Genomic DNA, 57,328 nt, shown 5'->3' on the forward strand with positions numbered 1-57,328 from the left:
AAGCGGCAGCCCCATCCCGTCCGCCATGGCTTTAAACGTCGCGCCTGACCCTCCCTCCGAGCCGTCCACGGTGATGAAATCCGGGTAAATATCCAGCTCGACCATCTTGGCAAACAACGGCTCCAATCTTTTCGCATCCCCGACGACAATTTTGATCCCGACAGGCTTGCCGCCCGCCTCCTGCAGCGTGGCGATAAACCGCAGCGCCTCCTCGGGATTGGTCAGAAAAGCAAAGCGGTTGGGCGAATTGACGTTTTTGCCGACAGGCACCAGCCGCGCTGCCGCGACCTTTTCTGTGACTTTGGAGCCTTCGAGGTGGCCGCCGCGTATTTTCGCTCCTTGATGAAATTTCAGCTCGAATGCCTTGATGTTGGGCACGCTCGCCTTGCGCTTGTATTCCTCGATGGAAAAACGGCCCGCGTCATCGCGGAAGCCGAACATGCCCGGCCCGATCTGCGAGACGATATCCACGCCTGTCGCAAGGTGAACCTCCGCCACGCCGCCCTCTCCCGTATTGATCCAGGAGCCTCCTGCCATGCGGGCTCCGCTTCCGGTAGACAAAATATAGTTCTCCCCCACCGCCCCGTACGATGTGGCCGATGCCCCGAACATGCCCTTGAGCCGCCACGGATGCTCGCGGCGCTCTCCTACGACAATGACATCCTGATCGTGCAACAGCCACGGCTTCACCTGTTCCTCGATCCATTTTTCCTGGCGGGTAAACAACCCTTCATCTGTAATCACGTACTTTTTGCCCAAAATCGGCCGATCGTTATCTACCCGCAGCTCGCTCGTCAGCTTCGGGAACATGGCGTTGGACAGGTAAAAGCCCGGCTTTTCGTAATCGCGTCTGCCGCCAAACGAGATGAGGTCCGTCCTGTATTTCGCCGCGTAGACAAGCCCGACAAAATCAGCTCGCGAAAACGGCCTTCCCTCCGTGTCGTTGTCAAACCAATACTGGCGAAATTCCGGTCCGAGCTTTTCCAGCAAATAGCGCACCCAGCCCAAAAAAGGATGGGAGCGAATGATGGAATGCTTGGGGTGTTTGGACAAGACGTACATATAGCCGAAAAAGACGAGCGGCGGCACTGCCACCACTACAAGCACGATGGTCAAAAGAAGCGACTGCATCCTTGTCTGAGCCTCCCGCCATGGAACGTTGGATTGGAAAAAAGAACCGAAAAGGTTTCATTTGTTCGCAAATGTGGTATTGCATGGATTAGCATACTACCAATTCCCTCTGCTCATACCGCCGTTTCGTTTGGGCTAACTCGAAAAGGCATGTTGCACTTTTAATTAAAACAATTTTCATTTGATATTGATTATAAATATCATTCGTGGTAATTTGGTACCAGACATATTTTTCGAAAAACAGAGAGAGGAGATGCACAATGAGCGCACGCATTGGACTTCCCGCACCAGACTTTACGATGGACACCGTGACTTTTGACAACGGCTTCCCCGTATCGAAAAGTCTGGTAGATTACCGCGGCAAATGGCTGCTGTTGTTCTTCTATCCGTTCGATTTCTCCAAAGTTTGCCCAACGGAGATTCTCAGCCTGAATCGGCGGATCAAGGAGTTTGCCGAGCTGAACGTCGAGGTGCTCGGCGTGAGCGGCGACAGCATTCATACACATAGAGCCTGGATGAAGGCGAGCGACGGCATCGGCCCGCTGTCCTTCCCGCTCGCTTCTGACTACAGCAAGGAAGCGACGATCAGCTACGGCGTGCTGGACGAAGCGACCAAAGCGCCTCTGCGCGCCAGCTTCATCATTGACCCGGAGGGCATCTTGCAGTATTCGGTCGTCTCCAACTCCAAAGTAGGCAGAAGCGTGGATGAGACATTGCGCGTCATCGAAGCCCTGCAATCCGGCGGGCTGTGCCCGATGGACTGGAAGCCCGGGCAAAAAACGATTTCGTAACCCCCTTCAGCCCCAACGAAAAAAACCTCGGTCTCCTAAAGCAGATGCGTGTTCCTCCATCCGCTGTGGCCGAGGTTTTTTTCGTTCCTCTTTGGCGCGAGCAAAGAGGCCAGCCTTCTCCCCACCCGCATGGCTGTATTCATCCGCTCTCTCCATCACGCAAGCGTAGAGCGAGACTTTTGCCCGCGCCGCTGGTATCTTTTGAGCCAGCTTTTCTCAAGCTACTCATAATCCGCAACGATTTGGTAAAAAATACAGCAAAATCCATCGAACGGAGACAGCCATGAAAAGAAGTCCGGTCCGGCTCGGCGATTATTTTGTTCAGCGGTTTCAGGGCAATGCAGACTTCCGGTGCGAGGAGCTGAACAGGTGTGGAGAGCCTCTGCTCTTGTGCTACCTCGATAGTTTGGTGGACACCTCAGAATCCACCCGCCTCCGGGAAATGATTGCAGCAATCACCGCTCCAACCGCATCATGGAAACCGGTAGATGCAGAAGCCGATCTGGATGAGCCGTCATTACCCGCAAGGAAGCCGCTGAGCTTATTTACAACGCCATTGAATATTTACAAGCCCATCCGGCCCCTGCGACAGAGGACGTTCAGCCGTAATTTCGCGGGCACCTTTAGCTAGCCAGGACGCCCCTACGGTAAAAGCTCCTCCCAACGCTGCTCCAAGCGCAAACGATTCCAATGCTTTGCCTCCGTCTGGTGTCCGACAGTTCCACAGTTCCCGCAGCGAATAATCAATGTACCCTGAGGAACCTACCATAAACATCGCTGAGCCGAGCCCTACGGTCGTTTGTCCTCCCGTCAGCGGAACGACCGCCCCTCCGCCTTGTTAATCGCCGTAGGGGCAAGCTCCAGTTTGGGCGAAAGGAAACTAATAAAGGCCGGTCCGAGCACGGCTCCGATATTGTTGACCGTCGCGAAAACCTAACGGCGCTCCGCAGCGAAGATGGCAGGGCAATAGAGACGCTCCCAACGGAAGCGTCTTTTTTAATGTGTGGCTGGCAAGTGGAAATGCGTTTCCCGGATGGTGGCTGTTCGTTCAGTTCTACTACTACCACTACCTGCTCCGTCTCGCCATTCGTTTCATCCTCCTTTGATTTTGGGCATGCAAAAAAGCTCATTCCTACTCATGAATCAAGTTGGAAAGAGCTTTTGAAAGTTTATCAAGTGTTTGGTTTGTTGGTTGTATTGTACGATCTAAACGTTAGAATGTAAATCCTCTCATTCATCTTCAACAGTAATAACGTCCAATTTGACACCACTAACTATATTGTGAAGTGCCTGACAAAAATCATCTCCTAGACGGATAAGAAAATCATCGTTTCCACCATAAAAAGTACCTGATGAAGAAAGTAAGGACTGCTCGCCTCTCCGTGGATGAGATCGGACGAGGCGGTCATGACTACCCCGCCTATCGCTCCCAGAGCCGCTCCTACCGCTGCTGCCCCAATGACCGCACCTGCACCAAACGTCGCTACCGTCAACGCCACGGCCCCGACAATCGCCACGGCCCCTACCACGCAAAGGGCCAGTTTTCCCCAAGCAAACGGCGGTTCCGGGGGTGGGGGGGTCTTGATATAGTCGTAGGGCAGCTCTCACCGTTTTTGCGGATGCAGCCAAGCACTACCGCCCGCTTTCCCGTCGCATCGGGGAAATACAGGCTGGCGTTCGTATGATTTTGAGCATGCAAAAAAAGCTCATTCCTACTCATGGCTCAAAATAGGAATGAGCTTTTGAAAGTTTATCACGTGTTTGGTTTGTTGGTTCTATTGTACGATCTTGTTAGTTTACACAAAATATTTTACAGACTCAATCTCGACTTTGCCGTATTCGCTTGTTACGGTCTTTTTGCTCTTTCCGTTGCGGCTATTGGTCGTCCGCTTGTTCTTCACATCGTGCTTTTCATAGCCCAGTTCCGTGTCCAGCTCCGCCTCCAGCATGGATTGCAGCGTCTCTGCAAACAGCTCCTTTAACGCTGAATGTACATCTTCCATTGTCTTGAGGTTGTTCTCCTTCACAAACGCCTTTACTTGTTCCTTACTAAATCTCGCCATTGCTGCCATCCTCTCAAACCAGCCTTTCTCTTAATTGTAGTAGGTTTTGAGAGTTTACACAGAATATTTTACAGACTATTTGAATTATTTAGCATTTGGTTTCATGGTACTACCTTGTTGTTTGGGTTGTAAGCATACCATTATGTTAAGCTATAATTTCAACTTCTCCTTGATTTGGGCTAAACAACTTTCAACTATTACACTATTCTGAGGATGCCTTGATAGATAATCCTGAGCTACTTTAACTAAATAGTCGAAAAACATCTCATAATCCACAATTGCATACACTTCTACGCTAGTCACTGGCGGAGTTGTTGTAAAGTTCACTCCAGTATCTCCAAAATACTCTTCATCATTTGGAGTGCATTCGTTGGCAAAATAACAGCTAGTATAACCAATACCAAAGCCTTTCCCATGTTTAAATTCATTAAGAGCATCTAAAAAGTAGCCATCACCTAAAGTACTGTAGTATGCCTCCATATTCTCAATCTTTTCCTTTATATCTTCTACATAATAAATTTCATCATCCATATTCTTCCTCTCCATCTCTTAACTAGTTTTCGATATTACAGGGAAAAAGTTTGTTATTTCTCCAGTAACTTTGTCCCTATATCCTATAAATTGCAGTTTTTTACCGTTAACTTCAACATATCCAACAATTTCATCTGAAACAGCATTTGGTCGTGGATCTATTCTTATTCTATTACTTCGAATGCCCTCTTCAATTGCTTCTCTTCCTAACTTCAATATTTGTTCATCAGAGAATACTTTCGGATCATATACAGTTTTTGGATTCTTGTACTCTTTCCACTGGCCAGTAAAGTTTCCTTTTCCACCGTTTGCTGTGCTCAGTCCGTCATAAACAGGAAGTTTGTATTTAATCTCATAAATTCCTGGGATATCGGGATGAGGCGTTTTTGTCACAGCTTGGTTAATATTCTTAACCTGATCACCAAAGTTGTCTAAAATGTACTTTTCGAAGTTTTCAAGGTTATGACCACCTTTTATTCCTATAGTCGGTTTTGCTTTAAAGCCTTCTACTTCAATTAGATGCTTATCATAACCAGTTTTAAAATTCACTTCAATTTTCGGACTAACTTTAGGAACTTCACCCGTCCCCTCAACCTTCGAACTCGCCCCCCGCTTCAGCGCCCCCTTAACCCTCTCGGCACCTTTAGCTAGCCAGGACGCCCCTACGGAAAAAGCTCCTCCCAGCGCTGCCCCAAACGCAAACGATTCCAGCGCTTTGCCTCCGTCCGGTGTTCGCCCGTCCCACAGTTCCCGCAGCGAATAATCAATGTACCCCGAGGAGCCTCCCATAAACATCGCCGAGCCGAGCCCTACGGTCGTTTGTCCTCCCGTCAGCGGAACAACCGCTCCTCCGCCGATGCCGGCGACGGGGCCGAAAATCGCTCCGCATACCGCTCCGATCACAGCCCCCTGGGCCGCGCTTTTGACATACTCGTAAGGACTGCTCGCCTCCCCGTTGATGAGATCGGACGAGGCAGTCATAACGACGCCGCCTATCGCTCCCAAAGCGGCCCCTACTGCTGCTGCCCCAATGACCGCACCGGCACCAAACGTCGCTACCGTCAACGCCACGGCCCCGACAATCGCCACGGCCCCTACCACACATACGGCCAGTTTTCCCCAATCAAACGGCGGTTCCGGGGGTGGGGGTGTTCCTTGCTTCGGCTCGTCGTCATACGCGGGAAACGTGGTCCGGTCCCGTCCTTCCACGTGAACGGCAGCCCCCAGGAAGTGGTATTCACTCTCCAGCGAAAATCCGCTTGGCGCACTCGTTTTCTTGGCGAGAATCTGGCTTTGCGCCTGGATGACGACTCTCTTTGGGGTATAGAGCGAGATCTCTTCCTTCGCGTTCAGTACCAGCTTTTTATGGCTGGTCAATATAATCCCGACGTGATCGTCCAGGCTCAACTTCAATGGCTCCTTGCATCCGCTCACGATGGTAAGGGCCGTGGGGGCATCATTTGCCTCCGCTTGGATTTATTCGTCATGCTGCCCGTCTGTGAGAAACCGGATGATACCCTGGTAACCGCAGATGAGCTGGGAATCGGTCGTAAGTGCCGCTTTGCCTTCTACTCTCGTCTCTTCCTTCGCCTGGAGCCAGGGAGCGCAGATTGTAGGCGTGCAAGGTTTGCCAGCGATGGTTTGTCCGTCTTCGGCGATCAAATAGATGGTGGCATTGCTGGGATTGGATGGGCTTGTGCAAATACCGAAATGGGCGATATTCTCGCCCGCTTTGTAATCTTCACTGTTCATCACAGGTTTTCCGTTCACATACGAGCCGTGGCTGACGGGCAAGTTAATCCGCCTGGAGTGGCTGCCGCAATGGCAGCGCATTTTCGCCCCTCTTACCACGTAGCGCGTTCCTCCCTGCATCATCGGTCCCTCCTTTATTCAACCGGCACTCGTTCCAGCCGGATTCCTGTCAAATCCCGCCGCAGGATGCTCTCCGCCACGTCCAACCGGACGACGATCAGCGGTTTTTCGCTCTCTTTGATCCGGACGATCTTTTTCCCGCGCAGCTTTTCTTCCAACAGCACCAGCCTTTTTATCACACTTTTGTCGCGGTTAAATTCGCTTCGGGGGCTGACAGCTTCCACTTCTTCCAAGATGGGCAGATAGTAGTTGTTTTGACTGTGACGGGAGAGGTCGATCAGCGGAACCAGCTTAAACAAAGTGTCGGGTTCGTACGCTTCCACCACCCGCTTCAGCTTGTCCGACAGCAAAAGCAACTGACGATCCATAATGTCGAGATAGCTGCTCTCTTCTCCCGCTCTGACATGGAAAATCAGCGGGTCGGCGATTTTATAAGCGCGTGTGGGGTGGATATCCCGCGTGTCGATTTTTTTGTGGACATCAAGTAACAAGGGCACATCCGTATACCGTTCATCTTGTTTCAGCAAAAAATAGTCCATGATTACGCTCCCGCTCCATTGGTTTGTTTGTCTGCCGGGCCCGGATGAGCGTACAAAACTTCGGATTGATCCCGGTATTCCCCGGCCAACAGGCAAATTTTCGGAGATTTGGCCATCTGGCAGAAGCCTTGGCACTCCAGGAGCATGGGCACCATGCTTCTCATAAATTCCACCGTCAGCAAATGGTACTTGATCGCTTCTATCAGCTTAATCCGCTCGATGTCCATCGACGTGATCTTTCTTGCGTAACAGAACTTGACCGTTTCCAGCTCCGCCATCCGCCGGAACAAGGGAGCAAAGATGAAGTCCGCTTCCCACACCACGGAGCATTCCGTCCTGTCCAAAAACCAGTTTTCATCATATGCGTCCAGACGGTACGCAGCACTGTTCTCCATGATGCTTGTCCGCAGAAAAGAGAAGTAGATGGTGCAAATCTCCCCCTTTTTCCCTTGTTCCTGCTGTATGGCTGCCTGTGTACACAGCGCATTGAAAGTCTCGCAAAAGCCGCTCTCGATGCTTTCCTTTTTCTCGCGGTACCGCTGGTCAATCTCGATCAGGTCGTGCTGCCACCGATCCCTCACATAATTCTGCCAAAAATCATGCATGGCCGCCTGCTTGTCCATCCGCTTGCTCATTTGATATTTACCTTCGCCCCGCTTAAAGTCACATCGTCTACGATGCTTAAGGTAGCATCGGCCTGCTTCATGTCTACGCCCGCTTCCCCATGAATGACCACCTTTTCGCCCCCAATGATTTCAATATCCTCTTGGGCAGTTAAAGTGATTTTCTTGTCGCTGTTACTGGTCCTGCAAGTCTTGGTCGACCCTGCTCAACGTAAAATTAATGCCGCCTGTCTCATCGCTTTTGATAATCTGCGGGCGCTGCTGGTACGGATATTTGACTGCCCGCAAATGGTCAGGCATGTCCTCAAACTCTTTTGGGATAAACAAGCAGACCTTGTTGTCCCAAAATCCTTGCTGTTCAAACTCGTAGAAGCGGCTTCCCACCCTGACTGGTCCGGTGCAAATGTTAAGGGGAACGCTCGCTTTTTCCGATTCATTCAATAATGCCAGTATCTTTTCATCCCTATGCTCCATAGCTCGTACCGCCTTTATTATCTTTTATAAAATCCCTTATCAAAGAAATTTTGTCATATTATTCCTCATCTCTTCTTTGTATGTATCGGAACTTTCCCTTGTCCATTTCACCCAAATATTAGAAATAACAAAGCCCATGCGTACCGCACGCAAAAACGCCTCCCTCGCTATTTCCGGGGAAGCGTTTTTCTATGCCGATGTTGCCTTCCAATCTGCCATTTTCCTCCCCCTGTCCGAAAAGCAGCGAGGAAAGCGTTTTTTCCCCGCCGTCTTCCAGCCGTGTCCGCCTGCCGACAACTCCTTCCAGTTTTTATAAAATCGTTGCGATTTTTGACACGTTTTATAGCCCGTTTGAGTCATCCGAAAATGAAAAGGGACTGCTATCCTGAATGTAGCTGGCCGCCCTTCCCTCAGGAGGAAAGTTCGAGAGCTCTCATTACAAAGGGGGAATCTACCCTGACTCGCACAAGAAAAAACCAAACCGCGTTCCGCCTGCTGCTGGCATCTTCATTGGCGCTTGTGCTCATCCTGCCAGCGGCTTATCCGGCGCAGGCCGAAGCGTCCCTGCAAGCGCTGATCGACCAGGCAGCGCCAGGCGACACCGTCACGATACCGGAAGGCAAGTACGAAGGTCCCATCCGCATCACGAAGCCGCTCAAGCTGCTGGCAAAAGGCGAGGTCAAGCTGACCAATCCGAGCGAGGAAGCCGCTCTGACGATCGCGGCAGACGACGTGACTTTGCAAGGCATTACGGTGCTGGACAGACGAATCAACAGCGAGGACGCCTCCATCAACGTAAGCGGCAGCCGCAACCTGTTGGAAAAAGTCACCGTGGAAACGATGGGAACCGGGATTCAGTTGCGAGGCGCGAATGCCAACACGATACGCAACGTCTCGGTCATCGGCAAGGTAAAGGACAGAGGCAGCGCAAGCGATGCCGGCCACGACCACAGCGCGCATCTGTCCAAAAGCGCGAGCAAGCCAAAGGTGACGGTCCAGGCCCAAAAAGGAAACGGCATCGACCTGTACGACTCGCACGACAACCGACTGATTGAAAATCAGGTCACAAACGTCTTTGACGGGATTTACCTGGAAAAAAGCACTGGGAACGAGCTCACGCAAAACCGGGTGGAAAAATCGCGCTACGGCTACCACCTGATGGGCACCACGCAAACTTCCCTGAAGAACAATACAGGCAGCGAAAACGTCACAGGCGCGATGCTGATGGAAACAGCCGATGCCACCGTCGTCGGAAACCGGTTTTTGAAGCAGCAAAAAAACCCCAATTCCCAGGGCATCCTGCTCTACGACGTGCAAAACTCGCTGCTTGCGGACAACCACATCGAAGGAAACCGCGTCGGGCTATACTTGGAGCGCTCCAGCGGGATTACGGTCACAGGCAACCAGCTCTCGCTCAACTTCGTCGGCATGCAGTTGATCGCCTCCGCGGGAAATACGTGGACGAACAACCACTTCATCTCCAATGTCATCGCCGCCCAGGCCCAGGACAGCGCAACGGACAACCTGAACGGCAACTACTGGGACAACCTGCTCGGCCTCGATGTGGACGGCGACCACAAAAGCGATTTGCCGTATGAAATGAATCCGTTTTACCTCGGCCTGACAGACGCGATTCCCGCTTACCAGTTGTTTTTCCAATCGCCGGGCTTCGTCTTTCTGGAAAATCTGTTTACGAGCGGTGCAGGCAGCCCGATCCGGGACGAAACACCGCTGATGCCGACCTCTGCTGTCGTCTCTGCTAATGCCGAAACAGGCAGCAACTGGGGCGCAGGCATCCTTGGCCTTATTCTTTTGGCAGGAAGCTGTACATTCATTTACGTAGGAGTGAAAAAATCATGATGAATTTGAAAAAATGGGTGACCACACTCGGAGCAATCGCAGGCATCAGCCTGCTCATCGTCGGCTGCGGCAAGGAAGAAGCACAGCCTGTCGAGATCGCGGAAGGCGTGGACAAATGCGACATTTGCCACATGCACGTCCCGAACGATCACAACGCAACCGAAATCATTTTGAAAGACGGCAAGGCGCTCAAATTCGACGACATCGGCTGCCTGCACGAATGGACGGAACAGCACGGCACCGATGAAGTCGCGATGCAGTACGTCCGCGACTACTACACAGCGGAGTGGACAAAAGCCGAGCAGGCGACATTCGCCTATGACAAAGAGTTCAAAACGCCGATGAGCTACGGCATCTACTCGTTCAAAGACAAGGCGGAAGCGGAGAAATTCGTCGCGGAGCAAAAGAAAGGCGTCATCATGGACGCGGAAGGCCTGAAAAACCATACGTGGGAGCGCAGCATGAGCAAGCATATGAAAAAGGACGGGCATTCTTCGGAAGGCCCTTCCTCGGGCGGACATCAATCGGGCGACATGGAGAGCACCCCTGCGCACGGCAGCAGCACGACGACAACGACACACCACTAATAGAGGAAGTGGAGAGCCTTGCACATCAATCTGATCGCCAAACGGGAAGTGAAGGTAGGCTTCCGCAATCCGTGGTCCTACTCCTTCATGGCGCTGTTCTCCCTGTTTAGCCTGGGGCTGCTCATCATCCAGTCGCAGTCCTACATGAAAGGCTATACGTACACGACAGGCACCATGCTCAATCTGATCTTGTACCTGCTGCCGCTGATGACTATGCTGCTCTCCTCTTTTTCCCTCACGGCGGAAAAAGAGGAAGGGAGCTGGCAGCTTCTCTCCACCTACGCGATGACGACCTCGTCGTTTCTCGTGGGCAAATACGCGGGACAGGCGCTGGTGCTGATCGCCATCGTCAGCTTCGGCTACGGCGTCTCCGGCGTGGCTGGACTGTTGCTCGGAAAAAGCTTTGCCTTTTCCACCCTGCTGTTTTTGCTCGTCTTTTCCATCTGTCTCATTCTGCTGTTTTTAGGGATCGCCATGGTGATCGGCGCCTTGTGCCGCAACCGCTGGCAAGCTTTGACGATGGGCGTCAGCATCTGGTTCTTTTACATTTTGGCCTGGCCGACGCTGTTGATTTCCGTACTCAGCTTCGTACCTTATACGTGGATCAAGCCTTTGTTGCAGATTGTGACCTTTTTCAACCCGGCTGAATTTGTGCGGATTTACTCTGTGACCAGGCTGGGCGGCGGCGCGATCTTCGGCCCCGAATACTACAAGTGGATTTACTGGATTGACTCTGCGCTCGGCGACGTTTGCTTCGTCGCTCTCTGTCTGCTCTGGATTGGCGCGACCTTGTGGATCGCTACCCGGGCATGGGAAAGGAGGTAACACCGTGCAAAGCTTCGGACTTACCGTCGATCAGGTAAGCAAAACGATCAACGACAAAACGATTGTCCATCCTTTCAGCCTGCGCATCGAGCCTGGCGAAGTCGTCGCTCTGTGCGGCGGAAACGGCGCGGGCAAAAGCACGATCCTGCGCATGCTGGTCGGCATCCTCCGCCCCACTGCTGGCACGATCCAGCTCAACGGCCTGACCTGGGAGGAGCAGCGCGTCGAATACTTGCAGCAGATCGGGTATATGCCTGACCACTTCTCCTTCAGCGCTGGCCTTACCGCGCGAGAAACGCTGGAGTTTTACGCCGCCCTGCGCAACCGCACCACCGAGGACGCCGACAGAATGCTGAAGGCGGTCGGCCTGCACGATGCCCGCAATAAGCGCGTGACGCACTTTTCCAAAGGGATGCAGCAGCGGCTGTTGTTCGCCCAGGCGATTCTGGCGAAGCCCGCGCTCGTCGTCCTGGACGAACCGACGAACGGCCTCGATCCTTACTGGATGGACGCCTTCGTCGACCTGGTGCGCGAGCTGCGGCTGGCGGGACAATCCGTCATCTTCTCGACGCACCAGCTCCAGGTCGCTGACGCGGTGGCGGACCGGGCGATTTTTCTCATGAACGGCCAAATCGTCCGCGACGACACGATTGGCAGCTACCAGAAGCAGTACGGGACCGTCGGCCTGTACGGCGCGTTTGCCGAGCTGGTATCGCGCGCGCATGCGTAGCTTGCCTACACATATAAAGAGCTTGGGGACGGAAGCGACCCCAAGCTCTTTTTCACTATTGATGGATGTATGTGATAACCGCCATTTCCTTGCCGAAGCGATTCCCTTCATGACGGAACGCTATGTGAGCTTTTCCCCCGGTTCAAATCGCTTTTGCTTCCATATAAAAAACAGATAAAAACTTTTTCACGCTGATCCGGCATTTCGTCGTTTTTTCTCCGGCCTCCAGCTCTTGCATCCGCTGGCGAATTTCCTGGAAATCGAACAGGCGCGGGGCAAAATGCTCGAAGGTCGGGTTGGCGTAATCCGTCAAGCCGAGCGAGGACAAATGCGTAAACGCTTGCAGCACCATGCGGCGAATGCGCTGCTCCATCGCTCGCACTTCTTTGGTCAGCGCCTGTTCATCGAGGTTGCCATGCAGCTTGGTCAAAATTTGCGTGTACAGCTCCTTCAACTGCAAATCGCGCAGCTTGTCCACTTCCCGCTCGTTCTGGGCGAGCCAGCCCATGATGACCAAAAGATCGTGCGCTCCCGCTTCGCTGGCGATTCCGAGCTGCAGCAGCAGTTGTCTCGCTTTTTGCGCGAGGCTCTCTTCGTCCGAGGATGGTTTTTTCAGCCCGCTCGCCGGCTGCTCTTTTCCTTTGACATCCAAAATTTGCAGCGACTTGCGGATGGATTGCAGCGAGGCTTCCAGTGTCAAGTAATCGGATACCCTCCTGAGCACAGAAATGACTTCCAGGCGGTTGATCGGCTTTTGAATAAACGTATCAATCCCCTGCAAATAAGCCTCCCCGATCATCTCCTTGTTTTCCACCTGGGAAACCATGATGAATCGGCCCGTGAATCCTTCCGCTTGCAGCTTCTTGATCGTCTGGATGCCGTCTAGCCCTGGCATGAGCAGGTCGATCAGCACGACATCCACTCCGTACAACTGGTCGATGGAGACGCGATTGCCATCGCTGGCCTGGCCCACGATCTCGCCCAGGCCGCTGTCTGCAATAATGCGCTCCAGCATGCGGCGCACCACGGCATCGTCTTCAATCAAAAAGAAACGTATCATCGGCTATACTCCCTCCCCTCTCAGCAATTGATCCGTCGGAATCCGCACTTCAAAATGCGTCCACAGCCCTCTGTCGTGCAAAATTTGCAGTTGTCCCTGCAAGCTCTGCACGATGCCTCTGGCGTGTGTCAGGCCGATGCCGGTGGACGCATTGCCTTTTTCATCATACTTGGTCGTATAGCCCGGTTCAAACACCCATTCCCGTTCCTCTTGCGAAATCCCCGGTCCGCTGTCCAGCACGGAAAAGACGATGTGCCGTCCGTCCAGTTGGACATTCAGTACAATTTTACCCGATTCGTCAATCGCTTCTACTGCATTGGCGACCACATTGTTCAGCACAGACAGCAGCGCGTAGATTTGATTCGTCGACAAGCTGACATAACAGCTCCATGTAAACTGAATTTCTTTGCCCAGCATTTCGGCGTACTTCCGGTTGGCTCTCATCACCAGCTCGCACAGCTCGCTGATCGGAAGCTGGGAAGCAAGCCCTTCCTGGTTAATCAGCTTGGAGATGCCCGCGAGGATGCGCTGCGAATCTTTTTTCACCTCATGCACATTTTCGGCAATCGTCAATGCCGTCGGAGATTCCGCGTGCTGCGAGGTCAAGAGCCGCCTGTACAGCCGATAGCTCTCGCGCGTGATGTCTTCCAGTTGCGTCATCGACTTGCGCAGGTAGAACGCCTCTTCGTACAGCTCTGTATTTATCATCCGCAGCCGCTCCAGCTCCTGCTGCCGCACCTCCCCGACCGCGCGAATTTGCCGGATCGAGACGCTGTTGTACAAGCCGACGGCAAAAAAGCTGCGCAACACGCCGAAGATCAGGAGCATGAAAAAGCTCTGCCACGTAAGCGGCGGAAAGTCGGTAAAATACTCGCGCACGCGCAGCTCGACCAGGTTGGACAAAAAGTCGACGGACGCGCCGATCAGCCCCATCTTCAGCGGAAACTCCAGGTAGTCTCGGGCCCGCAGCACACGGAACAAAATCGCGAAGCTGAAGTAGTAAAACGCGGACGGCAGATGGACAGACACGCTCTCCAGCAACGGGCGGTACTCCATCAACAAATCCAGCCCGACGCGGAAGACGAGAATGAACGTCCCGGTCAAAAAGCCGGTCAAGATCACGGGCACGGACGAAAACCAGAGCAGGCCGAAAAAGAAAGCGGCAATCCCCAGCGAGAAACGAAACGTTCCCCCGAGCGGGTTGACCTTCATCTCTCCGAAAAAGGCGGTTGCCAGCATAATAATCATGAGGACCAACAGGCGCTCGCGCATAGATGCCCCCTTTAGCACGTAAAAAGATCTCCCATTCCTATTTTACAAAGAACTGGAGATCGGAAAAGATGCTTTTGCATCAGGCGTGTTTGTTTTCAAGACGTTTGGATACGATCGACAAAGCGTAGTTGACCACAAAGTACATGACTGCCACCAAGAGGAAAGTCGGAATCACGTAGTTGACGTTGCGGCCATTGATGATTTGCGCATGGTTCATCAGCTCCGGCAGCGCAATCACGACCGCGAGCGAAGTGTCTTTCAGAAGCGAGATAAACTGGCTGACGATGGGCGGAACCATCCGTCTGAGCGCCTGTGGCAGCACAATGTGCCAGAGCGTCTGCACGTAGGTAAGGCCAGAGGAGCGCGCAGCCTCAATCTGCCCTTTTTCCACCGATTTTAAACCACTGCGCACGATTTCCGACAGCATGGCCGCCTCGAAGATGACCAGTGCCAGCACAGCCGCATAAAACTTGTCCAGCTTGATGCCGACTTCCGGCAAGGCAAAGTACGTGAAAAAAATAATCAACAAGAGCGGCAAGTTGCGAATCAGCTCGACGGCGGTAGCCAGCACCTGGGAGACGCCGGGAATTTTCGCGTAGCGAAGCACCCCTACGACGATGGCAATGGCGAAGCTGAACACAATCGATAAAAAGGCAACCTGCAGGGTAATCCAGAAACCTTCTAGCAGGAAGGTCAAATGACTGGGCGCGTATGCTCCGATAAAGTCCATGATGTCCCCTCCCCTTAGCGGCTTCCAGCCAAGCGTCGCTCCAGGTAGCCTACGAGCAAGCTCAACGGAAGTGTCAGAATCAGATAAAAGACTGCGACAAAAATGTAAACGTCAAACGTCACAAACGTATCGGCGGAAATCAGGTCGCCGAAGTACATCAGGTCAAGACCTGCAATGACGCCAAGCACCGAAGAGTTTTTCACCAGGTTGATAAACTGGTTGCCCATCGGCGGGATCACGACTTTGATCGCTTGCGGCAAAATGATGTAGCGCATCGCCTGGTTGTAAGTCAGACCCGAGGAACGGGCTGCTTCCATTTGCCCTTTTGGAATCGCTTGAATCCCGGCGCGAATCGTCTCCGCGATAAACGCTGCCGTATAAACAGTCAGCCCGAGCGTACCAGCGACAAACGGCGCGAGTACAATCCCGAGCGCCGGCAGGCCGACAAAGAACAGGAAGACGACGAGAATCAGCGGGATGTTGCGCACAAACTCGACGTAAGCCGTACCGATCCAGTTGAGCGGGCGAATCGGCGAAATCCGAAAAATGGCGAAAAGCGTCCCTAAAGCCAAGCTCCCGACAAGAGCGAGCAGGCTGGCTTGCACGGTGTTCCAGAAGCCTTCGATAAACATGTCCCAGTGCTCAAACAAGATAGAAAAATCGATCATCTCTGTTGCGATCCCCCTAGTCGTAAGAAAATAAGGGAATGAGCGGCAGAGTGAACCGCTCATCCGTCATGGAGTCGAACCGCTTATTTTTTTGGTTTTTCCCCGATCCATTTTTCATAAATCTTGTCGTACTCGCCGTTTTCCTTCATTTCTTTCAACACGTCGTTCACGGTTTTTACAAACTCGGCGTCGCCTTTGTTGATCGCGATTCCGTATGGCTCTTCGGTGAATGTTTCTTCGGTTACGCGGTAGTTTGGATCTTGCTTCGCCATTCCGTACAGCAGGGCGTTATCGGTAGTCAGCGCGTCACCTTGTCCAGCTTTGAGCGCGGTAAAGGCTTCTGCGTAGTTTTCAAATTCAAGCACTTCTGCATCCGGTGCGCTTTCGCGAATGTTTTTCGCGGAAGTCGAGCCTTTTGCGGTCAGCACTTTCATGCCTTTTTGCAAGTCTTTGATGCTGTTGATCGGGCTGTCCTTTTTCACCAGCAAAGACTGTCCTGCCATGAAGTACACATCGGAGAAGTCTACTTCTTTTTTGCGTTCTTCGGTGATGGTCATCGTCGCGATAATCGCGTCAATCTCCCCGTTTTTCAGCATCGGGATACGCGTTTTGGAGGTAACTTCCTTCAGCTCGATTTTGTTTTCGTCACCGAGCACTTTTTTTGCAATCGCTTTGGCGATGTCGATGTCGAAGCCTTCTACGTTGCCTGTCGACGGATCTTTCAGACCGAACAGGTTCAGGTCGTACTTCACGCCTACGACAAACTTGTCTCTTTCCTTGATTTTTGCCAATGTTCCGGCACCAGCCGCCGCACCATTCGATGCAGAGCCTGCCGCGCCGCCTTCTGTCTTGCCCCCGCCACAGCCTGCGAGTGCGGTTGCGCTCAGCATCAATACAAGACCCATACCTGCAAGTTTTTTCCATACACTTTTCTTCATCTGAATTACCCCTCATCTCTTTTTTATTGTTTTAAGTGAATGTCTAGTGATTCAAAATCCGGCTCAGGAACAGGCGCGCGCGTTCTTCACGCGGATTTTCGAAAAATTCTTGCGGCGTAGCCTCTTCGAGAATCCTGCCCTGGTCCATGAACACGATCCGGTCTGCCACTTCGCGGGCAAAGCCCATTTCGTGGGTGACCACGACCATCGTCATGCCTTCCTTCGCCAGCTTTTTCATGACGTCCAGTACTTCCCCGATCGTCTCGGGATCGAGCGCCGAGGTCGGCTCGTCAAACAGCATGATTTTCGGGCGCATGGCCAGTCCGCGCGCAATCGCTACACGCTGCTGCTGACCGCCGGAGAGCTGGGTCGGAAATTTTTCCGCCTTCTCCGGAATCCCTACTTTTTCCAGGTAGTAGAGCGCGGTTTCTTCCGCTTCCTTCTGCGATACGCCCAGCACCTTGATCGGCGCCAGCGTGATGTTTTCCAACACGGTTTTGTGCGGATACAGATTGAAGTGCTGGAACACCATGCCGATATTGCGGCGCAGCTTGTTGATGTCGGTGTTTTTGTCGTTTACTTTTACCCCGTCTACCAGCAGCTCTCCGCTTGTAACCGTTTCCAATCTGTTGATACAGCGAACCATCGTACTTTTCCCCGATCCAGACGGGCCGATGACGACGACTACTTCTCCCTGGTTGATATGCAGGTCGATGTTTTTCAGGACGTGGAAACTCCCGTAATGTTTGTTGACTTGATGAAAACTAATCAACCAGATCCCCCCTTGCTCTCTGTCATAGTTTGTATGGTAAGGACGAACTACCCGAATCTACAGAAAAATACAAAGTATTTTATTTCTCTTTATAATTTTCTAATAATAAAGGCGTAGGACCCGGCTTTTTGGCCGAGCAGACAAACAAAAAACCAGCCGCTTCCTGCCTGTGTGGCACAGAAGACGACTGGCATCTTTTACAAATGGAAATGGAACGGCTGCTCCTACTGGCGCAGGCGGTTGACCCAGAAGCCGCCCTTCAAGTTTTTCGGCTCAAAAGAAATGACAAACGCTTTTGGCGCGATCTCATGAATGAGCTGCCACAGCTTTTTTTCGTTGCTGCGCTTGGTCAGCACCTGCATCATGAGGCGGTGCCCGTCCCGGCCTTCTGCCACCCAGGAGGTGACGCCGAAGCCGTGCTCGCGCAGCCGCACAGGAACATCCAGGTCGACGGAATCGACCACTACCTGCAAGGTGACATAGCCCAGGGCCAAATACTCCTCGATTTTGCTGCCGATGTACACACCCATTCCCCAGCCGATACAGTACGCGGCGAGGTTGATCGGATTGTCCAGGTTGTCGAGTACAATCGCGAGTCCTTTCAAATAGACGAATACTTCCACCATCGCCAACAGCGAAGCGAGCACACGATACCCTTTAATCACCATCAGCAGTCGCAACGTGAAAAACGACACGTACAAAATATTGATCCCGATGATGATCCACACAAACTCGAAGCCCATGCTCCCCTACCCCCACCCGAATCTACTCGGGCCAATATGTTATGTACTCACAATTACTACAATATAATCGATCTTCCAGGCAAAATCCAGACGGAAAAAGGCGCAAAAATCTTCCACCGCAAGCCGTGCTTGCTCGGTCGGAAAGGGCGGCACGAGCAGGCTAGGCGACGTGCGGAACTGCACAAAATCCCCAGCCGAAGCTGCCGACTGGATACTTGAGCCAGCCTGCAACGGCAGCGTGAATCCTGAATCCGCTCGTGCGGTCGGTTTTTCCCCGCGAGAGGCTGATTAGGCGCGGCTGTGCTCGTACAATTTACCCGCCAGCGCTTCTATCCACTCTTTTTTCGCGAGCAGGTCGAGCATCCGCCCAGGCAGCGCCGCTTCCAGCGATTCCACGACGTACCCGGAGCCTTTGATTTCCGCCTGTTTTTGTATATCGCTCGCGCAGTTCCATGTGCACCGCCCCTTTATTTTTCGGAATAGTCTGTCGTTTTTCGTTCCAGAATAGGCTCGTGCCTACCCTCGCTCACACAAAGCATCTGGCAATCACGTTTTTGCCGACGTGCTGCTCGCCCAATTCATCTGACGCCACTTTTTCATCGCTTTGCGTAAATGTGATGATCTGTGGCAGCACCAGCTTGTACCGATTCTCCATCCCGGTTTCGAGAACGTATTGCCCTTCGTTATCCCATAAAAGAACACCTGCCAAAATTCTGGTCTCCACACAGATCCTCCCCCATCGCGATCCATATTTGAACAGCGTTGCGCTTATGTATGATCGGTTCTGTCTGATGGTGCTCAAAAGACGGGTACGCTGACCCGCCTTTTTTCGCTGCAAACTCTGCTGTTTTATTGCTCTTTTTTCAATCGTGCATCCAGAACGAAGTTGCCGAATGGCAAGAGCGACGCGATAAACGCCCCAATCACCTTGAGAACAGACCATCTGTCTTTAAATGTAACATGCGCCAGTGCCAAAATATAGAGGACAAAAAACAGCCCATGCAGCGAGCCGGCGATTTTTACAGCGGCCGGAAAGTCGAGATAGTACTTTAGCGGCATGGCAATCAAGAGCAATACCAAATACGAGATTCCTTCGATAATGCCGATGACGCGAAAACGTCCGAGTGCGGTATTCATCATGAGCGGATACCATCCTTGCCTGTAATTATCATCATTATAAATGAAAAACTATCAAAATGATGGGAATTGCCCAATGTTCATAATAAATTCAAAACTGGCGGCCCCACGCTTCTTCGCGGATGCGCTCCAACCAGCGCACTTCTGCCTGCAGATGCTCGATCGCCCCGAGCAAAATCGTCCTCGCTCCCCAATCCAGCCGCGCTCGCTGCTGCTCGAGAATCGATTCGAGCAAGGCAGCCTGCCGCTGTACCTCCTCGATGTTTGTAGCAAGCGCCTCTCCCATTTTCGCCGGATCGCCGTGGGAAGCAAAAGTCAGAGCTGCGTAGATCGGGTTTGTCAACTGCATCGGCTTGCGCATTTCCTGCAAAAGCAGCTCCTGGAACTCTGCCTCCCCTTTTTTGGTGATCCGGTACATTGTCTTATCCGGGCGGTTCGACTCGCGAATGACTTGCGTAACCTCGATCATCCCACCCTTTTCCAACTGATTGATCGCATAGTAGAGGGAGCCTTTGGCGTACTTGACGTAGCAGTCGATTCCTCGCGTCTTCACTTGCTGCTGGATTTCATACGGGTGTCGCTCCCCTTCCATCAGCAGCCCTAAAATAAGCAATTTCAGACTCATGGCCCTCTCCTCTTACCCGCGTTCCGGGTTTGCTTGCGGTGCGTTTTTGGCCCTGCCGAGCGCACTCTCGTTCCCCATCAGCGCAATACAGATGACGGCGAGAATGGCAGGAACGAGCGCCCACATGAACGTCTGAGCAATCGAGGAAGCGAGAATGTCCGTGATCGTCTCCAGCACAGGAGCCGGGATAGCCGCCCGCGCTTCCGGCGTCAAGATCGCGCGCGGGTCCGTGATCGCCCCGACAGCTCCTTGCCCCGAAAAAGTCGAAGCCATGCCGTTTTCAAACTGGTTGCGCTGCAAGATGCCAAATACGGTAATGCCCAGCGTCATGCCGAGCGAGCGGGAAAAAGAGTTGGTCGAGCTGGCCGAGCCTCTCTGCCGCATGTCGAAGCCGTGAATCGCCGACATCCCCAATACGGAAAAAGAAAAGCCGACGCCAAAGCCAGTCAAAATCATGTACACCGTGACCGTCGAACGAGCCATGTCGGGCGACAATGTACTCAGCAGGAAAATCCCCGGTACGAAAAAGACAGCGGACAACAGCATGATGTTGCGGAAGCTCGTCTTCGTCGTGAGAAACCCGCCCAGTTGGCTGCCGCAGACAGAGGCGAGCATCATCGGCGTCAAAAGCAGGCCGGAGTTGGTCGCAGACCCGCCGTACACCCCTTGGATAAAGATCGGCAAAAAGACGGTCGTAATGATAAAAGCCGCGCCGTACAGCAGCGCGACCGCGTTCGTCGTCGCAAACAGCCGCTGCTTGAACATCGCAAACGAAATAATCGGTTCGGACGCTTTCGTTTCCACGAACAAAAAGATGATGAACAAAAGCAAAAAGGCTGCGAGCAGCCCGATGATCTGCACGGAATCCCAGGCGTACTGGTTGCCGCCAAGCTCCAGGGCAAACATCAGACTGACAATCGCTCCGACAAGCGTAATCGCTCCCCACCAGTCGATGCTTTGCTTGCGGTGCTCCAGCGACTCTCTGTAGTACACGCTGATAAACCAGAGCGACAAAGCCCCGATCGGCACGTTGATGTAAAAAATCCAGTGCCAACTGACATACTCCGTAATGTACGCGCCAAGCAGCGGCCCGAACACGCTGGACGTACCGAAAACCGCCCCGAACAGCCCAGTCATTTTCCCGCGTTTTTCCGGCGGAAACACATCAAAAATGATCGTGAAGGCAATCGGCATCAACGCGCCGCCGCCAATCCCCTGAATCGCGCGATAAATGCTCAGCTCGACAATACTGCTCGCCGTCCCGCACAAAATGGAGCCCACTAAAAAAACGATCAGGCCGAAAATATAAAACCGCTTGCGCCCGTACATGTCGGACAGCTTGCCGAAAATCGGCATCCCGGCCATCGTCGCGACCATGTACGCGGACGTCACCCAGACGAATTTGTCCATGCCGCCCATCTCGCCCACAATCGTCCCCATCGCTGTCGCCACAATCGTGTTGTCCATGGACGCGATCAACAGCCCCAGCATGAGCGCTGCGACGACAAAATTTACGTTGCTTTCCTTGGCAATCATTGCCGTTTTCCTCCTAACAGTCAAATCAAACTAATATAGTCTATTATATTCAAATTTGACCATATGTCTGCAAAATATAGGGCAGGAACCGTTTGCTACTGCTGCGAAAAAACACCTTCTCTTCAGAAAAGAGAAGGTGCCTGTACATCTAAAGCTCAGTTTGTTTTCAACACGTCGTGATCGACATAACGCTCGCCGTTCAGCTCGCTGATGACGTTAATCGCGACTTTCGCCCCGTCGCCAGCGGTAATGATCGTATGTACGCTCACGCCTGCGCACGTGCCTGCCGCCCAAATGCCTTCGATGTTCGTTTTTCCTTGTGCGTCAACGTCTACGATCGACTTGATGCGCGGCTCCGTGCCATCTTTTGTCTTGACGCCAATCTCTTCGGCAAGCGCCACTACCGCGCCTGTCGCCAAAATGACATGCTTCGCTTCGAACGAGCCTTTTTCCGCTGTCTCCACGACCAGTCCTTGCTCGGTTTTCCTCACGTTAGTTACCTGGTCTTCCACCAGCTCGGCCCCGAATTTGGCAGCCTGCTTTTTCCCTGTCTCGATCAGGTCAGGGCCCGAGATTTCCATGATGCCATAGTGGTTTTCCATCCACGCGCGTTTGGTCATGCTCTTGTCGTTGTCAATCAACAACGTCTTTTTCCCCGCCTTCGCGGCAAACAATGCTGCGCTTCCACCCGCTGGGCCTGCTCCAACAATCACGATATCAAACAAAGAAATCTCCCCTTTCCAAAATACGTTACACAACATAATTATATACTTTGTTTTGAAAAAGAAAAGGGTTGGCGGCAGTAAAAACATTCGCGAACTTTGCGGCAGGTAAAAATAGAAAGGACGCGTGTGCCTTTTTTTAAGAAAACGATAGCCTTTGTCACTGGTAGCGTCTTAATCGCTGGGATTGGCTCAGTCACAATGCAATCCAATACCGCCGCACCACATTGCCGTCCGCTTCCGTGAACTCGGATTCCAACACCCCGCCGTTGCCGCGAATTGTTTTTTCCGAGCCGGTATTGTCCCGATCGCACACAACCAGTACCCGCTCCAGGCCAAGCTCTCTCGTCTTGTCCAGCGCGAGCGCGAGAATCGCCGTCGCGTAGCCTTTTCGTCTTTCGCTCGGCCGGATGCCGTAGCCGATATGGCCGCCTGCGTTGTACAAATGCTCGTTCAGGCGATGGCGAATGTTGACTACCCCCAAGATTTTGTCCTCGCCGTTCACCAGCCAGTAGGTTGAGTGCGGAACCCAGCCGGCCGGAATACTTTCTTCGCTTCCCTCGCTGGCAAGAAACGCCAGGTAAGCGCCAAAATCGTGCGGCTCGCGCCCGGCCACCCAAGGGACAAACGGTTCCCCGCTTTGCTTCCATTCTTCGTAATAAGCCAAATACTCCTGCTGTCGCCGGGCGGAAGGCTTGACCAAAGCGAGCTGCTCTGCCATACTCCCACTGCCTTTCGAATGTGCTGTCAATAATTTCCGTCTATCTTAGCACGCTAAACATGACGGAGCAAGAAAAAGGCGCGAGACAAGCAACCGATCGCTTGACTCACGCCTTTTGGCTTTTTCCCTATAATGCTGCTTAGTATTTGTTGAACATCATGATCCAGATGGAACCTGCGATGATCGTAAACACGATCACGAGACCGAGGATCAATGTCTGTACATTGTAGCGCGGTTTTTCTCCCTCGCGAATGTGCATAAAGAAGAACAGTTGAACAACGAATTGCAAGATGGCCATCACCAAGATCGTGATTACGAGAGCCGTTTTTTCGAGCATCTGGTTCATGACCAGCACCAGCGGGATAATGGTCAGCACAATCGAGAGGACGAAGCCGATGACGTACGACTTCAGCGACCCGTGATCGTGATTGCCATGATTTTGATGTTGTGTCATCTTACATCACCCCCATCAGATAGACGACTGTGAAGAGGAAGATCCACACAACGTCCAGGAAGTGCCAGTACAAGCTCAGGTTGGTGATTTTGCGGCGAGTCACCGCATTGATACCGCGGCGCTTCAACTGCATCATCAGCGCGACCATCCAGAACAGACCGATGGTTACGTGCAACCCGTGCGTTCCAACCAGGGTGAAGAAGGCGGACCAGTAACCGCTAGTCGCGATGGTTGCTCCTTCATGCGCCAAGTGCGTAAACTCGTTGATCTCCAGCACGACGAAGGCCAGACCCAGGACGGCTGTAACCGCCAGCCATCCGATCAGTTCTTTTACTTTTCCTTTGTTCATCGCCAGCACAGCAAGTCCGCTCGTAAAGCTGCTGGTCAACAGGATAAAAGTTGAAGCGATGATCCCAGGCATTTCAAACAGTTCTTTTCCAGTCGGTCCGCCTGCAAAGCTATGCATCATTACTGCATAGGTGGCAAACAGCGTACCGAACAAAATGCAGTCCGTAACAACGAAAATCCAGAAGCCAAGAACCTTTAGTTGCTCATGCTCTTCATGATGGTCGTGGCCATGACTATGGTCGTGATGATTAGCCATCATTACAACACCCTCCCCAGTGAAGCCTCCGTGCGACGCACTTCATCCACCGGTACGTAATAATCCGTATCATATTGGAAGGAGCGTACCCACATGCACACGGCAACTCCGATGAATCCAACTACGGCCATCCATACCCATCCAAAGGTGAATCCAAATCCGATCAAGAACCAGAAGGTCGACATGATAATCGGAATACCAGAGTTCTTCGGCATATGAATCGGTTCCAAATGCGCCGGCTCTTGTTTATACGTGCCATTTGCTTTTGCTTGTTTTGTTGCCCACCAGTCATCCGCTTCTTTCACATGCGGAACGACAGCGAAGTTGTAGAACGGCGCTGGAGATGGAATCGACCACTCCAGGGTACGTGCATCCCATGGATCCCCTGTCGTATCCCGTTCTCCGTGCTTGATGCTGTAAGCGATTTGCCATACTTGGAAAATGAAGCCGATCCCCATCATGAACGCACCGACAGTCGATACGAGGTTGAGGTCTTCCCAACCGCGATCCCAGCCGTATGTGTAGTAACGGCGAGTCATACCCATAAAGCCAAGCGCGTATTGCGGCATGAAGCAAATATAGAAACCGATGTTCCAGAACCAGAAGCCCCAACGTCCCAGCTTCTCATCCAGCTTGAAGCCGAACAGTTTTGGCCACCAGTAGTAAATACCTGCCAGGTAACCGAACACAACCCCACCGATCAACACTTGGTGGAAGTGGGCGATCAGGAAGTAGCTGTTGTGGTACTGGTAGTCTGCCGGAGCTACCGCCAGCATGACACCTGTCGCTCCCCCTACGAGGAAGCAAGGAATGAACGCAATGGTCCACAGCATCGGTTGTTTAAAGGATATCCGACCACGGAACATCGTAAACAGCCAGTTAAACACCTTCACACCGGTCGGAATCGCAATGACCATCGTCGAGATCGCAAAGAAGGCGATAACGCTGGCGCTTGTACCCATTGTGAAGAAGTGGTGAGCCCATGTGAAGAAGGACGCGATCGCAATTGCCATCAAAGCCCACACCATGGATTTGTAACCGAAAATGCGTTTGCGCGAGAATGTCGCCACAACTTCAGAGAAAATACCGAACGCTGGTACAACTACGATGTACACCTCAGGGTGACCCCACATCCAGATGAGGTTCAGGTACATCATCGGGTTACCGCCGCCATCCATCGTGAAGAAGTGCGCACCTGCAAAGCGGTCAAGGAACAAAAGTGCGATGGTGACAGTCAAGATCGGGAAAGCAAAAATAATCATGATGCTGGACGACAGAACAGACCAGCTAAACAGCGGCATTTTGGTAAGCGTCATACCTGGTGCACGCATTTTGAGAATCGTTACGATAAAGTTGATACCTGTTGCCAAACTACCGATACCGGAGATTTGAATCCCCCAGATCCAGAAGTTTTGTCCTGGTCCTGGACTGAAATCATTTTGCGACAATGGCGGATAAGACAGCCAACCTGCGTCCGGGGACCCCCCGATAACGAAAGACAGGTTGAACAGCATCGCCCCAAGGAAAAACAGCCAGAAGCTGAGTGCGTTCAAAAACGGATACGCAACGTCGCGCGCCCCGATTTGCAGCGGAACGACCATGTTGAACAAACCGAACATCATCGGCATCGCCATGAACAAAATCATGATCGTACCGTGAGTGGTAAAGATCGCGTTATAGTGATCGGCATGCAAAAATTCCAGATTCGGGAATGCCAACTGCAGACGCATCAGCAGGGCGTCAACCCCACCGCGGAACAGCATGAGAAGCGATGAAATCAGGTACATGATCCCGATACGTTTATGGTCAACGGTAGTCAGCCATTCACGCCAGAGCCAACCCCATTTTTTATATTTGGTCAGGACAAACACGATCGCGAGCATTGTCAGCACAATCGATACGTCCGCACCGTAAATCAGTGGGTCACCAGTTACGAAGAACGTGGATGCAAATTCTTTAATGTCCTCCCACACGTGGTATTCCTCCTCCCTTTCGCCTAATGTTTCATACTGGAATGATCCATTCCATGCATGTTGCTCATATCAGTCGACTGTTGCGTCTCTTGCGAAGTTTCTTTTGACTTGTCACCTGTCGGAGCAGGCTGTTTTTTCATCACATGGTCCATATCGTGACCATGGCTGTATCGTTGCACAATCTCTTCAAACAAGCCTTCCGGGAATGCAGAGTACAGCTTTTTCTCGGACAATCCTTGTTTTTTCAGCTCGTTGTAATCTTCTTTCGTCATTGCTGGGCTCGTGCCTTTTACTTCTTTGACCCACTGGTCGAACTCTTCTTTCGGCTTCGCTACAACTTTGAACTGCATGTGAGCGAATTTTTCACCGGAGAAGTTGGAGCTGAATCCGGCGTATTCGCCCGGCTCGTCAGCTTGCAAGTACAGCTCGGTCGCCATCCCTGCCATCGCGTAAACCTGGCCGCCAAGCGATGGTACCCAGAAAGAGTTCATTGGCGCTTCCGCAGAAATCTGGAAGTGAACCGGTACGCCAACCGGAATCTCCAGGTGGTTGACCGTCGCAATGTTTTGCTCAGGGTAAGTAAACATCCATTTCCAATCCAACGCGGTCACTTGTACCGTCATTGGAGCTACTTCTTTATTCGGAGACTCTTTCAACACATACGTATCGCGAACGGTAAAGTATCCCAGGATCGCAATGATGACCACCGGAATCCCCCACCAGATTGCTTCGAGGGCCGTGTTGTGTGCCCACTCTGGCTTGTAAGGTGCCTTGTTGTCCGGTTTGTCCCGATATCGATAGACGATAAAAGCGGTAAGCGCAAGAACCGGAACGATGATGACAGCGCACAATATAGTGGAAATAATAATGAGATTGTACTGCGTCTCTGCTACAGGCCCCTTAGGATTCAAGACAAGATACTCACTACCACAGCCTGAAAGCAGGACGGTGGTCAACGCTGCCAAGATCCAAAAGTGGATTTGCCTCAGCATTTTTCCTCCAATCATTCTCCTAATCCCTCCTCTTTCACAAAACAACAAGCATCTAAACTGATGGTGCATCCGCTATTCGCGTTCGCCTCCCCTCTGAGTCTTTCACGCAGAGGATGGAATCCATCTTCGAACAGGACTCAGCAGAGATTTTTTTAACGAAAGTGAACATACCAGATAACCGCATATACATACTAGCAGAGACGCTCAACTTTTGTACTTGTTTTTTCGGACGTTCAATAATTCGTAGCTTTTCTGTGACAAAGTGTTCACGAAGCAGTCACGAGTTGCTCAAATTCTTGTTAGGAATCCCCTCGGATGCACAACCACACCCAAACATGGATATAATATCCAGTTTGATCACCTCCGTTTTGTGCTTTCAATTTAAATAAAAAAAGCCTTCCTCTTGGACAGCTCCAAAAAGAAGGCTACGCCGCGCATTTGCGTAAGCGGTGTTCGGTTTTTCCGCTATTGTTTCCGTTATTTTTCAGCTACAGGCAACAAAAAACCTCTCATTATATAAGGAAGAAATGAGAGGTTTCCTTTATGGATTTGGCATCGTTTTGTTACACTTCTTGTTTGCGCAGATTCATCAAGCGGAAAACCGTGCTCATGATGAAAATGTTCATGCCTGCGATCAAAAATCCGATGGATACCATCAACGGGAAGTTCTCCGCTCTGAAATCGCTTGCAGTAAACGCCATCAACAATCCGCCGATTGCAATTGCTGTCCAAGCGATCCATCTCAGCAAGTCAGCAGCTTTTTTATCTGTATTCATGGTTCAAAACCCCTGTCGTTTTGGAATTTTACCTTGCGTCGTTTTCTTTGTTGAATTTATTGTAACACAAAATTCACTTTTTGTTCATGTTTTGTTCAAATTTTTATTGAAAATTTGTCAAAACTTTTTCCACAAACCTATTGAACTAGCGATTGTTACATTTTTTCTTTGTGTCTTAATTGTGAAGCGGCGCTTTTTGTTGATCGGTAGAAGATTTTTGCTTGTCCCGATAAAAAAAGCCTGCAGCTTCGCTGTTCGCAAACAGGCTGCAGGCTTTCGTATTCGCTTGGTGCTACCGGATTCTGTTATTGCTCATTGATGCTGCCGGATTTTGTTGCCGCCCTCCGTTTTGCCAACGTCAGGCCGTTCTGTCCAAAGTCGCTGCCGCCTCGGCCCGATGCCGTTTTCCCCAGCTACGCCCGCCGAAGGAAAACAGCGTGAGCACAAACAGGACGCGAAACAACTGGAAGGCCGTCACGAGCAGCGGATCTGCCCCGATCGACATGGCGGTCAAGCTCATTTCGGCAATTCCGCCAGGCGCCGTCGCCAAAATGCTCGTCGCCACTTCCATGTTGGCGAAATAGGCCAGGCCCACAGCCATCGCCGTCACCATGCCGAACAGCAGCAGCGAATGTATGGCGCCGAGCAGGAAAAAACGCTTTTGTTTTCGGATGTCTTCTTTGCGAAAACCAAGCCCGATGCTTACTCCGATCCACACTTGCGCGGCTTTGACCAGCCCTCCTGCCAGCGCCGGATTCTCGCCCGTCCACGGTGTATTCAGGGAGACGAGTGCGGCAATCAGCAACGGGCCAAGCAAATACGGCGCAGGAATGGAGCAGCGGGTAGCCACCAGCGCACCGATCAGACTGGCTGTGACAAGCAAAATGGTCGGGAGCCACTCCAGCACGTGACCGCCTGTCGACAGCACCACAGACGAGGCGTGCCCGTCAAACAGCCAGGAGATTAAAAATGGCGTGCACAAAACGATCGTCACCGCACGAATCGAGTGAAAAATCGAGATCACCTGTTGATTGCCGCCGACAGACTGGCCGATCGTCACCATTTCCGACAGACCGCCGGGAATATTGCTGAAGATCGCCGTAACCCGATCGACCTTGCCCATTTTGTAAAAAATCCACGCGTTGAGCAGGCTGATTAGCACTGTGAGCAGCGTGGCGATCAGCATCAAACCGATATGATCTGTCATGGTCTGCCAAATATCCGGCGTCATGCGCAGGCCAAGCGATATGCCGATCACAATCAGTCCCGCCTGACGGAACCAGCCCGGAATCCACAGCTTTTGCACCCCGAGCATGGTCGCCGCGACAGTCGCCAGCAAGGAACCGATCAACCACGGCAGCGGGCTGTGAAGCACCTCGGCAAACAGCCAGCCTCCCACTGAACCGAGCAGCAGCGTGAGCAATATGCGAAGCAAAAGCATGCTGATCCCTCTTTTCTTGTCTGACGTTGCTTTTGTTGCTCTCTTGCTGTACCTCCAGTGTACGCCAGAAAAAGCCATCTGAAAAATAGCCATTCGTTATCGCGGGCGATTCCTTGCGCGAATGGCAGAAAAAGAAAAACGCTGCCTTCGAGAAGTCATCCTGTTCTCGAAGCAGCGGTCCGCGGCTGGTCGCCCGCTCTGTTGGCGTTTAATACGAATGCGGAAAATCCATGCGCTGCATGAAGTTCACGAAGGCTCTCACATTTTGCAGCTCCAGGGAAGCCTTGTGGTAAAACATCCAGGTGCTGCGCTTGACGGGCTTGTTCGCGGCGTCCTTAATTTCGATCAGGTACAAGTTTTGTTTGCCGTTTGCGACCAGGCGGGGGAGAATGGCGTAGCCGAGTCCGTTTGCGACCATTTCGCCGCACGTATCCGCCTTGTCCACTTCCATTCCGATCCGGGGCGGCGAAGAGTAGTTTTCGGCCCACCAACTGTCCACCAGCGCCTGCAATAGCGGGTCTGTCTTGTAGTCAATGCGCGGCAGGCTCGGCAGGTCGGCTACATCGACGGGGTCTTTGGAGACGATGCACACGCTCTCCTCAAACAACAGCAGCTTCCCATCCGGCCAATTGTAATTGCCGCGAACAAAACCGACGTGCACATCCTGGTTGTACACAGACTGGTACACGTCTTTGCTCCAGCCCGTCACGACCTTGAACTCTACCAGCGGATACTCCTGCTTGAACAGCTTCAACAGACCTGGCAGCTTGTAGTGGGCAAAATAGTTGGAGACGCCCAGCCGCAGCGTGCCGCTCACCTGCTCGCCCATATTGGCGACGTGCTCCTTGATTTTGCGCAGACGCAAAAGCATTTCATCCGCGCAACTCGCCAAATACTCCCCTTCTGGCGTAAAGTGGACGCCTCGCCTGCCGCGCTGGACAATTTGCACGCCAAACTCTTTTTCGATCTGCCGCAGCCGTTTGGTCAGGGCAGGCTGGGACAAGTACAGACTTTTTGCCGTCCGGGTGATGTTTTGTTCCCGATAAAGCGTCTGGAGAATCGACCAGTCCCGATATTCCATGGCTACAGTGTCTCCGCGTGGTCTTGTGCGACGCGGTCCTCCCCTGATTTTTCACGCTTGCGCTTCAGGTACGTGCCAACAGCAATGACCACCAGTGCCAAAGCGACCGGCAAAATGATGTGCAGCGCTGGCAACACCCCTTCCAGAAACGCTCCGACTACTTTGTCGCCGACGATCATCTCGCCTGCGGTGTAACCGAGCAAAGCCGCCCCCAACAGCACGATGACCGGAAAACGGTTCATCAAAAGCATCAGCAACTGGCTGCCCCAAATAATCAGCGGGATGCTGACGGCAAGTCCGATGACGACGAGCAGCATGTTTCCGTTCGCAGCCCCCGCCACAGCAATAACGTTGTCCAGACTCATGATGAGGTCGGCAAAAATAATCGTTTTCAGCGCCTCCAACATGTTCGAGCCGCCGCCAATATGGGTCTCCTCTTCCTCGCCCTTCAGCAGCTTGACGGCAATCCAGATGAGCAAAAGTCCCCCGACCACCTGAACAAACGGGATCTGGAGCAGCCAAATAGCAATAAAGGTCAGGATGACCCGCAGTCCGATCGCTCCGAAGCCGCCCCAGAAGACTGCTTTCTTTTGCAACTCTGGACGCAAGTTGCGACAAGCCAGCGCGATCACGACGGCGTTGTCCCCACTCAAGACCAGATTGACGATGATGATCTGTAGTAAGCTAAGTAAGAATTCTGTCATGATGGCCCCCTCCAAAGATGATGATAGTGACAATAATAGACCTTTTCATTTTCGCGTGCAGTATTTTTTTCGGATTTGCCTGCACTTTTTTGCCGTAAGCGTTATCAAAAATAGAAAAGGTCTGCCACTCTGACAGACTTTTCTTCTCTTTGCATTTTGGACGTGCCGGGCGAGGCTGGTGCGAGTAGCCCGCTCAGCTTTGCCCCTTGTATCCGTACACGGAGTAATCCGCCTTCACTTTGCGAATCGCGTGCCAGACGGGCAGCCCTCGCGCAACCCAGCGCAGCGCGGACATGATGTTTTGCTCGTTTTCAAACTGCTCGACGATGACTACCGTCTTTTCATTTATATACGATTGCAGTTCCTCCCAGCCCATGGACGAATAACGATCATTGCCGTACGTGCGAAGCGCCAAAAAGTCTTCGCGCTTCGGCTCCTGCAACTGCAAAAGCTGCCGGATCGCCCTCGCGCACTCGGGATGGACGGCTGGGCTGGACGCGCCAGTAACACGCTCATTCATTCGCGCATGCCTCATTTCTGCTTATAGCTGTCCTCCTAGCATAAGCAATCCCGCCGTTTCCTACAACCCAATCTGCCTGTTCGCAAACGAAAAGCTCCGTGCAGCCTTCGTTTCCCTTCCGCCAAAAAGCCAGTCCCCGGCCGGCTTTCTTTTTTCACGCTATACCCATTCCGAAACAAGCTTCGCCATGAGCGCGGCGGACAAGACGACGGGCTCCCCGTTGCTTGCTTACTCTGCCGCTTCCCCGCCAAAGTCCGGAAAACTTTCATGCAGCCGTAGCGGCGGGACGATCTGTGCTTCGTCATCGTTTGCTTCAACGAGATCGTTGTTCCTCCCTGATTGGTATGTACAGCGCCTCGGGCGGCACTTCCTGGATGACTCTTCTCGTCTTGATGCCGATTGCCGAGCTGCCGATCCGGTGCATCTCATCCAGCAGCCGGCAGAGCAGCATTGGCTCGTGGCGAAACGCGTAGCCTGTCGTGATAATCAGCTCGTTCGGGCGGAGAAACCCTGTCAGATCAGGCATTTCGACGGAGTTTATGTAGTAGATTTCTTTGGAAATTCCTTCGCGTCCGGCCATGATTTCCGCTCCGCGAAAAACGGGTAGCTGCAGCAGCCGCTAAACGGTAAAGGGAGTGTTTTCCATGGATTCACCTCATCGCGCTGGCTATTGGCTACATGCTATCACAAAACAGGGGACAGAAAAACGGCAACGAAAAAGGCCGTCATCACTTTGCCAGGATAACGACCTCTTGTGCTTTTGCTGATTCAGTTTTTCCGCTTTGGTCTTCGTCGTCCGCTGCCTCATGTCGGCAAAGGCGAAGATGCTTCTGTTCAGCTCCGGGTTGCGCTTGCCTTCCCGCGCCAGCTTTTCCCGCTGCTTGCGTGCGTTGCTTTTTGCCATGCTCGCTCACTCCTTTTTCCCCGGCACGCCTGCAGGCTATAGCACTGCAGTTGCCGTCCTTGCTGCTATCATAGTACGCTTGCCAGTCCGATGCAACAAAAATAGGGGCTTATCTACGCACACTTGTCCACACCATTGCCATGCTGCTGCATACAGTGAAAGGGACAGGAGGTGTTGATCTCTATGAAAAAAACGGCGACACGCGTGGAAAATCAAGTGTACTCCAGCCGGGTTCTGCGTTCGGAATTCGATCGAAACTGGCGTACTGTCGTATCGAGAAGCGGATACGTCATTTATATCGCAACCGTGAACCGGGCGAAAATCAACGTGCTTTTGGCAGATGGCGCAAGAAAATTGCTCATCTTCGGCAAAGGCGGAAGAGTCCTGGTTGGCGGCGGGGGCACGAGTCATTACAGCAAACCGCATATCGCTCGCGATCTGTAACTATCCCCAGCCAAAAAACAACCCCTGCTCGATTCAAACGAGCAAGGGTTGTTTCGTTTCGTAGAGGCACAGCTCCTGTTTATTTGTACGTAAACTTGTTGATTAGCCCTTTCAGTTCCTCGGACAACGAGGACAGCGCCTGGGCCGACGAAGAGATTTCCTGCATGGAGGCGAGCTGCTCCTCGGACGAAGCCGCTACTTCCTCGGCGGTTTCCGCATTGCCTCTGCGATCACAGCCAGCTCGTTTGCCGCTGCCGTCACTTCCTGGACAGCAGCCGCGATCTGCTCGGCGATGCCCGACACTTCGTGGATGAGCGGGTTCGTTTGGCGCGTGCTCACGACGATTTCTGCAAACTTTTGGATCGTCTCCTCGGAGATCGCCAAGCCTTCTGCCACATCCTGTCTGACCTTTTCCATATTGTCCACGGATTGTCGCGTTTCTTTCTGAATTTCTGCGATCAGCTCGGAGATTTGCTTCGCCGACTCCTGGGATTGCTCGGCCAGCAGGCGTACTTCGGTAGCGACGACAGCGAAGCCTTTTCCGTGCTCGCCAGCGCGTGCGGCCTCGATAGCGGCATTGAGCGCCAGCAAATTCGTCTGCTGGGAAATCCCGCTGATGACTTCGGAGATCGAGCCGATTTCCTTGGACCGATCGTACAGCGATTTAATCATCTGGTCGGACTTTTCTACCGAATCGTGAATCGAGTTCATTTGCCCCATAACCTGCTGCACCGCGTTGCCGCCTTCCTCCGCCTGCTCTGTCGTTTTCTCGGCGATATCGGAGAGCGCCTGGACGCTTTGCGTGATCTGGCCGACTCCCTCCGCTACCTCATGGAGCGAATGGACATTGCGGTCAATTACGGCGGTTTGCTTCTCGGCGCTCCCCGCCACTTCCTGAACGGCTGTCGTCACCATCTCTGTTGCAATGCTCGTCTGCTGGGCGCTCGCAGTCAACTGCTCGGAGGAAGCCGCCACCAGCTCGGCTCTCGCCTCCACATCGGAAATGAGCGCGCGCAACTGCTCCTGCATCACGTTGAACGCACGGCCAAGCTCGCCGATCTCATCGCTTGTCCGCACTTCGATCGCCTCCGTCAAAACACCCTGGCTGACCCGCACCGCATGCTCCTTGATCTGTCTGATGCTGGCAATAATCGACCGCAAATTCGCGAAGACGATCAGCCCGCCCACGAGCAAGCAAACAGCGATGGTCCAAAGGGTGTGGGAAAAGATCGGACTGGCGGCATCATCCACCTCCTTGCGATACATCGAGCCAGCGACTTTCCAGCCCGTGATCTCGTTTGTCAGGTAGTACATCTCTTTTGGCTGGTTGTCCAGCGTGTAAGAGAATTGGCCGGTTTGTTGCTGATACAAGTTTTCGTAAAAACTCTCCTGCGCTTCTTCTCCTGCTTTCTCTTCCGGATGCACCACGAACTTTTTCGCCCCGTCGAGCACCATCACATAGCCTTCGGCGCCGATTTTTACGCTGCTGGCGACCTGTTTGATCTGCTCGATGCCAAGCGTGATCCCGACGACTCCCGAGCCGTCATCCGTCGCTTTCGCGATCGTCACGATGACTTCGCCCGTGACCGCCGAAATGTACGGTTCGGTAATAATGGCCTTTCCTTTGCTGGCCATCGCGTTTTTGTACCAGTCTCGCGTCCGCGGGTCAAAGCCTGCTTTCACCTCTTGCCTGGGCGAGCGGTAGTACTGACCGCCTTCCGTTCCCAGACTGACGCTGGCCGTTTCCGGGTTCATCCCCATGTAAATATCGAGGTACTTCATCACTTCCGGGCTGTCGGTGCCCGTGTACATGCTTTTGCCGATGATTTTTGCCAAATAGTCAGCATCCTTGATTTTCGGCTCGAAGGTACTGTTGATAATGGAGTTGACGAGCGTGACATTCTCGTTTGCGCTCTTCATGATTTGCTTGTCGATTTCCTGCTTGGCTTGCTGGAATGAGAAGCCTCCGACGACAAGGGAGGGGACAATCAGGATCAAAAGAAACGTCACGATCAGCTTTGTTTTAAAGCTTTTGATCCATTCTAGTGACCTTGCATTCAATGGTTGTTCATCTTCTTTCTTCGTTGAACTTGGCAAAAACAGGACGATCGCTATAAGTCCTAATGACTAATATCGGTAACTGCCTGACGATTTTTTAGGAAAATTTCGCAATAAAATCATTAAATGCGCCAAATTCAGGAAGCAAGGCGTACACAGCCGTGCCCGTCCCCCCTCTCTTCCGCGTGCTGTGCAGGCTCGGCCATGCAGTGAAAATCGACGCCAAAAAGGCCGGGATCAACCCCGACCTTTTTGTGCCCAGCTTTCGCTCTAGCGACTTTTTTTCAGCTTGGCCAAACGGATGAACTGCTCATCTCTGGCATGCAGCTTTTCTGCGACAGAGGTGCGCTCGTACGCGTAGATGCCCGTTCCGGATTTGGTTCCCAGCTCGCCTTTTTCCACGCGCTCGGCGATGATCGCCGGAGCCGTTGTGGACTGGTCCAGCTCTGGCGCCAAATTGTCCATAACCCGCTTCCACGTATCGAGGCCGCCGAAGTCCGCCGTTTCGATCGGACCGACAAACGCCCAGCGAAACCCGATGCCTTCTTTCATGACCGTGTCGATTTCCTCCGCGTCAGCCACGCCTTCCGCCAGCAAATGAAACGCCTCTCTCATCAGCGCCGCTTGCAGCCTGTTGGCGATAAAGCCTGGCACATCTTTATTCAGGAGCACAGGCGCCTTGCCAATCCGCTTCATCAGCTCGACTGTCGCTCTGACGACATCCTCCGCCGTCTTTTCGTGGCGGACAATCTCGACCAGCGGCACAAGCTGCGCCGGGTTGAAAAAGTGGGTGATGATAAAACGGTGCGGCGACTGTGCTTTTTCAATCAGCCGCGCAATCGAAAACGTCGAGGTGTTGGACGCGATGATCGCCTCCGGCTTCGCGTACTGCTCCAGCGTCGCAAACAACTGCCACTTCAGCTCGATCACTTCCGGCACCGCTTCTGTAATCACATCGGCATCGGCCACCGCCTGCTGCAAATCGGTAGTCAGCGTAATCCGCTCCAGCGCATTGGACTTGTCTTGTCAGGTAATGACTCCCTCTTGTTCCAGCAGCGCCAGACTCTGTTCGATGCTCGCCTTTGCTTTGTGCAGCAATTCTTCCTGCAGGTCATACAGCGAAACAGGGAAGCCTGCCAGCGCATAAAGCTGGGCGATCCCATGCCCCATAACCCCTGATCCGATAACCGCTACGTGCTTTGTCATGTGAAGAACCTCCCGGGAAGTAGGTAAACCGCTCTTTCTTCGAAAAATTTCCACAATCCGCGGCTAAATCCTGCCCGGCGCAGCAGAAAAGCCGTACATCCGGCTATGCCTTCCACCGGACGTACGGCTTTCTTTCGCTTCACAAAAAGCGGCGGTGCACCTTTTTGCCATCGTACGTAAATATCACTTGCCGATCTTCCACTGTCGTCTCCAGGTGGATATTTTTTCCCCACAGCGTGTAAATGTAGGGCAGCGTCTTCTCCACGTACTTCACGTCCAGCTCCAGTCCTTCAAAGTGATGCTTGAGCAGCAGCTCGCCAGTCCGCAAGTAGTCTCCATCGTGCACCAGCACATACGGGAAGCCGCCGTTGACCCGCGTGGCAGCAAGCCCGTCGCGCACCTGCTCCCACTGCTTTTCGGTCACGACCCAGTCGTTGCCCTGCTTGCCGAACATGTACAGGTCCAGATCGCTCACCAGGTCTTTCGTCAGGAAGTTGCGAATGAAGCTGATGTCCGACTCCAGCTCGCGCACTTCAAAAATTTTCGTCCGTCCCTCTCCCGGCTTGCGTCCGAAGCGCTCCTGCTCTTCTTTTGTCGGATTGTCCCAGCGTCGTTCAATGTCTTCGAAAATTTTCAAGCCCAAATGATATGGATTAATGCTCGTCGTCGACGGCTGGATGACCGAGGAATGCAGCTTGGCAAATTCAATCGTCTCCGACTCCGTCAGATCCAGCTCGCGCAAGATGCGCATATGCCAGTAGGTCGCCCAGCCTTCGTTCATGATCTTCGTCTCCAACTGCGGCCAGAAATAGAGCATCTCGTCGCGGATAATCGTCAGCACATCGCGCTGCCAATCGTCCAGCACATCGCTGTACTCCATGATGAACAGCAGCAAATCTTTTTCCGGCTCGGGCGGGAATTTGCGCACTTGCTTGGCCGGATCGGCCTCGACTTTTTCTTTGCGGTCCAGGCGCCACAGGTCGTCGTATGGCGAAGTGCGCTCGACCTTGCCTTTTTTCGTCGGCTCCTCAGACTCCCGCTTCCATCTGAGCTTGGGACGAAGCAGGCCCGGATCAATGTGCTCCTGAATCGCCAGGCTCGCATCCAGAAGGTTTTCCACCGCTTCCTTGCCGTACTCGATCTCGTACTGGCGAATCCGCTCGCTGCTGGCGGCCATGCTCTCGACCATGTCGCGATTCGTGTTGGAGAAGCGCATGTTGTTTTTGAAAAAGTCGCAGTGGGCCAGCACGTGGGCTACGATCAGCTTGTTTTGGATCAGCGAGTTGCCGTCGAGCAAAAACGCGTAGCACGGGTTGGAGTTGATGACCAGCTCGTAAATTTTGCTCAGGTTCAGGTCGTATTGGAGTTTCATGCGGTAGAAGCTCTTCCCGAAGCTCCAGTGCGAAAACCTGGTCGGCATTCCGTACGCGCCAAACGTATAAATGATATCCGCCGGGCAAATTTCGTATCGCATCGGATAAAAATCAAGGTTGAACCCCTTGGCTATCTCCGTGATCTCATCAATGGATCGCTCCAGTTCTTTGCGCTCGTCGCCTGTCATTGCATTTCCCCCTCCATTCGCCAAAGCCTACTTTATGTATATGGGGCTGATGGGGAAAAGACGCCAGCGTTCTTGTGAAAAAACGGTCTTTGTCTGTTTTTGGGAGCAAGAAAAAGCGCCCTCACATCAGGAAGCGCCTTTGTTATCGTTTTGTGTTGTCCTTATTTCTGGAACCAGTCGCGCACGCCAGTATAAATAAGTGCGCCCGAGAAGACCAGCATGGTGATGAGGCCAATTCCATCCACAACCGGATTCAGCCCATTCAAGAACGTGCCATCCAACGGAGTTTCCAGCAAAGCGTAGCCACCGAGAAGACCACCTGCCAAGGAAAGCCATTTGCTCATGTCCACGTCACCTCCCTAGACAACAGCCTGAAAATGAAGCCGCTGCACTACTTCACTCTATGTCGGAAGCTGACAAGCGGTCTGTACGATTGTCCGGCGTGCTGTTCATCAAATTGCAATTGGGCATGGGCCATCGTTGTGCGGTACAATAAAGGTGGACACATGTGCATAATGGAGATCGTAGAAGGAGTGAATCACGCATGAAGCTGTTTTTGCTGCTGGGCAGTATTAGCGGCTTTCTTTCTGTCGCGCTTGGCGCATTTGGCGCTCACGCCCTGAAAGAAAAGCTGGACGAATATTCACTTGGCATTTTCCATACCGGGGTGACCTACCAGACGACTCACGCTCTGGCGCTCGTGCTCGTCGCCTTGCTGCTCAAATGGTACCCGGACTCTTCGGGCCTCGTCTGGGCCGGATGGTGCTTTGCCGCCGGGACGCTGATTTTCTCCGGCAGCCTCTACACGCTGGCGATGACCGGTATCAAGGTGCTTGGCGCGATTACGCCGATTGGCGGCGTACTGTTCCTCGCGGGCTGGGCGCTGCTCGCCATCCATGCCTGGAAAGTTGTCTCGTAACCCCTGTCTTGCTGCGCACTTACGCCCAATCCTCGACGATTTGGGCGTTTTTCTTTTGTTTCAGGAGAGCATGCTGACCAGCACGCCGCTCTGTCCTCTCAGCCCGGCGGCACCCTCGCTGGACGTATGCCATATGCTGTAGGGCTGGCACTAACTGAATCGCTAAGGAGAGGAAATCATGACAAAGCCCCCCTACGCGCGTCCCTCCTACTATTACGGCCTGCCTGACATGTACATGCAGATGGGATACTTTCCTTTTCCCACGCCGCCTCCCCCGGCCCAACTGAGCAGAAACAGCCCTTACGCCCACCCGCTGGCCGATCCGTGCAAATCGTACATGGGACAAACGGAAAAAATAGAAGCTTCGGACGGCGAGCACGGCTTCGCTTCCCTGGTCAACCCGCTGCGCTCCAGCGTCCTTTTATACGTAAACCAGTGGCTCCTCACCAACTTCTCTCCCGCTCCCCTCGAAGCGCACATCTGGTTTGGCAAAGCGAGCAGCATCGGCAAGGCGAAGACGTCCAGCCAGGTGACATCCGGCTACATCCAGCTCGCTGCCTGTCCCGCCGCCCAGGGGCAAATCATGTTCGGCTCAGGCAGCGCTCACGGCGAACGGGATGGCGTATTCGCGTCCACCCGGATCATCCCGCCGCTGACAACGACAGGCGCCGAGCCGCACGGTCAGTGGGTGATCGGTCCGGGAATGGCGATGGTCGTCCGTGTGCCGGATGCAGGGGAAAAGTCGTCCTTTTCGTTTTGCGTGAACTGGTGGGAGCAGCCTTTGTATGAGGCATGACAGTAAAAAAGGAAAAAGCCCGATGCTTTTTCCCATTACATACGTTTTGGTGGGTAGAAGCAGATGTGCGGGATATGGAGCAAACGGGCGTGGGGGGCGCAATCGTGCGGGCGCGGTGCAATCCTGCGGACGCGGTGCAATTGTGCGGGACGGGGCGCATTTGTGCGGACGAGGCCCAATCCTGCGAACGGCGCATTTGTGCGGGCGCGATGCAATCGTGCGGACGAGGCACAAATATGCGCAGGACGAGACCCAGCCCCACAAGCTACACCCTGCCGAGCAGCGACCAACCGCCCCCTTCCCCCAACCCAAACACAAAAAAACGAAGACGCATGCCTCTCGCACCGTCTTCGTTATCGACTCCGTTATTTTTTCTACACACGCATGTTGAAAATCCAATTCCCGTCTGCTACAATGGAAATTGGTCTTTAGGTTACTTCTCGATATATGTTCACTATAATCCCAATATAATAGTACCACATTGGATTTCATTTGTCAAACCTTCAGATCAAAAATGGGGAATGAAAAAGGAGCGGTACCATGAGCGCTACTGAGCAAGACAGGCAAAACGAGCAACAACGGGTTGAGACAGTCGTCGCAGAAATCAGCAAACGGATTTCCGAGCTCAAGGAGCAGGTAAAAGTCGTGAGTGAAGATATTGTCGGAATCCGCAAGCATTTTTGGGACGATGTGACAGTCAACTTCGAGGATGCCACCGAGGCGATCGAAACTTACGTCAGCATCAAGCAGCAGGCTGAAGTATTGTCCGAGCGGGAGCGCAGCCACCGTCATGCCCTGCATCAGTTGCGTACCATGCAGCGGTTGTTGCACTCTCCCTATTTTGGCCGAATTGATTTTCGCGAAGAAACGGAGCCTCGCTCCGAACGCATTTATTTAGGCATCGCGTCGCTATTGGACAAAAACGACGAGCATTTTCTCGTCTACGACTGGCGCGCGCCGATTTCCAGCCTGTACTACGACTATTCGCCGGGCCCTGCCCAGTACGATACGCCAAGCGGAGTCGTTTCCGGCGAGATTACGTGTAAACGGCAATACATCATCCGCGACGGGAAGCTGCTCCACATGTTCGATACAGGCGTGACGATTGGCGACGAGCTGCTGCAGGAAGTGTTGGGTAAACAAGCCGACTCGCAAATGCGCAGCATCGTCGCCACGATCCAGCGCGATCAGAACCGGATCATCCGCAACGAAAAAAGCCGGCTGCTGATCGTCTCCGGGGCGGCTGGCAGCGGCAAAACGTCTGCGGCGCTGCAGCGCGTCGCCTATTTGCTCTACCGCTACCGCAAGACGTTGACTGCGGAGCAGATCGTCCTGTTCTCCCCCAACTCGCTGTTCAACAGCTACATCTCGACGGTTTTGCCGGAGCTGGGCGAGGAAAACATGCAGCAGACGACCTTCCAGGAATATGCGGAGCATCGGCTTGGCGACGACTTTCGCCTGGAAGACCCGCTGGAACAGATGGAGTACGTGCTTACGGCAAAAGACCAGCCGGAGTACGCGGCGCGGCTGGCCGCCATCCGCTTCAAATCGTCCGCGCTGTTTTTGCGGGTCATGGATCAGTACGCCAAGCGGCTGATGCAGGCCGGCATTGTGTTTCGCCCGATTGTATTCCGCAACCGGACGCTTATATCCGCCGCGCACATCCACGAGCTGTTTTATGCGCTGGACACCTCCCTGCCGATTCCAAACCGGATGAGCCTGGTAGCCCGAGCATTGCTGGCAGAAGTCAAGCAACTGGAGCGGCGTGAACGGACGCAGCCGTGGGTCGAGGACGAAATGGAAATGCTCGACAAAGACGCACTCGCCGCCGCCTACCAGCAATTGCGCCGCAAAAAGCAGTTTCGCGAGGACTCGTTCGACGACTTTGACCGCGAACAGGAGCTGTTGGCAAAGCGGATCGTCAAACAGCATTTCCAGCCGATTCGCGACTTTGTTGCCGCGCTGCAATTTATTGATACGAAGGCCACTTACGAGCAGTTTTATGCCAATCCTCAACTGCTCGGTCAACTGCTGCCGGACGAACAAAGTCAAATTCCGGAGGCGTGGCCCGCAATCTGCTCCATGACGCTTGCGCAAACCAAACAGGCACAGCTTGCCCAGGAAGACATTCCGCCCTACCTGTACTTGCAGGAGCGGCTGGAAGGCCAGCAGACGAATAATCTCGTCCGCCACGTTTTCCTCGATGAAGCCCAGGACTACTCTGCCTTCCAGTTTGCGCTCATCAAGAGCCTGTTTCCGCGCGCCAAAATGACGGTGCTCGGCGACTGGAACCAGGCGATTTACGCGCACGCGTTCCACAACGAGAGCTTCGGCACTGTCGCGTCGCTGTTTGAACCGCAGGAGACGGAGACGTTCGTCCTGACGAAAAGCTACCGCTCGACCTTGCCCATCGTCCAGTTCACGCGGCAGTTGGTGGAAGGCGGCGAGCGGATTGAGCCGTTCAACCGCGCGGGGCTGGTGCCCACTGTGACGAAGGTGCACAGCCGCGACGCTCTCGCGAAGCAGATTGAAGAGCGCATCCAAAAGCTGCTGGCAAACGGGCACAAGACGATTGCCGTCATTACGAAAACGGCAGCAGAAGCCGAGCAAGCCCATGAACGGCTGGCCAGCCGCATGCCGATCCGGTTGATTACGACCTCGACCTTGTCCTACGATACCGGCTGTCTCGTCATCCCGGCGTACTTGGCAAAAGGAGTCGAGTTCGACGCCGTCATCATTTACGACGCGTCCTCGGCAAGCTACAGCGAGGAAAGCGAGCGCAAGCTGTTTTACACCGCCTGCACGCGGGCCATGCACGAGTTGCACCTGTACTACTGCCAGGAAAAAACGCCTTTGCTTGCCGCTGTATCTGCCGACAGCTACGAGCATCTGGAGACGGACCAATAAATGCAAAAGACCCGGCTGCGCCTTTTCCCTAGCCGGGTCTTGCTTTTGTCTGCTGAAAGCCGACGCAGATCGTGACCGCAAGCAATATCAGGTCCAACTCGTATCCGCCGATAAATCCTTGCTTCCACTTCACGGTCACAATCGCCCCTGTCATGACCCCCGCCAGCCCCCAGGCCGCGTATTTCGCCCCGATGCCGAGCAGGAAGGCGAGCCCGCCGATCAGCTCGATCCCCAGCACCAAATAGGCGAGCCACCACGGCAAGCCGAGATCGCCAAACATTTGCGTGACAGGGTCCATCCCCTTTTGCAGCTTCGCCAGTCCGTGCAGCAAAAACAGCAAGCCTGTCGTCATACGCAAGACAGTGAACGCCTTTTCGTAGGCCATAGTCGCCCCCCTCACTTCTACCATATGCCGGACGCTGGACAATCAGTCGCGATTGGAAGGGCGTCGCGCAATCAGCGCAAAGCGCGCATGGCGGCAGCGCGGGCAGCCCTTGCTTTTCAACACTTCGATCGTCGCTACCTGTTCTCTGGCCCCGACCTTGCTGACGTGGGCGCATTTTTGGCAACGGTACAAACGCTGCGAGCGCGCTTCTTCTCCGGTGTAAAGCGGCTCCGTGAAGGCATGCTCCACGATCGGCGCCGTCTGTTCGGTAGTGGCAAGCACGATCATTTGCCCTTTTCCGCCCAGCATTTGCGCCCCTTCGTACTCGTTGAAATGGCTGATGACTTCGCGGACGCTCACCCCCGCCTGCACGAACTGCTGCTGCATGCGCAACGCAAAATCAGGAGACTTGTGGTCAAAGGAGAGGAAAATCGGCAGTCCTTTGCGTTTTTGCAAGCCGCTGATTCCCCGCGACAAAAACAGGGACATCCCTTGCAGCGTATAGGGCGGATCGGTAAAAAAGCAGTCGTATTGCCGCTGCAATTTCTTCGGCAGCGGCTGGCGCAAATCGGCGCGATGGCAGCGGATCGGCAAGGCATGCTGCTTCGCCACCCCTGTGATGAATTGCAGGAAGCGCTCGTCGATATCGACTACCTCGATCCGCCCGGAGGCTACTTCCTTCCCCGGAAACAGCCGTTTGAGCAGCAAGGCAAGCGAGACGCTGACCAAATCGTCGTCGCCCACACACAATATTTTTTTGCCGACGAGCGCATGGTTTCGCAGGCAAAGGATCGCCCGGCGCAAACTCGTCTCTGCCGTACACTTCGCCTGGTCGAGCTGCACGTTGGCTTGTGGGCGCCGGGACAAAATTTGTCGCAGTTCCTGAGACAGCTCGGGCAGGTGTCGCACTTGATATTACAATCTGTCGCATAAAAAAGCAACCTGTCACCGAAGCAACAGGCTGCTTGACTCACCAATCTATACGCAAGGTTTTCTAATGGCTTTTTTACGTCAGGCGCAGGAACTCGTCGATGTCTGCCACAGCCAGGTCGACTGCTTTTTGCCAAAACTCGACGGTCGTCATGTCTTCGCCCAGATGCTTCTTCGCCAAATCCTCGACCATCAGACGGCCGGTGTCCTGCAGGAGCGCATCGTATTTTGCCGCGAAGCTCTCGCCTTCTTCCAGCGCACGCGCGTACACGCTCAAGCTGAACAAGTAGCCGAAAGTGTACGGGAAGTTGTAGAACGGATAGCTCGTGATGTAAAAATGCAACTTGGACGCCCAGAAGTGCGGCTCGTACTCCGCGAGGGCGTCTTTGAACGCCGTCTTTTGCGCCTCTTCCATGATGCGGTCCAGCTCGGCTGCGCTCACCAGACCTTTTTTGCGCTGCTCGTAGAAGTTTTTCTCGAACAGGAAGCGCGCGTGAATGTTCATGAAGAACGCGACGACGGATTGCAGCTTGTCTTCGAGCAGCACGAGGCGCTCTTCGTCGTTGGCCGCGTTTTTCACGGCAGCGTCGGCGAGAATCATCTCGGCAAACGTCGAGGCGGTTTCCGCTACGTTCATCGCGTAGTTTTGGGCGAGCGGCGGCAAATCCCACATCACCTGCTGGTGGTACGCGTGCCCCAGTTCGTGCGCGAGCGTGGAGACGTTGCTTGCGCTTCCCGCATACGTCATGAAGACGCGGGACTGCTTGCTCACAGGGAAGCTCGTGCAGAAGCCGCCCGGACGTTTTCCCGGGCGGTCCTCCGCCTCGATCCAGCCTTCTTCAAACGCCTTTTGGGCGAACTGCGCCATGCTCGGATTGAAACGGTTGAAGTGCTCGACGATCAAGGCAGCGGCCTCGTCGTACGACACTTTTTTGTGCACGCTTCCGACCGGAGCGGATACGTCAGACCAGCTCAGCTTGTCGATGCCGAGCAGCTTCGCCTTGCGTTCCAGGTAAGCGACGAGACGGTCTTTGCGATTGTCGATCGCCTGCCACATCGCTTCGAGCGTTTTTTCCTGCATCCGCCCGATGTCGAGCGGCTCGCGCAGCACGGAATCCCAGCCACGGTGGCGGTACAGGGCGAGACGGAAGCCGCCCAGGTGGTTGAGTGCTTGCGCGCACAGCTCGGTTTCCTTGCCCCATGCTTCTTTCCATTTGGCAAATACTTGGCTGCGAACGGCGCGGTCCGGATGGCTCATCAGGTTGGAGGCTTGCCCTACGGACAACTGCTTCGTCTCCCCGTCCAGCTCCACTTCGATCGTCATCCGGCCCACCACGGCGTTGTACAAATCTTGCCAGGCGTGGTAGCCGTCCACAGCGAGGTCGCTCGCCAGCACTTCCTGCTCCGGCGACAGCTTTTCCTGGGCGCGGCGACGGCGCTCGTTCAGCACAAACGCGAGCGGCTGCAGCTCCCCGTCCTCCAGCAAGCTGTTCCATGCCGCTTCGTCGATGCGCAGCAACTGTTCATCCCAGCGCGTCAGCACGGCGCCGAATGCAGCGGAGATCGTTTTCACCCGTCCGCCGAGCAGCTTGGCTGGTTCGTCCTTCACATTTTGCGCGGTCAGGCACGAAATGAACGCGCCCGCCTGTCTCATCCGCACCGCGATGCTTTGCACCTCGGAGACAACCTCCAAAAACGCGTCCTTTTCCTGCAAGGCGAGTGCGGCATCCTCTACGCGGGCTTTCAGTTGCGAAATATCTTTTTCCAACTGCTCCAGAAAAGCCAAAAACGCAGTCGACTCGCTTCCACCGGGAAATAATACATCCAAATCCCAACGCTGCGGCAATGCTTTCGTCATATGTATCCCTCCTCCAAAACTCTTGATAAAATAATTTCTATAAGAAGCAGGTGATTCCTTCTAGTTTATGCAGTTCGTCCGGGCGGCTATCATCGCGGCACGTCGCCAGCCATCCCGCGCCTGCCAAAAGCTGCCGCGAGCAGTAGAAAGCCTGGCTGCGCCAAGCCATTGGTGCAACCTTCCTTGCCCTTATACCGGATAAAAATCTTATCAATTCTTATTTGTACGAAAAAACGACTGCCCGCAAGCAGTCGCTTCCAACCTTGCTTTTTCACGCAAGCAATCGCTGCTATCGCACGGGCAAGGTGAACGTCTCTCCTTGCCGCTCGACGATAATCCGATTTTTTTCCTCGCCCGCTGCCGCAAGCAAACGCTGCATCGGTTCGTCTACCGGCTCGCGCGAGAGGACGAACGTGTTCCAATGAATCGGCGCCAGCCATTTGCCCCGGCTCTCCTTGAACATTTGCCACGCCTGCTCGGGCGTGCAATGCGCAGCCTGGTAGGAATCGGGCTTGTAGGCTCCGATCGGCATGAACACGAGGTCAAACTGTCCAAACTCTTGCGGCAAACTCTCCATCGACATGTAGGCAGTGTCGCCAGGGTACAAAATGCGCACGCCGTTTTTCTCGATGACGTAGCCGTTGTAGCCGTAGTCATGGTTCCACGGGAAACGGTTGCCCCAGTGTCTGACCGGAATCGCCGTGACGGTCACTCCGTCTTTTGTCGTCGTGGCTTGCCCCGGGGCAAGCTCCTTGCAGGAGGCAAACGGCATGCGGCGAAGCAGTTTTCCGGTATTGCTGGCCGTGATGACGTGTGTGTACGGATGAGCCAGCCGGCGCAGCGTCGGCAGGTCGACATGGTCCATATGGGCATGGGACAATAAAATCAAATCCACGCTGCCGATCTCGTCAAAATCAAGAGCGGGAGGCGTGAAGCGCCTGGGGCCAAAATGCAGCAGCCCTGCGACGCGAAGTCCCAATTTTTCGCCTAATACCGGGTCAGTCAAGATTTTGGTTCCGTAAATATTCAACAGAATCGTCGAGTGGCCTATCCACGTAAACGTCACCTCATCATCAGACCAGTTCTCAGGCGCAGGCTTCGCATCCAGCTCTCGAAACGGCGGCTTCGGAAGCTGTCCCATATGGTACCAGTAACGGTACGCCACGTAGCCAAAAAAGCCCACAACGAGCAGTCCGAGCAGGTAGCCAAGCCAGATGAGGATCGTACTTTGCATCAGAGAACACCTTTTTCCATAACGTGATTGTCTCATTATAGCAAACGATTCCGTCTGGAACGCAAGGGCAAAACATGCCGGAAACTGCTGATTTCCACATAAAACCGCACCTGTCCACTACGCGAAAAAGCACCTGCCCTCCCGTCGCGGAAAGCAGGTGCTGGCAAAGCAGATTGTGATATACTGCTACTGCCGTATGGATCGTTTGAACAAGGAGGAAAACCAATGATTTTGCACAAAGGGGAAACGCTGTTCCGCCAAGGCGAGACAGGGCCGCTCTACCATCTGAAAAGCGGCATGCTCAAAATCAACCGGGTGCACGCAGACGGGACGCTCACGCTGGTCAACGTCATCGTGCCAGGCGAGACGATCCCGCATCACTCGCTGCTCAGCCCGAATCCTTACTACGGAACAGCCGTCGCGCTCGTCACCTGTGAGGTCGAGGTGCTGTCCGCGGCCGACTGGTACCGCGAACTGGAAGAAAACCACGAGAAATGCCGGGAGATCGCCTTGCAGTTGCAAGGAAAGCTGCGCATGATGCAGCAGCGCATCGACCAGTTGTCCGAAGTATCTCCGGCGGAAAGACTGCGCAAGCTGCAACTCTGGTTCCAGTCGTTCGTTCCCGTCGCTTCCCTGTCCGAAGTGCTGACCCAGGACGAAATCGGCCAGTTCATCGGGCTGCGCCGGGAAACGGTCAACCGCTTGCTGCGTGCCCAGTCAGGCGCCCGCAAGTAAGCGCTGCGAGCTTGCTTCCAGCTCTTAGTCCAGCGTTCCGGCAGGACCGAAAAACTCAAAGTGAATGTCCTGCGCAGGCACTCCCCACTCCTTCAGGGCCCGATTGACTGTTTTCATGAAAGGAACCGGGCCACAGAAATAGAAGCTCGCGTTTTTGTCGGCAATGACGCTTTGCAGCCAAGGCAAGTCAATGTAGCCCTCTTTGTGAAAGGCTTGCGCTGCCCGATCCTGCTCGGTCGGCTTTTCGTAGCACCAGAACGCTTTTACTTGCGGATGCTGGGCAGCCAACTCCTCCACACTGTCTCTCATCGCATGCACGTTTCCGTTTTGCGCTGCGTGAATGAACGTCACCGGGCGGTTCGAGCCCGTTTTCACCAGCGTTTTCAGCATGCTCATCATCGGTGTCAGCCCTACGCCGCCACTGATGAGCACGACAGGTCTGTCATCCTGCTGGTCAAGAATGAAGTCGCCTGCTGGCGCGGACAGAGGCAAAATGTCTCCTTCGTTAACGTGCTCCCACAAGTACACGGATACTTTTCCGGCTGGCTTGTCGCCAATCGCGTCCTCCCGTTTGACGGAGATGCGGTAGTACGGATTGCCCGGCGCATCCGAGAGGCTGTATTGGCGAATGTGCGTATTTTCCTCTCCCGGGATCTCCATTTTGACGCTTACATACTGACCTGGCTCGTAGCTCGCAATCTCTTTCCCGTCCTTCGGTACGAGGTAAAAGGACGTGATGACATCGCTCTCTTTTACTTTGCGCTCCACGACAAACTCCCGGAAGTCGGCCCAGCCGCCTGGCTGATTCTCCGCCTGTTCGTACATTTCCGCCTCCACGCTGATGAACGCGTCTGCGATTACCCCGTACGCTTCCGCCCAAGCCTCGATGATCTCGTCTGTCGCGGCATCGCCCAGCACCTCTTTGATCGCACCGAGCAAGTTTTCCCCGACAATCGGATAATGCTCCGGCTTGATGCCCAAGCTGCGGTGCTTGTGTCCGATCTGTTTGACGACGGGCAAAATCGTTTCCAGCTTGTCGATGTACAGGGCAGCCGCATACACCGCATTAGCCAGTGCCGTTTGCTGTCTGCCTTGTTTTTGGTTAGCGTGATTGAAAATGTTCAACAACTCTGGATGGTTGGCAAACATCCGTTGATAAAAGCGTTTGGTTATCGTTGTCCCGTGCACTTCCAGTACAGGCACGGTGGATTTGATAATATCGATCGTTTTTTGGTTCAGCATATTGGCCCTCCTTGAAAAATCAACGTGTGATCTATGTCACTAGTGTACCGGAGCAAAGCTTTTGCCTCCTGTGATTGTAATCACAGGAAAAAGAAACGATTTGTGACAACAAAAAAAGAGCTTCCTGCCTGCTGAAGCTGGTTAATCATAAAAGTTTTACGAGATTTGGCCCTGTTGCTCCGTCCTGCGCTATAGTAAGATATAACCAAAATTGGAGGGGGTATGCTGCTTGACTTTGGAAGAATACAAACAACGCGCATCCGAGCAGAACGACTGGGCACCGGGCTGGGACGCGATCGACGAAGTGTTCCATCAGCTTTATCCTGCACAGGAGCCTGCACATTATGCGACAAATATGGTGAATCGCGCCATGTTTGGCGGGGACGCCTATTTGGATGGCTTCAGCATTTATCAATCTCCGAACGGCTACAAGCACATTTTGACCTACGGCATGACGGAGCTGTACACGGACGAAGAGGCATACGGCGGCGAATGGAGCCGTTGGGGCTATGAGATGACGATCAAGTTAAAGGAAGATTCCAACGAGGAATGTATGTGGGCGATCGACATGCTGTCCAACCTGGCGCGCTATACATACACCCAGAAACGGTTTTTCGAGCCTAACCAGTTTGTCGCAGGGAACGGCACGTCGATTCATATTGGCACAGATTCGGCGATTACGGCCCTGCTCATTGTAGAGGATACAGAAGCAAAAGGAATCGACACCGTCCATGGCAGAGTAGAGTTTTTGCAACTGGTCGGCATTACGCAAAAGGAACTGGAAGCGTTGAAGGACGACCCTGCGCAGGCGGAGACATTGATTGCAGCGATGAAAAAGGACAATCCATACTTGCTGACAGATATGAACAGGGTTCAGTCTTACTTGTGAACAGCCGAAAAAAGCACCGGGTATGACGCGTTCCCCGTCGGCAGTCTGGCAGTCTGCGACTCTATGTTTCTGCAGCACCGTGCGCAAAGCTCTTGTCTCCTGCCATCCGGTTCAACGGGGAAAGAATGGAACTGACATTGAAAATAGGTTTAGTAAGACATTACAAAGTCAAGCAAGATTATCCAAAAGGTGCGTTCATATGCGGCCGGGACGTGAATGCATGGTTTCAAACGTACGACCTGGCCGACATTGAGGCAGGCCGGACCGACCTGAAAGAAATTGAGTGGAGCAGATGCTATTCCAGCTCGCTTTCGCTTGCGGTAAAAACGGCGGAGCTGATCTTTCAGGGACCGATTACGCAAATGGCCGAGCTAAAGGAAATCGCGCCGCCTGCCTTGCCTGCACGGCTTAGGCTGCCGCTTTTGCTCTGGGCGATTCTGATTCGCCGAGGCTTCAACGGACCGAAGTTCAAAATTGCGAGCAACGGCGCGCTTTATTTGTTCGAGCGGCAACAGCCTGAGTCGTGAGCAAACGTTTGGGCCAGTCGAAACGTTTTGCCTATTAGAAAACCTGGCTGCACCAGGCACTGGCGACAAGCCTTCGCGGCCCCGATCCAAAAAAAGATCATCCCTCGCCTCGGCCGGGATGATCTTTTTGCTTCTATTAAATAATTGGCGGCGCTTCCTCGATCCGCTCTCGCACAAACCGGGCGATGCCGTCTATGTCGTCTACGTGAAAACAGGGCAGCTCCGCCTGCTTCTGCTCTCCCCAGCTTACCACTCCGACCAGGTTGGACACGGACCGGAGCAATTCAGCATCTTCCGGCCGCCGCAACAGCACGAGCTTGGGGTAGCCTTCCCGCTTGAAGCCTTCCACGAGGACGAGGTTCGCTCCGGCGGCCGCAAGACGCTGTACGAGTACGGCCAGCTCTTGCGGGCGCTGCTCGACGATTGCCGTCTTCGTCCGCGAGGTGATTGCCACGATCGAAGCTCCTGCCTCGCGATAGCGCCACGTGTCTTTTCCAGGCTGGTCCCATTCAAAATCGTGGCCGCCATCGTGCTTGATGACGCCAACCCGCAGCCCGGCGCCCTCCAGCAGAGGAATGAGCTTCGTCAACAGCGTCGTCTTGCCACTGTTGGAATAGCCGACGATTTGCAACACGCACGGCTGTTTGTCCAGGTCCATTCGCTATCCTTCCTTCCTCCAGGTCGGGGCCGCATGGGTTAAAACTTCGACCAGCTCGCCCGCCTGCTTGCCGCTTCCGCCCGGCGGAATGACGATGAAGCATTCGCTGTCCTTGAGCGTTCCGAGATTGCCCGCCTTTTCATTGAAATCAGGCACCGCCAAAAGTCCGCCGTCTTGTTCCAGCAGCCTGCCGCGCAAATAGCGCGGGAACGGGCACGGCTTTTGATAAGAAACGGCCAGCCTCGCCCGGATTGCGTGCGGGACGACTTCTGCCGCCCCGGAAAGGCGCCGGATCGCCGTCCGCGCGAACAGCTCAAAGCCGAGGAAACAGGCTCCGGGATTTCCCGACAGCGCCAAGTACGGCTTGCCTTCAACGAGCATGCTCGTCGTCGGACTGGCCGGGCGCATCGCTACCCGGTTGAACAAAAGTTCCACGTCCGGCTCGTCCGTCAGGAGCGCGATCACATCGAAATCGCCCACTGACACCCCTCCGCTGGACACGAGCACATCCACTTGCTGCATGTATTCGCTGATTTTTTGCTTCGCCACGGCGAGTTCATCGGGCAGGCCGGAAAAGCAAACAGGGATGCCCCCCGCCTCGGCAATGAGAGCGGTCAGCATCACCATATTGCTGTTGCGAATTTTTCCCGGGACGAGCGGCTCGTCAATGCCTAACAGCTCGCTGCCCGTCGCCAGAAGGCCGACTCGCGGCCGGCGGAAAACATCGACTTGCGCGTAGCCAAACGTAGCCAGACTGGCGATCGTGCCTGCGTTGATCCTCTCGCCAGCCTTGGCGATCACCGTTCCTTTTGCCATCTCCTCGCCGCGGCGGGAGACATTTTCCCCAGGCTGCATCGCCCGCTTGATCCAGACGGTTTCCGCGTGCTCGCCAGGGTTTTGCGTTTGCTCAAACATAATCACGGCATCGGCGCCTTCCGGCATCATCGCTCCGGTCATGATCCGCGTAGCGCAGCCTTCCGTCACGGTTCGCTCAGGCACCTGTCCCGCCGCTACGGTTTCGATCACCTTGAGGGCGAGCGGGCTCGCGATCGTAGCCCCGACCGTATCCGCCGCCCTTACGGCAAAGCCGTCCAGCGGCGAGCGGTCAAAGTGCGGCAAATCGTACGTTGCGTACAAATCGCAAGCCAAAATTCGCCCGTAAGCCTCCCCGATGTGCACCCGTTCTGTTTCCAGCGTAGGCAATGCCGCGAGCCATTTGCCCATCGCTTCCTCTACCGAGACTGTTTGTCGCGCAAAACGCATCGTCCGTTCCTCCTAATTGTGACCGCCCATCACGCCGTTTTTGTCAGCCGACGTTTACTTCCAGATCTTCTATCGGTTTTTCCTTGTATTTCAAATCTTTATTAGCAGTGAACGAATCCGCCTTTTCGATCTTCACTGCCGTATTGTATTCCGGGATACCCGCGAACGCTTCGTACACGCCTTTTGGAATCAGCACGTTTCCTTCCGGCCAGTACACCTGGATATTCCCTCTTCTCGTATCTTCAAACTTGGCGCGCCCTTGGTAGGTGCCATAGCTATTATACACGACAATCGTTTCGCCTTCCGCAATGCGCAGTTCCCGCGCGTCTTCCGGATTGATTAAAATATCGTAGCGATCCGCGTTGTTGAACGGGTCTTTGTTGCTGTAGATCATCGAGTTGAACTGCTTGCCGCGGCGGGTGGTCACGTAAAAATGCCCTTCCGGCTTGTCAAGCTGCGGAATTTCGATCGGCAGCAGATTCGCTCGGCCGTCTGGCGTCGGGCACACTCCGTCCTCGCACAGCCAGGCCCCTCCCCATTGAAACACATCTCCGCGTTTTTTCAAATGCTGGATGCCGTCGTAGTTCGGATTCGCCTGCGCGATTTCCGCACGAATTTCCTCCGCGCTGGCAAAATGCATGAGGTGCTTTTTGTCCGGATGCACGCGCGCAGCCAAATCGACGTAAATCTGCCACTCGGCCCGCGCCTCTTCAATCCGTGGTCCCTCGATCTCGGCGCTGAAGTACACCATCCGCTCCGTACTGGTCGACGTGCCGCCGCCCGGCTGCTCGTAGCGCGTCATCGCCGGCAGGACGATTACCTCTTCCTTGGCATCGACGAGGGTAGACGTGTTGAAAATGATGTCCTGATGGACGCGCAGCTCGACATTCTCCAAACATTTTTCCATGAAGTCAGGGTCAGGCATCGTCTCCAGGAAGTTGCCGCCGCTCGTGTAAAACAGCCGCGTCTTGCGCTCGTGTCCATCGGGCAGCAGGGCGTTTTCGAGCGAGATGCCGACAATATCGCCTTGCCATTTCGGGATCGGGAACTTCCACAGCTTTTCGATTCTCGTCCAGTTCTTTTCGTCAAAATCGCCGCCAGGCAAGCTGAACGGGTCCGCTCCCATCTCCCCGGAGCCTTGCACGCCGGAGTGGCCGCGAATCGGCATCACGCCGCAGTGCTTCCGGCCCAAAAAGCCGCGCAGAATCGCCAGATTGGCAACGGAGGAAATGTTGTCGGTCCCAAAGCGGTGCTGGGTCAGTCCCATGCTCCATACAAATACGCCTGATTTGGCATTGGCGAGCAAAAGCGCAAATTCTTTCAGCCGCTCCCTGCTCAAGCCAGAGGATTGCTCGATCTGATCCCACGGCAGATTGGTCACATGCCCCCGCAGCTCCTCGATGCCGTTTGCATGCTCCCGGACAAACTCGCGGTTGATCGCCGAGCCCGGATTGGCCTCCTCCATCTCGAACCAGTGCTTCATCACGCCGTTCATGAAGGCGATGTCGCCGCCGATGTTGACCTGGTAAAAATCGTCCGCGAGCTTCGTGCCGAACACAGCGCTCTCCGGCACCGACGGAATCCAGTATTTTTCCATCGCCGGCTCTTTGTAAGGGTTAATCAGGATGATCTTCGTTCCCGCTTTTTTGGCCGCGTACATGTACTTCGTGGAGACAGGCTGGTTGTTCGCCGGAACCGAGCCGAAGAAGACGAGCACATCCGTGCCGATCCAGTCCTGGTAGTTGCAGCTCGACGCCCCGATGCCAAGCGACCGCTTCAAGGCTGTCTTGCTCGGCGAGTGGCAAATGCGGGAGGCGTTGTCGATGTTGTTCGTCCCCAGAAAACGGGCCATTTTTGCCGCCGTATAGTACACTTCGTTAGTAATTCCCCGCGCAGTCAAGAAAAACGCGAGCTGCTTAGGACTGATGCCTTTGATCTTGTTCGCGATCCGGTCCAGAGCGTCGTTCCAACTGATCCGCGTGAATTTGTTTTCGCCCGGCTTGCGCGACAGCGGATAAGGAATCCTGCCCAGCTTGCGCAGCTCCACGCTCGACATCTGTTTTAGAGCGCTTACATCTTCGAGCCATTTGTCATCCATGGCAGGCATTGTATTGAGGCGCAGCACGTTCAGGCGCGTCGTGCACAAATGCGGGCCTGTGAGAGTCTGGTCGTACAGACCGGATACGCCGAGCGCGCAGCCGTCGCATACTCCCTGGGTCAAAATCCGGTAGGCGTAGCCCAGGTTGTCCCGGTTGTCATACACGACCTTCATCGTGTCAATGATGTGATGCGGCTTGATTTTGCCAAGTCCCATGGGCATCATGGAAGCCCACAAGGAAGGCTTCAGCGACGTGTCCAGTTTGACGGGTCCATTATGCTTGGTCTTGCCCATTTGTTTTTACGCTCCTCTCTGGTCAAACACGCGTGAGATTAAAAAAACCACCATGAAACCGTCCCTGATCCCTGATAGGAAGAGAGCGCGTTCACGGTGGTTGTCTCCGGCAGGTTCGCTACCTAGTCTCAACGTCGTGTTTGCTTGCGAAGTCCGCTTTGTCTAACCGGTGAACAGGAACGCTGCTTCGCTTAGACTTACGGTTCGTTTTTCCATTTTTTCTCGATGTCCTGATCGAAAACAAAGATGGACATCCCAAAATCACGTTCAATGTCAATGTCGACGAACAGGTCGACGAGTTTTGCGCCCAGAAACGCTTCCATGTCAACTGGCTGGTGTTTCCGATACATCTCCTTGACCATTTCGGTTCTGGCAGCTCGTAGTGTCTGCTTTCCATCTTCCGAAGTGGCAATGAACTTTTCCACCGGCGAAAGATTGCCCTCCATTTCGCAGATCGCCCAGTTTTTGCAAAACGTGGTGCTGATCTTGCTAGGTCCTTTCCCCATATGGCGCTTCCGGAAAGCTCTGACCAAATTACTGAACTCTGCTTCGAACTTATTCATCGACGGTACTCACCTTTATTCCAATCATTCTCTACTAAGACTTTACCATTGATTAACTAGCCAATTCAACTGACTTTTCTCTTTGTCTGGCTTCTTCCTTCAATTTTTTAATATCCAACCGGATTAAGAGGGAAATAAAGAAGGCGACAATGAACATCGCAGCGAACACGCTCATCGTTCCTGTGTAGCTTTGCGTCGTCTCGCGCACCCATGCGGCGAAGATCGGGCCTGCCAGCCCTGCCGCCGCCCATGCGGTCAAAATGTAGCCGTGAATCGCCCCGAGCTGGCGCGTGCCAAACAGGTCGCCAATGTAGGCAGGAATCGAGGCGAAGCCGCCTCCGTAGCAGGTCATGATGATGAACATCGCGATCATGAACAGCACCGGGTTGCTCATGTTCGGCAACAGGAAGAACAGCACCATCTGGATCGCGAAGAAAGCCGTGTACGTATTCGCCCGCCCGATGTAGTCAGACAGCGAAGCCCAGCCGATTCGTCCGCCGCCATTGAACAAGCCGTTCAGGCCCACCATCAGCGCAGCGGTTTGCACGGACATGCCGACCATTTCCTGCGCCATCGGCGAAGCGACGGAGATGACAGCAATTCCACAAGTCACGTTGATGAACAGCATCAGCCACAGCCAGTAAAAACGGCGCGTCTTGATCGCTTCGTTGGCGGTAAGCTGGCACAAGTCTTTTTTGATTTGCTTGTCGCCTGCTGCCCCTTCGGTCGAAAAACCTGCGGGCACCCAGCCTTTTGGCGGCGGAGACAAATATTGCGCAGATGCAAACATGACGACGAAATAAATGATACCTAAAATGTAAAAGGTGTTCGCAATGCCGACACTCTCAATCAGCGCGTTCATGATCGGGCTGGCGATCATCGAAGCGAAGCCAAAGCCCATGATCGCAAGTCCTGTCGCCAGTCCGCGGCGATCCGGGAACCACTTCACAAGCGTAGACACCGGGGTAATATACCCGACCCCAAGGCCGATTCCGCCCAGCACGCCATAACAAATGTACAAAAGCGGCAAGCTGGCAAGCTGGATGGCAAGCCCGGAGCCGACAATCCCGACGCCGAAAAAGATCGAGGCGAGCGTTCCCGCTTTTCGCGGCCCGTGCTTTTCTACGTAGTGTCCGAGAAAAGCCGCGGACAGCCCGAGAAACAAAATCGCGATGCTGAAAGTGAACTGCACATCGGGCAGTTCCCAGCCAAATTGCTGGGTGATCGGCTTGGTAAATACACTCCACGCGTACACCGATCCAATCGAGATGTGGATCCCCACCGCAGCCAGTGCAATCAGCCAACGGTTTTTCACTTGTTGCTCCATCATGTTCATCTCCTTTAAAATGGTCTTGGTTGGAATGAAGCCCAATCACTGGTGCGCCACTCCGAAAGCAAAAAGAAAAACTGCTGATTTCATCGACACCCCCCGCTTTTTCCGCACACACGGAAACAAAGGTATCAATGAAACACAGCAGTTAATCATCAGCAGGAACGCTACGTCAGCATCAACAAGCACGTGCCATCGTATTCAATTGGTGATTCACAGCGAGAGATTCGGTGACAGGTTCGCTGTTCCGTGTCTTTTCGCTCTATACGCGCAGGAAGTTACTGAAAGTAGAAAATTTTATGACACTTTCACCCTCACATAGTATACTACCATGTAAGCGCTCACTCGACAATATTTTCTCTGTCAAAATCTATTCACAACTTGTCATTTCTCCACGCATGAACATGATACGGGAGGTTCGCATGTCAAAACTGAGCAAAACAACCCGCCTGCGCGTCCTGAAAGTGACGGCTGACCAGCACCACTGGGAAGACGACGAGATCGTCACGGAGTACCCGCTCACGATTTTTCTCAATGACGAAGAGTTCGCCACCGTCGTCTGCACGCCAGCCGATCTGGACGAGATGGTGATCGGTTTTCTCGCAGCGGAGGGAGCCATCCAAAGCTTCGGGGAGATCAGGCAGATCACGATAGACGAGGCAAAAGGGCTGGCCTACGTAGACCTGCACAAAGAAACGATTTTGTCCCAGAGCTTTTACTCCAAGCGCAGAATTACGTCGTGCTGCGGCAAAAGCAGACAGTCCTTCTACTTTTTCAGCGATGCCCGCACAGCAAAGCCGGCGAGCGGCACCACCACCGTCACCTCTGCCCAATGCACCAGACTCATGGACGAGCTGCAAGCCTCCTCCGTTATCCATCAGCAGACAGGAGGCGTTCACAACGCGGCTCTGTGCACGCCTGACCAAGTTCTCTTGCAATATTCGGATATCGGACGCCACAACGCGCTGGACAAAATTTACGGGAAGTGCTTGCGGGATAATATCTCGACCGCGGACAAGATTCTCGTGTTCA

General features: G+C 53.7%; 59 protein-coding genes and 2 pseudogenes (2 of these 61 cut by a window edge). 14 read left to right on the forward strand and 47 right to left on the reverse strand.

What is annotated here, in order from left to right; genetic code table 11:
* Positions 1-1,131, reverse strand: partial view of an FMN-binding glutamate synthase family protein gene (locus tag M655_RS21640; protein ID WP_026557950.1) — the 5' portion only. 462 nt of this gene lie to the left of the window's left edge; only the first 1,131 of its 1,593 coding nucleotides appear in the window; it begins with the start codon at positions 1,129-1,131; the stop codon falls past the left edge of the window.
* A gap of 260 nt (positions 1,132-1,391) precedes the next feature.
* Here M655_RS21640 and M655_RS21645 point away from each other — a divergent pair, with 260 nt between their 5' ends.
* The gene (locus tag M655_RS21645) at positions 1,392-1,922 is read left to right on the forward strand and encodes a peroxiredoxin (RefSeq protein WP_005829060.1); all 531 of its coding nucleotides are present in this window, start codon (positions 1,392-1,394) and stop codon (positions 1,920-1,922) included.
* A 1,307-nt stretch (positions 1,923-3,229) separates the two neighbouring features.
* Here M655_RS21645 and M655_RS21650 read toward each other — a convergent pair.
* From M655_RS21650 to M655_RS21685, 8 genes and pseudogenes are all read right to left on the reverse strand, one after another.
* Complete coding sequence (locus tag M655_RS21650) at positions 3,230-3,439, reverse strand: hypothetical protein (protein WP_152344121.1); 210 nt, start codon at positions 3,437-3,439, stop codon at positions 3,230-3,232.
* Between the two features lie 300 nt (positions 3,440-3,739).
* Positions 3,740-3,985 (reverse strand): annotated as a pseudogene (locus M655_RS21655) (transposase); the annotation flags it as partial.
* A 150-nt stretch (positions 3,986-4,135) separates the two neighbouring features.
* Positions 4,136-4,516 (reverse strand): ribonuclease toxin immunity protein CdiI, encoded by a 381-nt coding sequence (gene cdiI, locus M655_RS21660; protein WP_005829054.1) that lies wholly within the window; start codon positions 4,514-4,516, stop codon positions 4,136-4,138.
* A gap of 18 nt (positions 4,517-4,534) precedes the next feature.
* Positions 4,535-5,923, reverse strand: a complete 1,389-nt coding sequence (locus M655_RS21665; RefSeq protein ID WP_026557952.1) for a CdiA family toxin C-terminal domain-containing protein — start codon at positions 5,921-5,923, stop codon at positions 4,535-4,537.
* A gap of 69 nt (positions 5,924-5,992) precedes the next feature.
* Entirely contained in the window at positions 5,993-6,388 is a 396-nt protein-coding gene (locus M655_RS21670; RefSeq protein WP_005829051.1) for a DUF4280 domain-containing protein, read from the reverse strand.
* Positions 6,389-6,402: 14 nt separating this feature from the next.
* Complete coding sequence (locus M655_RS21675) at positions 6,403-6,927, reverse strand: hypothetical protein (protein WP_026557953.1); 525 nt, start codon at positions 6,925-6,927, stop codon at positions 6,403-6,405.
* A gap of 2 nt (positions 6,928-6,929) precedes the next feature.
* Positions 6,930-7,562: a hypothetical protein gene (locus M655_RS21680; protein WP_026557954.1), complete on the reverse strand. Its 633-nt coding sequence runs from the start codon at positions 7,560-7,562 to the stop codon at positions 6,930-6,932.
* Between the two features lie 162 nt (positions 7,563-7,724).
* Positions 7,725-8,024: a hypothetical protein gene (locus M655_RS21685; protein ID WP_283858799.1), complete on the reverse strand. Its 300-nt coding sequence runs from the start codon at positions 8,022-8,024 to the stop codon at positions 7,725-7,727.
* Positions 8,025-8,534: 510 nt separating this feature from the next.
* On the opposite strand from M655_RS21685, the gene M655_RS21690 reads away from it, so the two are divergent.
* Genes M655_RS21690 through M655_RS21705 form a run of 4 tightly spaced genes read left to right on the forward strand, consistent with a single transcriptional unit; the run spans position 8,535 to position 12,026 of the window.
* A complete protein-coding gene (locus M655_RS21690) occupies positions 8,535-9,884 on the forward strand; it encodes a right-handed parallel beta-helix repeat-containing protein (RefSeq protein WP_502708110.1) in 1,350 nt (449 codons plus the stop codon).
* Positions 9,881-10,471: a nitrous oxide reductase accessory protein NosL gene (locus tag M655_RS21695; RefSeq protein WP_005829041.1), complete on the forward strand. Its 591-nt coding sequence runs from the start codon at positions 9,881-9,883 to the stop codon at positions 10,469-10,471. Before M655_RS21690 ends, M655_RS21695 begins: the two co-directional genes overlap by 4 nt.
* Positions 10,472-10,489: 18 nt before the next feature.
* The gene (locus M655_RS21700) at positions 10,490-11,296 is read left to right on the forward strand and encodes an ABC transporter permease (protein ID WP_007781753.1); all 807 of its coding nucleotides are present in this window, start codon (positions 10,490-10,492) and stop codon (positions 11,294-11,296) included.
* A gap of 4 nt (positions 11,297-11,300) precedes the next feature.
* Positions 11,301-12,026: an ABC transporter ATP-binding protein gene (locus M655_RS21705; RefSeq protein ID WP_026557956.1), complete on the forward strand. Its 726-nt coding sequence runs from the start codon at positions 11,301-11,303 to the stop codon at positions 12,024-12,026.
* 142 nt (positions 12,027-12,168) lie between these two features.
* Here the strand turns inward: M655_RS21705 and M655_RS21710 are convergent, their stop codons facing one another.
* The 17 genes from M655_RS21710 to qoxA form a co-directional block, all read right to left on the reverse strand.
* Positions 12,169-13,086, reverse strand: a complete 918-nt coding sequence (locus M655_RS21710; protein ID WP_005829032.1) for a response regulator — start codon at positions 13,084-13,086, stop codon at positions 12,169-12,171.
* A 3-nt stretch (positions 13,087-13,089) separates the two neighbouring features.
* Positions 13,090-14,358: a sensor histidine kinase gene (locus M655_RS21715; RefSeq protein ID WP_005829030.1), complete on the reverse strand. Its 1,269-nt coding sequence runs from the start codon at positions 14,356-14,358 to the stop codon at positions 13,090-13,092.
* Positions 14,359-14,437: 79 nt separating this feature from the next.
* A complete protein-coding gene (locus M655_RS21720; protein WP_005829028.1) occupies positions 14,438-15,088 on the reverse strand; it encodes an amino acid ABC transporter permease in 651 nt (216 codons plus the stop codon).
* A 14-nt stretch (positions 15,089-15,102) separates the two neighbouring features.
* On the reverse strand, positions 15,103-15,756 hold the full coding sequence (locus M655_RS21725; protein ID WP_007781739.1) for an amino acid ABC transporter permease: 654 nt from the start codon (positions 15,754-15,756) through the stop codon (positions 15,103-15,105).
* Between the two features lie 83 nt (positions 15,757-15,839).
* Positions 15,840-16,694, reverse strand: a complete 855-nt coding sequence (locus tag M655_RS21730) for a transporter substrate-binding domain-containing protein (RefSeq protein ID WP_005834999.1) — start codon at positions 16,692-16,694, stop codon at positions 15,840-15,842.
* Positions 16,695-16,737: 43 nt separating this feature from the next.
* Positions 16,738-17,466 carry an amino acid ABC transporter ATP-binding protein gene (locus M655_RS21735; RefSeq protein WP_005835001.1) on the reverse strand — a complete coding sequence of 243 codons (729 nt, stop codon included), beginning with the start codon at positions 17,464-17,466 and terminating at the stop codon, positions 16,738-16,740.
* A 224-nt stretch (positions 17,467-17,690) separates the two neighbouring features.
* On the reverse strand, positions 17,691-18,209 hold the full coding sequence (locus M655_RS21740) for a DUF2179 domain-containing protein (RefSeq protein WP_026557957.1): 519 nt from the start codon (positions 18,207-18,209) through the stop codon (positions 17,691-17,693).
* A gap of 526 nt (positions 18,210-18,735) precedes the next feature.
* Entirely contained in the window at positions 18,736-18,933 is a 198-nt protein-coding gene (locus M655_RS21745) for a hypothetical protein (RefSeq protein WP_005835007.1), read from the reverse strand.
* A gap of 125 nt (positions 18,934-19,058) precedes the next feature.
* A complete protein-coding gene (locus M655_RS21750; protein ID WP_005835010.1) occupies positions 19,059-19,349 on the reverse strand; it encodes a DUF3817 domain-containing protein in 291 nt (96 codons plus the stop codon).
* Positions 19,350-19,437: 88 nt separating this feature from the next.
* Positions 19,438-19,971: a PadR family transcriptional regulator gene (locus M655_RS21755; RefSeq protein ID WP_007781730.1), complete on the reverse strand. Its 534-nt coding sequence runs from the start codon at positions 19,969-19,971 to the stop codon at positions 19,438-19,440.
* A gap of 12 nt (positions 19,972-19,983) precedes the next feature.
* A complete protein-coding gene (locus M655_RS21760; RefSeq protein WP_005835013.1) occupies positions 19,984-21,507 on the reverse strand; it encodes an MDR family MFS transporter in 1,524 nt (507 codons plus the stop codon).
* A 155-nt stretch (positions 21,508-21,662) separates the two neighbouring features.
* Positions 21,663-22,232, reverse strand: coding sequence for an FAD-dependent oxidoreductase (locus M655_RS21765; RefSeq protein WP_005835015.1), 570 nt, complete (start codon positions 22,230-22,232; stop codon positions 21,663-21,665).
* A 193-nt stretch (positions 22,233-22,425) separates the two neighbouring features.
* Complete coding sequence (locus tag M655_RS21770; RefSeq protein WP_005835017.1) at positions 22,426-22,950, reverse strand: GNAT family N-acetyltransferase; 525 nt, start codon at positions 22,948-22,950, stop codon at positions 22,426-22,428.
* A 139-nt stretch (positions 22,951-23,089) separates the two neighbouring features.
* A complete protein-coding gene (gene cyoD, locus M655_RS21775; protein WP_005835019.1) occupies positions 23,090-23,404 on the reverse strand; it encodes a cytochrome o ubiquinol oxidase subunit IV in 315 nt (104 codons plus the stop codon).
* Position 23,405: 1 nt separating this feature from the next.
* A complete protein-coding gene (cyoC, locus tag M655_RS21780; RefSeq protein WP_025848022.1) occupies positions 23,406-24,008 on the reverse strand; it encodes a cytochrome o ubiquinol oxidase subunit III in 603 nt (200 codons plus the stop codon).
* Between the two features lie 2 nt (positions 24,009-24,010).
* Complete coding sequence (locus M655_RS21785) at positions 24,011-25,981, reverse strand: cbb3-type cytochrome c oxidase subunit I (protein WP_005835023.1); 1,971 nt, start codon at positions 25,979-25,981, stop codon at positions 24,011-24,013.
* Between the two features lie 23 nt (positions 25,982-26,004).
* Entirely contained in the window at positions 26,005-26,988 is a 984-nt protein-coding gene (qoxA, locus tag M655_RS21790; protein WP_005835025.1) for a cytochrome aa3 quinol oxidase subunit II, read from the reverse strand.
* A gap of 528 nt (positions 26,989-27,516) precedes the next feature.
* Here qoxA and M655_RS21795 point away from each other — a divergent pair.
* Positions 27,517-28,068, forward strand: coding sequence for a hypothetical protein (locus M655_RS21795; protein ID WP_007781715.1), 552 nt, complete (start codon positions 27,517-27,519; stop codon positions 28,066-28,068).
* A 39-nt stretch (positions 28,069-28,107) separates the two neighbouring features.
* Here M655_RS21795 and M655_RS21800 read toward each other — a convergent pair whose 3' ends face one another.
* From M655_RS21800 to brfA, 6 genes are all read right to left on the reverse strand, one after another.
* Positions 28,108-29,190, reverse strand: coding sequence for an AbrB family transcriptional regulator (locus M655_RS21800; RefSeq protein ID WP_035423120.1), 1,083 nt, complete (start codon positions 29,188-29,190; stop codon positions 28,108-28,110).
* Between the two features lie 208 nt (positions 29,191-29,398).
* Positions 29,399-30,271, reverse strand: a complete 873-nt coding sequence (locus M655_RS21805) for a LysR family transcriptional regulator (protein WP_005835031.1) — start codon at positions 30,269-30,271, stop codon at positions 29,399-29,401.
* A 2-nt stretch (positions 30,272-30,273) separates the two neighbouring features.
* On the reverse strand, positions 30,274-30,975 hold the full coding sequence (locus M655_RS21810) for a TerC family protein (RefSeq protein WP_005835033.1): 702 nt from the start codon (positions 30,973-30,975) through the stop codon (positions 30,274-30,276).
* A gap of 193 nt (positions 30,976-31,168) precedes the next feature.
* Complete coding sequence (locus M655_RS21815; RefSeq protein ID WP_003842489.1) at positions 31,169-31,495, reverse strand: hypothetical protein; 327 nt, start codon at positions 31,493-31,495, stop codon at positions 31,169-31,171.
* Between the two features lie 313 nt (positions 31,496-31,808).
* Positions 31,809-32,075 carry a PucR family transcriptional regulator ligand-binding domain-containing protein gene (locus tag M655_RS21820; RefSeq protein WP_026557959.1) on the reverse strand — a complete coding sequence of 89 codons (267 nt, stop codon included), beginning with the start codon at positions 32,073-32,075 and terminating at the stop codon, positions 31,809-31,811.
* 87 nt (positions 32,076-32,162) lie between these two features.
* The gene (gene brfA / locus M655_RS21825; protein WP_005835037.1) at positions 32,163-32,399 is read right to left on the reverse strand and encodes a ribosome rescue factor BrfA; all 237 of its coding nucleotides are present in this window, start codon (positions 32,397-32,399) and stop codon (positions 32,163-32,165) included.
* 183 nt (positions 32,400-32,582) lie between these two features.
* Between brfA and M655_RS21830 the strand changes: the two genes are divergently transcribed.
* Positions 32,583-32,843 (forward strand): hypothetical protein, encoded by a 261-nt coding sequence (locus M655_RS21830; protein ID WP_025848009.1) that lies wholly within the window; start codon positions 32,583-32,585, stop codon positions 32,841-32,843.
* A 195-nt stretch (positions 32,844-33,038) separates the two neighbouring features.
* On the opposite strand, the gene M655_RS21835 is transcribed toward M655_RS21830, so the two are convergent.
* The 5 genes and pseudogenes from M655_RS21835 to M655_RS21855 all read right to left on the reverse strand — a co-directional run bounded on the left by M655_RS21835 (position 33,039) and on the right by M655_RS21855 (position 38,012).
* Complete coding sequence (locus M655_RS21835) at positions 33,039-34,904, reverse strand: methyl-accepting chemotaxis protein (protein WP_286085886.1); 1,866 nt, start codon at positions 34,902-34,904, stop codon at positions 33,039-33,041.
* Between the two features lie 267 nt (positions 34,905-35,171).
* Positions 35,172-35,597 (reverse strand): 3-hydroxyacyl-CoA dehydrogenase family protein, encoded by a 426-nt coding sequence (locus M655_RS21840; RefSeq protein ID WP_353505643.1) that lies wholly within the window; start codon positions 35,595-35,597, stop codon positions 35,172-35,174.
* A gap of 18 nt (positions 35,598-35,615) precedes the next feature.
* Positions 35,616-36,107 (reverse strand): annotated as a pseudogene (locus M655_RS21845) (3-hydroxyacyl-CoA dehydrogenase family protein); the annotation flags it as partial.
* A 139-nt stretch (positions 36,108-36,246) separates the two neighbouring features.
* Positions 36,247-37,668, reverse strand: coding sequence for a SpoVR family protein (locus M655_RS21850; protein ID WP_007781691.1), 1,422 nt, complete (start codon positions 37,666-37,668; stop codon positions 36,247-36,249).
* Between the two features lie 161 nt (positions 37,669-37,829).
* Positions 37,830-38,012, reverse strand: a complete 183-nt coding sequence (locus M655_RS21855) for a hypothetical protein (protein ID WP_005835043.1) — start codon at positions 38,010-38,012, stop codon at positions 37,830-37,832.
* Between the two features lie 200 nt (positions 38,013-38,212).
* Between M655_RS21855 and M655_RS21860 the strand changes: the two genes are divergently transcribed.
* From M655_RS21860 to helD, 3 genes are all read left to right on the forward strand, one after another.
* Positions 38,213-38,587 (forward strand): DUF423 domain-containing protein, encoded by a 375-nt coding sequence (locus M655_RS21860; protein ID WP_005835046.1) that lies wholly within the window; start codon positions 38,213-38,215, stop codon positions 38,585-38,587.
* 178 nt (positions 38,588-38,765) lie between these two features.
* Positions 38,766-39,383, forward strand: coding sequence for a DUF6143 family protein (locus M655_RS21865; RefSeq protein WP_005835048.1), 618 nt, complete (start codon positions 38,766-38,768; stop codon positions 39,381-39,383).
* 540 nt (positions 39,384-39,923) lie between these two features.
* The gene (helD, locus tag M655_RS21870; protein WP_026557960.1) at positions 39,924-42,290 is read left to right on the forward strand and encodes an RNA polymerase recycling motor HelD; all 2,367 of its coding nucleotides are present in this window, start codon (positions 39,924-39,926) and stop codon (positions 42,288-42,290) included.
* A gap of 28 nt (positions 42,291-42,318) precedes the next feature.
* On the opposite strand, the gene M655_RS21875 is transcribed toward helD, so the two are convergent.
* From M655_RS21875 to M655_RS21890, 4 genes are all read right to left on the reverse strand, one after another.
* Positions 42,319-42,675: a DoxX family protein gene (locus M655_RS21875; RefSeq protein ID WP_007781673.1), complete on the reverse strand. Its 357-nt coding sequence runs from the start codon at positions 42,673-42,675 to the stop codon at positions 42,319-42,321.
* A gap of 42 nt (positions 42,676-42,717) precedes the next feature.
* Complete coding sequence (locus M655_RS21880; RefSeq protein ID WP_007781670.1) at positions 42,718-43,584, reverse strand: bis-aminopropyl spermidine synthase family protein; 867 nt, start codon at positions 43,582-43,584, stop codon at positions 42,718-42,720.
* Between the two features lie 97 nt (positions 43,585-43,681).
* Complete coding sequence (locus M655_RS21885; protein ID WP_007781666.1) at positions 43,682-45,463, reverse strand: M3 family oligoendopeptidase; 1,782 nt, start codon at positions 45,461-45,463, stop codon at positions 43,682-43,684.
* Between the two features lie 289 nt (positions 45,464-45,752).
* Positions 45,753-46,697: an MBL fold metallo-hydrolase gene (locus tag M655_RS21890; protein ID WP_026557961.1), complete on the reverse strand. Its 945-nt coding sequence runs from the start codon at positions 46,695-46,697 to the stop codon at positions 45,753-45,755.
* Between the two features lie 225 nt (positions 46,698-46,922).
* Between M655_RS21890 and M655_RS21895 the strand changes: the two genes are divergently transcribed.
* Positions 46,923-47,432: a Crp/Fnr family transcriptional regulator gene (locus M655_RS21895; RefSeq protein ID WP_007781659.1), complete on the forward strand. Its 510-nt coding sequence runs from the start codon at positions 46,923-46,925 to the stop codon at positions 47,430-47,432.
* A gap of 24 nt (positions 47,433-47,456) precedes the next feature.
* Here M655_RS21895 and hmpA read toward each other — a convergent pair whose 3' ends face one another.
* Positions 47,457-48,674, reverse strand: coding sequence for an NO-inducible flavohemoprotein (hmpA, locus tag M655_RS21900; protein WP_007781656.1), 1,218 nt, complete (start codon positions 48,672-48,674; stop codon positions 47,457-47,459).
* 229 nt (positions 48,675-48,903) lie between these two features.
* Between hmpA and M655_RS21905 the strand changes: the two genes are divergently transcribed.
* Both M655_RS21905 and M655_RS21910 read left to right on the forward strand, forming a co-directional pair.
* Positions 48,904-49,563: a suppressor of fused domain protein gene (locus M655_RS21905; RefSeq protein ID WP_026557962.1), complete on the forward strand. Its 660-nt coding sequence runs from the start codon at positions 48,904-48,906 to the stop codon at positions 49,561-49,563.
* 212 nt (positions 49,564-49,775) lie between these two features.
* Entirely contained in the window at positions 49,776-50,090 is a 315-nt protein-coding gene (locus tag M655_RS21910; protein WP_286085887.1) for a hypothetical protein, read from the forward strand.
* Positions 50,091-50,226: 136 nt separating this feature from the next.
* Here the strand turns inward: M655_RS21910 and mobB are convergent, their stop codons facing one another.
* The 5 genes from mobB to M655_RS21935 form a co-directional block, all read right to left on the reverse strand.
* Positions 50,227-50,742 carry a molybdopterin-guanine dinucleotide biosynthesis protein B gene (gene mobB, locus M655_RS21915; RefSeq protein ID WP_026557964.1) on the reverse strand — a complete coding sequence of 172 codons (516 nt, stop codon included), beginning with the start codon at positions 50,740-50,742 and terminating at the stop codon, positions 50,227-50,229.
* A gap of 9 nt (positions 50,743-50,751) precedes the next feature.
* Positions 50,752-52,011 carry a molybdopterin molybdotransferase MoeA gene (locus M655_RS21920; protein ID WP_026557965.1) on the reverse strand — a complete coding sequence of 420 codons (1,260 nt, stop codon included), beginning with the start codon at positions 52,009-52,011 and terminating at the stop codon, positions 50,752-50,754.
* A gap of 43 nt (positions 52,012-52,054) precedes the next feature.
* Entirely contained in the window at positions 52,055-54,403 is a 2,349-nt protein-coding gene (locus M655_RS21925; protein ID WP_007781638.1) for an FdhF/YdeP family oxidoreductase, read from the reverse strand.
* Between the two features lie 197 nt (positions 54,404-54,600).
* Complete coding sequence (locus M655_RS21930) at positions 54,601-54,966, reverse strand: Na-translocating system protein MpsC family protein (RefSeq protein ID WP_007781634.1); 366 nt, start codon at positions 54,964-54,966, stop codon at positions 54,601-54,603.
* Between the two features lie 52 nt (positions 54,967-55,018).
* Complete coding sequence (locus tag M655_RS21935) at positions 55,019-56,293, reverse strand: L-lactate MFS transporter (protein WP_007781632.1); 1,275 nt, start codon at positions 56,291-56,293, stop codon at positions 55,019-55,021.
* 425 nt (positions 56,294-56,718) lie between these two features.
* On the opposite strand from M655_RS21935, the gene fdhD reads away from it, so the two are divergent.
* Positions 56,719-57,328, forward strand: the 5' portion of a protein-coding gene (fdhD, locus tag M655_RS21940; RefSeq protein ID WP_007781627.1) for a formate dehydrogenase accessory sulfurtransferase FdhD. 188 nt of this gene lie beyond the right edge of the window; the window shows 610 of its 798 coding nt (coding positions 1-610); its start codon is at positions 56,719-56,721; its stop codon lies beyond the right edge, outside the window.

The organism is Brevibacillus sp. NSP2.1, assembly GCF_000470975.2.
Lineage (GTDB): Bacteria > Bacillota > Bacilli > Brevibacillales > Brevibacillaceae > Brevibacillus > Brevibacillus agri.

Bases quoted from the DNA above. Each gene is read 5' to 3' on its own strand.
- brfA (WP_005835037.1), bottom strand. From the start codon at position 32,399: ATGGCAAAAAGCAACGCACGCAAGCAGCGGGAAAAGCTGGCGCGGGAA.
- M655_RS21865 (WP_005835048.1), top strand. From the start codon at position 38,766: ATGACAAAGCCCCCCTACGCGCGTCCCTCCTACTATTACGGCCTGCCT.
- M655_RS21685 (WP_283858799.1), bottom strand. From the start codon at position 8,024: ATGGAGCATAGGGATGAAAAGATACTGGCATTATTGAATGAATCGGAA.
- M655_RS21805 (WP_005835031.1), bottom strand. From the start codon at position 30,271: ATGGAATATCGGGACTGGTCGATTCTCCAGACGCTTTATCGGGAACAA.
- M655_RS21930 (WP_007781634.1), bottom strand. From the start codon at position 54,966: ATGAATAAGTTCGAAGCAGAGTTCAGTAATTTGGTCAGAGCTTTCCGG.
- M655_RS21800 (WP_035423120.1), bottom strand. From the start codon at position 29,190: ATGCTTTTGCTTCGCATATTGCTCACGCTGCTGCTCGGTTCAGTGGGA.
- qoxA (WP_005835025.1), bottom strand. From the start codon at position 26,988: ATGATTGGAGGAAAAATGCTGAGGCAAATCCACTTTTGGATCTTGGCA.
- M655_RS21820 (WP_026557959.1), bottom strand. From the start codon at position 32,075: ATGGCCGGACGCGAAGGAATTTCCAAAGAAATCTACTACATAAACTCC.
- M655_RS21840 (WP_353505643.1), bottom strand. From the start codon at position 35,597: ATGAAGCGGATTGGCAAGGCGCCTGTGCTCCTGAATAAAGATGTGCCA.
- M655_RS21795 (WP_007781715.1), top strand. From the start codon at position 27,517: ATGGATTTGGCATCGTTTTGTTACACTTCTTGTTTGCGCAGATTCATC.
- M655_RS21890 (WP_026557961.1), bottom strand. From the start codon at position 46,697: ATGCAAAGTACGATCCTCATCTGGCTTGGCTACCTGCTCGGACTGCTC.
- M655_RS21670 (WP_005829051.1), bottom strand. From the start codon at position 6,388: ATGCAGGGAGGAACGCGCTACGTGGTAAGAGGGGCGAAAATGCGCTGC.
- M655_RS21815 (WP_003842489.1), bottom strand. From the start codon at position 31,495: ATGAATGAGCGTGTTACTGGCGCGTCCAGCCCAGCCGTCCATCCCGAG.
- M655_RS21715 (WP_005829030.1), bottom strand. From the start codon at position 14,358: ATGCGCGAGCGCCTGTTGGTCCTCATGATTATTATGCTGGCAACCGCC.
- cyoC (WP_025848022.1), bottom strand. From the start codon at position 24,008: ATGGCTAATCATCACGACCATAGTCATGGCCACGACCATCATGAAGAG.
- M655_RS21830 (WP_025848009.1), top strand. From the start codon at position 32,583: ATGAAAAAAACGGCGACACGCGTGGAAAATCAAGTGTACTCCAGCCGG.
- M655_RS21920 (WP_026557965.1), bottom strand. From the start codon at position 52,011: ATGCGTTTTGCGCGACAAACAGTCTCGGTAGAGGAAGCGATGGGCAAA.
- M655_RS21760 (WP_005835013.1), bottom strand. From the start codon at position 21,507: ATGATTGCCAAGGAAAGCAACGTAAATTTTGTCGTCGCAGCGCTCATG.
- M655_RS21645 (WP_005829060.1), top strand. From the start codon at position 1,392: ATGAGCGCACGCATTGGACTTCCCGCACCAGACTTTACGATGGACACC.
- M655_RS21720 (WP_005829028.1), bottom strand. From the start codon at position 15,088: ATGGACTTTATCGGAGCATACGCGCCCAGTCATTTGACCTTCCTGCTA.
- M655_RS21895 (WP_007781659.1), top strand. From the start codon at position 46,923: ATGATTTTGCACAAAGGGGAAACGCTGTTCCGCCAAGGCGAGACAGGG.
- M655_RS21770 (WP_005835017.1), bottom strand. From the start codon at position 22,950: ATGGCAGAGCAGCTCGCTTTGGTCAAGCCTTCCGCCCGGCGACAGCAG.
- M655_RS21725 (WP_007781739.1), bottom strand. From the start codon at position 15,756: ATGATCGATTTTTCTATCTTGTTTGAGCACTGGGACATGTTTATCGAA.
- cyoD (WP_005835019.1), bottom strand. From the start codon at position 23,404: ATGACACAACATCAAAATCATGGCAATCACGATCACGGGTCGCTGAAG.
- hmpA (WP_007781656.1), bottom strand. From the start codon at position 48,674: ATGCTGAACCAAAAAACGATCGATATTATCAAATCCACCGTGCCTGTA.
- M655_RS21680 (WP_026557954.1), bottom strand. From the start codon at position 7,562: ATGAGCAAGCGGATGGACAAGCAGGCGGCCATGCATGATTTTTGGCAG.
- M655_RS21810 (WP_005835033.1), bottom strand. From the start codon at position 30,975: ATGACAGAATTCTTACTTAGCTTACTACAGATCATCATCGTCAATCTG.
- M655_RS21935 (WP_007781632.1), bottom strand. From the start codon at position 56,293: ATGGAGCAACAAGTGAAAAACCGTTGGCTGATTGCACTGGCTGCGGTG.
- M655_RS21750 (WP_005835010.1), bottom strand. From the start codon at position 19,349: ATGATGAATACCGCACTCGGACGTTTTCGCGTCATCGGCATTATCGAA.
- M655_RS21875 (WP_007781673.1), bottom strand. From the start codon at position 42,675: ATGGCCTACGAAAAGGCGTTCACTGTCTTGCGTATGACGACAGGCTTG.
- cdiI (WP_005829054.1), bottom strand. From the start codon at position 4,516: ATGGATGATGAAATTTATTATGTAGAAGATATAAAGGAAAAGATTGAG.
- M655_RS21730 (WP_005834999.1), bottom strand. From the start codon at position 16,694: ATGAAGAAAAGTGTATGGAAAAAACTTGCAGGTATGGGTCTTGTATTG.
- M655_RS21710 (WP_005829032.1), bottom strand. From the start codon at position 13,086: ATGATACGTTTCTTTTTGATTGAAGACGATGCCGTGGTGCGCCGCATG.
- M655_RS21855 (WP_005835043.1), bottom strand. From the start codon at position 38,012: ATGAGCAAATGGCTTTCCTTGGCAGGTGGTCTTCTCGGTGGCTACGCT.
- helD (WP_026557960.1), top strand. From the start codon at position 39,924: ATGAGCGCTACTGAGCAAGACAGGCAAAACGAGCAACAACGGGTTGAG.
- M655_RS21675 (WP_026557953.1), bottom strand. From the start codon at position 6,927: ATGGACTATTTTTTGCTGAAACAAGATGAACGGTATACGGATGTGCCC.
- M655_RS21755 (WP_007781730.1), bottom strand. From the start codon at position 19,971: ATGAGTCTGAAATTGCTTATTTTAGGGCTGCTGATGGAAGGGGAGCGA.
- M655_RS21850 (WP_007781691.1), bottom strand. From the start codon at position 37,668: ATGACAGGCGACGAGCGCAAAGAACTGGAGCGATCCATTGATGAGATC.
- M655_RS21740 (WP_026557957.1), bottom strand. From the start codon at position 18,209: ATGGGCTTCGAGTTTGTGTGGATCATCATCGGGATCAATATTTTGTAC.
- M655_RS21925 (WP_007781638.1), bottom strand. From the start codon at position 54,403: ATGGGCAAGACCAAGCATAATGGACCCGTCAAACTGGACACGTCGCTG.
- M655_RS21860 (WP_005835046.1), top strand. From the start codon at position 38,213: ATGAAGCTGTTTTTGCTGCTGGGCAGTATTAGCGGCTTTCTTTCTGTC.
- M655_RS21695 (WP_005829041.1), top strand. From the start codon at position 9,881: ATGATGAATTTGAAAAAATGGGTGACCACACTCGGAGCAATCGCAGGC.
- M655_RS21885 (WP_007781666.1), bottom strand. From the start codon at position 45,463: ATGACGAAAGCATTGCCGCAGCGTTGGGATTTGGATGTATTATTTCCC.